General features: G+C 52.8%; 59 protein-coding genes (1 of these 59 cut by a window edge). 28 read left to right on the top strand and 31 right to left on the bottom strand.

Annotated features, from left to right (window positions below; translation table 11 throughout):
• Positions 1–151: 151 nt before the first annotated feature.
• The 5 genes from F3F93_RS07605 to F3F93_RS07585 all read right to left on the bottom strand — a co-directional run bounded on the left by F3F93_RS07605 (position 152) and on the right by F3F93_RS07585 (position 4,130).
• Entirely contained in the window at positions 152–661 is a 510-nt protein-coding gene (locus F3F93_RS07605; RefSeq protein ID WP_347239225.1) for an ORF6N domain-containing protein, read from the bottom strand.
• 25 nt (positions 662–686) lie between these two features.
• Positions 687–1,217 carry a DinB family protein gene (locus F3F93_RS07600; RefSeq protein ID WP_176958572.1) on the bottom strand — a complete coding sequence of 177 codons (531 nt, stop codon included), beginning with the start codon at positions 1,215–1,217 and terminating at the stop codon, positions 687–689.
• 217 nt (positions 1,218–1,434) lie between these two features.
• The gene (locus F3F93_RS12745) at positions 1,435–2,478 is read right to left on the bottom strand and encodes an HD domain-containing phosphohydrolase (protein ID WP_176958571.1); all 1,044 of its coding nucleotides are present in this window, start codon (positions 2,476–2,478) and stop codon (positions 1,435–1,437) included.
• Positions 2,475–2,987 carry a Rab family GTPase gene (locus F3F93_RS07590; protein WP_206675394.1) on the bottom strand — a complete coding sequence of 171 codons (513 nt, stop codon included), beginning with the start codon at positions 2,985–2,987 and terminating at the stop codon, positions 2,475–2,477. The genes F3F93_RS12745 and F3F93_RS07590 overlap by 4 nt, the downstream gene beginning before the upstream one ends.
• Positions 2,988–3,233: 246 nt before the next feature.
• A complete protein-coding gene (locus tag F3F93_RS07585) occupies positions 3,234–4,130 on the bottom strand; it encodes a delta-class carbonic anhydrase (RefSeq protein WP_176958570.1) in 897 nt (298 codons plus the stop codon).
• Between the two features lie 125 nt (positions 4,131–4,255).
• Here F3F93_RS07585 and F3F93_RS07580 point away from each other — a divergent pair, with 125 nt between their 5' ends.
• The 3 genes from F3F93_RS07580 to F3F93_RS07570 all read left to right on the top strand — a co-directional run bounded on the left by F3F93_RS07580 (position 4,256) and on the right by F3F93_RS07570 (position 6,043).
• A complete protein-coding gene (locus tag F3F93_RS07580; protein WP_176958569.1) occupies positions 4,256–4,630 on the top strand; it encodes a SirB2 family protein in 375 nt (124 codons plus the stop codon).
• A gap of 150 nt (positions 4,631–4,780) precedes the next feature.
• Positions 4,781–5,329: a thioredoxin family protein gene (locus F3F93_RS07575; RefSeq protein WP_176958568.1), complete on the top strand. Its 549-nt coding sequence runs from the start codon at positions 4,781–4,783 to the stop codon at positions 5,327–5,329.
• A gap of 219 nt (positions 5,330–5,548) precedes the next feature.
• Positions 5,549–6,043 (top strand): single-stranded DNA-binding protein, encoded by a 495-nt coding sequence (locus F3F93_RS07570; protein ID WP_176958567.1) that lies wholly within the window; start codon positions 5,549–5,551, stop codon positions 6,041–6,043.
• A 131-nt stretch (positions 6,044–6,174) separates the two neighbouring features.
• Here the strand turns inward: F3F93_RS07570 and F3F93_RS07565 are convergent, their stop codons facing one another.
• Both F3F93_RS07565 and F3F93_RS07560 read right to left on the bottom strand, forming a co-directional pair.
• Positions 6,175–7,338: a PilZ domain-containing protein gene (locus tag F3F93_RS07565; protein WP_176958566.1), complete on the bottom strand. Its 1,164-nt coding sequence runs from the start codon at positions 7,336–7,338 to the stop codon at positions 6,175–6,177.
• A 152-nt stretch (positions 7,339–7,490) separates the two neighbouring features.
• Positions 7,491–8,183, bottom strand: a complete 693-nt coding sequence (locus tag F3F93_RS07560; RefSeq protein ID WP_176958565.1) for a type 1 glutamine amidotransferase — start codon at positions 8,181–8,183, stop codon at positions 7,491–7,493.
• Positions 8,184–8,224: 41 nt separating this feature from the next.
• Here F3F93_RS07560 and F3F93_RS07555 point away from each other — a divergent pair, with 41 nt between their 5' ends.
• Positions 8,225–9,169, top strand: coding sequence for an anthranilate phosphoribosyltransferase (locus F3F93_RS07555; RefSeq protein ID WP_176958564.1), 945 nt, complete (start codon positions 8,225–8,227; stop codon positions 9,167–9,169).
• Positions 9,170–9,172: 3 nt separating this feature from the next.
• On the top strand, positions 9,173–9,727 hold the full coding sequence (locus F3F93_RS07550; RefSeq protein ID WP_176958563.1) for a DJ-1 family glyoxalase III: 555 nt from the start codon (positions 9,173–9,175) through the stop codon (positions 9,725–9,727).
• Between the two features lie 114 nt (positions 9,728–9,841).
• On the opposite strand, the gene F3F93_RS07545 is transcribed toward F3F93_RS07550, so the two are convergent.
• A complete protein-coding gene (locus tag F3F93_RS07545; RefSeq protein WP_176958562.1) occupies positions 9,842–10,162 on the bottom strand; it encodes a heavy metal-binding domain-containing protein in 321 nt (106 codons plus the stop codon).
• A 206-nt stretch (positions 10,163–10,368) separates the two neighbouring features.
• Positions 10,369–10,695, bottom strand: a complete 327-nt coding sequence (locus F3F93_RS07540) for a hypothetical protein (RefSeq protein ID WP_241697032.1) — start codon at positions 10,693–10,695, stop codon at positions 10,369–10,371.
• A 100-nt stretch (positions 10,696–10,795) separates the two neighbouring features.
• Between F3F93_RS07540 and trmB the strand changes: the two genes are divergently transcribed.
• The 6 genes from trmB (at position 10,796) to carA (ending at position 19,087) form a co-directional block, all read left to right on the top strand.
• Complete coding sequence (trmB, locus tag F3F93_RS07535) at positions 10,796–11,497, top strand: tRNA (guanosine(46)-N7)-methyltransferase TrmB (RefSeq protein WP_176958561.1); 702 nt, start codon at positions 10,796–10,798, stop codon at positions 11,495–11,497.
• Positions 11,498–11,620: 123 nt separating this feature from the next.
• Positions 11,621–11,917 (top strand): hypothetical protein, encoded by a 297-nt coding sequence (locus F3F93_RS07530; protein ID WP_176958560.1) that lies wholly within the window; start codon positions 11,621–11,623, stop codon positions 11,915–11,917.
• A 194-nt stretch (positions 11,918–12,111) separates the two neighbouring features.
• Positions 12,112–12,435: a hypothetical protein gene (locus tag F3F93_RS07525; RefSeq protein WP_176958559.1), complete on the top strand. Its 324-nt coding sequence runs from the start codon at positions 12,112–12,114 to the stop codon at positions 12,433–12,435.
• Between the two features lie 136 nt (positions 12,436–12,571).
• Positions 12,572–14,554, top strand: a complete 1,983-nt coding sequence (uvrB, locus tag F3F93_RS07520; RefSeq protein ID WP_176958558.1) for an excinuclease ABC subunit UvrB — start codon at positions 12,572–12,574, stop codon at positions 14,552–14,554.
• Complete coding sequence (locus F3F93_RS07515; RefSeq protein WP_176958557.1) at positions 14,547–17,843, top strand: DEAD/DEAH box helicase; 3,297 nt, start codon at positions 14,547–14,549, stop codon at positions 17,841–17,843. Before uvrB ends, F3F93_RS07515 begins: the two co-directional genes overlap by 8 nt.
• 128 nt (positions 17,844–17,971) lie before the next feature.
• Positions 17,972–19,087: a glutamine-hydrolyzing carbamoyl-phosphate synthase small subunit gene (gene carA, locus F3F93_RS07510; RefSeq protein ID WP_176958556.1), complete on the top strand. Its 1,116-nt coding sequence runs from the start codon at positions 17,972–17,974 to the stop codon at positions 19,085–19,087.
• A 28-nt stretch (positions 19,088–19,115) separates the two neighbouring features.
• Here the strand turns inward: carA and F3F93_RS07505 are convergent, their stop codons facing one another.
• Positions 19,116–19,760: a hypothetical protein gene (locus F3F93_RS07505; protein WP_176958555.1), complete on the bottom strand. Its 645-nt coding sequence runs from the start codon at positions 19,758–19,760 to the stop codon at positions 19,116–19,118.
• 114 nt (positions 19,761–19,874) lie between these two features.
• Here F3F93_RS07505 and F3F93_RS07500 point away from each other — a divergent pair, with 114 nt between their 5' ends.
• On the top strand, positions 19,875–20,534 hold the full coding sequence (locus F3F93_RS07500) for a site-2 protease family protein (protein WP_176958554.1): 660 nt from the start codon (positions 19,875–19,877) through the stop codon (positions 20,532–20,534).
• Positions 20,535–20,766: 232 nt separating this feature from the next.
• Here F3F93_RS07500 and F3F93_RS07495 read toward each other — a convergent pair whose 3' ends face one another.
• A complete protein-coding gene (locus F3F93_RS07495; RefSeq protein WP_176958553.1) occupies positions 20,767–21,129 on the bottom strand; it encodes a hypothetical protein in 363 nt (120 codons plus the stop codon).
• A 252-nt stretch (positions 21,130–21,381) separates the two neighbouring features.
• Between F3F93_RS07495 and F3F93_RS07490 the strand changes: the two genes are divergently transcribed.
• The 3 genes from F3F93_RS07490 to F3F93_RS07480 are packed head-to-tail and all read left to right on the top strand — an operon-like array spanning position 21,382 to position 26,574.
• Positions 21,382–22,710: a thiolase family protein gene (locus F3F93_RS07490; protein ID WP_176958552.1), complete on the top strand. Its 1,329-nt coding sequence runs from the start codon at positions 21,382–21,384 to the stop codon at positions 22,708–22,710.
• Positions 22,698–24,806 carry a 3-hydroxyacyl-CoA dehydrogenase NAD-binding domain-containing protein gene (locus tag F3F93_RS07485; protein ID WP_176958551.1) on the top strand — a complete coding sequence of 703 codons (2,109 nt, stop codon included), beginning with the start codon at positions 22,698–22,700 and terminating at the stop codon, positions 24,804–24,806. The genes F3F93_RS07490 and F3F93_RS07485 overlap by 13 nt, the downstream gene beginning before the upstream one ends.
• Positions 24,790–26,574, top strand: a complete 1,785-nt coding sequence (locus F3F93_RS07480) for a long-chain fatty acid--CoA ligase (RefSeq protein WP_176958550.1) — start codon at positions 24,790–24,792, stop codon at positions 26,572–26,574. The genes F3F93_RS07485 and F3F93_RS07480 overlap by 17 nt, the downstream gene beginning before the upstream one ends.
• 35 nt (positions 26,575–26,609) lie before the next feature.
• Here the strand turns inward: F3F93_RS07480 and F3F93_RS12640 are convergent, their stop codons facing one another.
• Positions 26,610–26,735 (bottom strand): hypothetical protein, encoded by a 126-nt coding sequence (locus tag F3F93_RS12640; protein ID WP_277816523.1) that lies wholly within the window; start codon positions 26,733–26,735, stop codon positions 26,610–26,612.
• Between the two features lie 203 nt (positions 26,736–26,938).
• Here F3F93_RS12640 and lipB point away from each other — a divergent pair, with 203 nt between their 5' ends.
• Positions 26,939–27,556 (top strand): lipoyl(octanoyl) transferase LipB, encoded by a 618-nt coding sequence (lipB, locus tag F3F93_RS07475; RefSeq protein ID WP_176958549.1) that lies wholly within the window; start codon positions 26,939–26,941, stop codon positions 27,554–27,556.
• Positions 27,553–29,796, top strand: coding sequence for a nitrate- and nitrite sensing domain-containing protein (locus tag F3F93_RS07470; protein ID WP_176958548.1), 2,244 nt, complete (start codon positions 27,553–27,555; stop codon positions 29,794–29,796). Before lipB ends, F3F93_RS07470 begins: the two co-directional genes overlap by 4 nt.
• On the opposite strand, the gene F3F93_RS07465 is transcribed toward F3F93_RS07470, so the two are convergent.
• Both F3F93_RS07465 and F3F93_RS07460 read right to left on the bottom strand, forming a co-directional pair.
• On the bottom strand, positions 29,797–30,375 hold the full coding sequence (locus tag F3F93_RS07465; protein WP_176958547.1) for a class I SAM-dependent methyltransferase: 579 nt from the start codon (positions 30,373–30,375) through the stop codon (positions 29,797–29,799).
• Complete coding sequence (locus F3F93_RS07460; RefSeq protein ID WP_176958546.1) at positions 30,368–31,432, bottom strand: FAD-dependent oxidoreductase; 1,065 nt, start codon at positions 31,430–31,432, stop codon at positions 30,368–30,370. Before F3F93_RS07460 ends, F3F93_RS07465 begins: the two co-directional genes overlap by 8 nt.
• A gap of 185 nt (positions 31,433–31,617) precedes the next feature.
• Here F3F93_RS07460 and dksA point away from each other — a divergent pair, with 185 nt between their 5' ends.
• Positions 31,618–31,989, top strand: coding sequence for an RNA polymerase-binding protein DksA (gene dksA, locus F3F93_RS07455; RefSeq protein ID WP_176958545.1), 372 nt, complete (start codon positions 31,618–31,620; stop codon positions 31,987–31,989).
• 67 nt (positions 31,990–32,056) lie between these two features.
• Here dksA and F3F93_RS07450 read toward each other — a convergent pair whose 3' ends face one another.
• On the bottom strand, positions 32,057–32,563 hold the full coding sequence (locus F3F93_RS07450; protein WP_176958544.1) for an FKBP-type peptidyl-prolyl cis-trans isomerase: 507 nt from the start codon (positions 32,561–32,563) through the stop codon (positions 32,057–32,059).
• A 143-nt stretch (positions 32,564–32,706) separates the two neighbouring features.
• On the opposite strand from F3F93_RS07450, the gene dnaX reads away from it, so the two are divergent.
• The 9 genes from dnaX (at position 32,707) to F3F93_RS07405 (ending at position 40,839) form a co-directional block, all read left to right on the top strand.
• Positions 32,707–34,380, top strand: coding sequence for a DNA polymerase III subunit gamma/tau (dnaX, locus tag F3F93_RS07445; RefSeq protein WP_176958543.1), 1,674 nt, complete (start codon positions 32,707–32,709; stop codon positions 34,378–34,380).
• 51 nt (positions 34,381–34,431) lie between these two features.
• Positions 34,432–34,746: a YbaB/EbfC family nucleoid-associated protein gene (locus tag F3F93_RS07440; protein ID WP_176958542.1), complete on the top strand. Its 315-nt coding sequence runs from the start codon at positions 34,432–34,434 to the stop codon at positions 34,744–34,746.
• A gap of 22 nt (positions 34,747–34,768) precedes the next feature.
• The gene (gene recR, locus F3F93_RS07435; protein ID WP_176958541.1) at positions 34,769–35,383 is read left to right on the top strand and encodes a recombination mediator RecR; all 615 of its coding nucleotides are present in this window, start codon (positions 34,769–34,771) and stop codon (positions 35,381–35,383) included.
• Positions 35,376–36,023 (top strand): YggS family pyridoxal phosphate-dependent enzyme, encoded by a 648-nt coding sequence (locus F3F93_RS07430; RefSeq protein ID WP_176958540.1) that lies wholly within the window; start codon positions 35,376–35,378, stop codon positions 36,021–36,023. Before recR ends, F3F93_RS07430 begins: the two co-directional genes overlap by 8 nt.
• 25 nt (positions 36,024–36,048) lie before the next feature.
• On the top strand, positions 36,049–36,852 hold the full coding sequence (gene proC / locus F3F93_RS07425; protein WP_176958539.1) for a pyrroline-5-carboxylate reductase: 804 nt from the start codon (positions 36,049–36,051) through the stop codon (positions 36,850–36,852).
• Positions 36,852–37,157 carry a YggT family protein gene (locus tag F3F93_RS07420; RefSeq protein WP_176958538.1) on the top strand — a complete coding sequence of 102 codons (306 nt, stop codon included), beginning with the start codon at positions 36,852–36,854 and terminating at the stop codon, positions 37,155–37,157. The genes proC and F3F93_RS07420 overlap by 1 nt, the downstream gene beginning before the upstream one ends.
• A gap of 32 nt (positions 37,158–37,189) precedes the next feature.
• A complete protein-coding gene (locus F3F93_RS07415) occupies positions 37,190–38,860 on the top strand; it encodes a glycosyltransferase family 39 protein (protein WP_176958537.1) in 1,671 nt (556 codons plus the stop codon).
• Positions 38,845–39,789 carry a glycosyltransferase family 2 protein gene (locus tag F3F93_RS07410; protein WP_176958536.1) on the top strand — a complete coding sequence of 315 codons (945 nt, stop codon included), beginning with the start codon at positions 38,845–38,847 and terminating at the stop codon, positions 39,787–39,789. Before F3F93_RS07415 ends, F3F93_RS07410 begins: the two co-directional genes overlap by 16 nt.
• Before the next feature lie 120 nt (positions 39,790–39,909).
• Entirely contained in the window at positions 39,910–40,839 is a 930-nt protein-coding gene (locus tag F3F93_RS07405; protein WP_206675393.1) for a lysylphosphatidylglycerol synthase transmembrane domain-containing protein, read from the top strand.
• Positions 40,840–40,853: 14 nt separating this feature from the next.
• Here the strand turns inward: F3F93_RS07405 and F3F93_RS07400 are convergent, their stop codons facing one another.
• Positions 40,854–41,441, bottom strand: a complete 588-nt coding sequence (locus F3F93_RS07400; RefSeq protein ID WP_176958535.1) for a membrane-associated protein — start codon at positions 41,439–41,441, stop codon at positions 40,854–40,856.
• 12 nt (positions 41,442–41,453) lie between these two features.
• Between F3F93_RS07400 and F3F93_RS07395 the strand changes: the two genes are divergently transcribed.
• On the top strand, positions 41,454–41,729 hold the full coding sequence (locus F3F93_RS07395; protein ID WP_176958534.1) for a hypothetical protein: 276 nt from the start codon (positions 41,454–41,456) through the stop codon (positions 41,727–41,729).
• Between the two features lie 13 nt (positions 41,730–41,742).
• On the opposite strand, the gene F3F93_RS07390 is transcribed toward F3F93_RS07395, so the two are convergent.
• From F3F93_RS07390 to F3F93_RS07320, 15 genes are all read right to left on the bottom strand, one after another.
• Complete coding sequence (locus tag F3F93_RS07390; protein ID WP_176958533.1) at positions 41,743–42,882, bottom strand: Xaa-Pro peptidase family protein; 1,140 nt, start codon at positions 42,880–42,882, stop codon at positions 41,743–41,745.
• Complete coding sequence (locus tag F3F93_RS07385; RefSeq protein WP_241697031.1) at positions 42,875–44,254, bottom strand: YihY family inner membrane protein; 1,380 nt, start codon at positions 44,252–44,254, stop codon at positions 42,875–42,877. The genes F3F93_RS07390 and F3F93_RS07385 overlap by 8 nt, the downstream gene beginning before the upstream one ends.
• Before the next feature lie 94 nt (positions 44,255–44,348).
• On the bottom strand, positions 44,349–44,774 hold the full coding sequence (locus F3F93_RS07380; protein WP_241697039.1) for a flagellar assembly protein FliW: 426 nt from the start codon (positions 44,772–44,774) through the stop codon (positions 44,349–44,351).
• Positions 44,737–44,994: a carbon storage regulator gene (locus F3F93_RS07375; RefSeq protein ID WP_176958532.1), complete on the bottom strand. Its 258-nt coding sequence runs from the start codon at positions 44,992–44,994 to the stop codon at positions 44,737–44,739. Before F3F93_RS07375 ends, F3F93_RS07380 begins: the two co-directional genes overlap by 38 nt.
• Before the next feature lie 6 nt (positions 44,995–45,000).
• Entirely contained in the window at positions 45,001–46,182 is a 1,182-nt protein-coding gene (gene flgL, locus F3F93_RS07370; protein ID WP_176958531.1) for a flagellar hook-associated protein FlgL, read from the bottom strand.
• On the bottom strand, positions 46,179–47,909 hold the full coding sequence (gene flgK / locus F3F93_RS07365; RefSeq protein WP_176958530.1) for a flagellar hook-associated protein FlgK: 1,731 nt from the start codon (positions 47,907–47,909) through the stop codon (positions 46,179–46,181). The genes flgL and flgK overlap by 4 nt, the downstream gene beginning before the upstream one ends.
• Positions 47,906–48,364 (bottom strand): flagellar export chaperone FlgN, encoded by a 459-nt coding sequence (gene flgN / locus F3F93_RS07360; RefSeq protein WP_176958529.1) that lies wholly within the window; start codon positions 48,362–48,364, stop codon positions 47,906–47,908. Before flgN ends, flgK begins: the two co-directional genes overlap by 4 nt.
• Positions 48,358–48,645: a flagellar biosynthesis anti-sigma factor FlgM gene (flgM, locus tag F3F93_RS07355; protein WP_176958528.1), complete on the bottom strand. Its 288-nt coding sequence runs from the start codon at positions 48,643–48,645 to the stop codon at positions 48,358–48,360. The genes flgN and flgM overlap by 7 nt, the downstream gene beginning before the upstream one ends.
• Complete coding sequence (locus F3F93_RS07350) at positions 48,635–49,138, bottom strand: rod-binding protein (protein WP_176958527.1); 504 nt, start codon at positions 49,136–49,138, stop codon at positions 48,635–48,637. Before F3F93_RS07350 ends, flgM begins: the two co-directional genes overlap by 11 nt.
• A complete protein-coding gene (locus tag F3F93_RS07345) occupies positions 49,138–50,256 on the bottom strand; it encodes a flagellar basal body P-ring protein FlgI (RefSeq protein WP_176958526.1) in 1,119 nt (372 codons plus the stop codon). Before F3F93_RS07345 ends, F3F93_RS07350 begins: the two co-directional genes overlap by 1 nt.
• The gene (locus F3F93_RS07340) at positions 50,244–50,939 is read right to left on the bottom strand and encodes a flagellar basal body L-ring protein FlgH (protein ID WP_176958525.1); all 696 of its coding nucleotides are present in this window, start codon (positions 50,937–50,939) and stop codon (positions 50,244–50,246) included. The genes F3F93_RS07345 and F3F93_RS07340 overlap by 13 nt, the downstream gene beginning before the upstream one ends.
• The gene (gene flgA / locus F3F93_RS07335) at positions 50,936–51,658 is read right to left on the bottom strand and encodes a flagellar basal body P-ring formation chaperone FlgA (RefSeq protein WP_241697030.1); all 723 of its coding nucleotides are present in this window, start codon (positions 51,656–51,658) and stop codon (positions 50,936–50,938) included. The genes F3F93_RS07340 and flgA overlap by 4 nt, the downstream gene beginning before the upstream one ends.
• 5 nt (positions 51,659–51,663) lie before the next feature.
• Positions 51,664–52,452, bottom strand: a complete 789-nt coding sequence (flgG, locus tag F3F93_RS07330; protein WP_176958524.1) for a flagellar basal-body rod protein FlgG — start codon at positions 52,450–52,452, stop codon at positions 51,664–51,666.
• 12 nt (positions 52,453–52,464) lie between these two features.
• Positions 52,465–53,208 carry a flagellar hook-basal body protein gene (locus F3F93_RS07325; RefSeq protein WP_176958523.1) on the bottom strand — a complete coding sequence of 248 codons (744 nt, stop codon included), beginning with the start codon at positions 53,206–53,208 and terminating at the stop codon, positions 52,465–52,467.
• A 361-nt stretch (positions 53,209–53,569) separates the two neighbouring features.
• Positions 53,570–53,852 carry the final stretch of a GGDEF domain-containing phosphodiesterase gene (locus tag F3F93_RS07320; protein ID WP_241697029.1) on the bottom strand. 1,346 nt of this gene lie beyond the right edge of the window, so the window shows 283 of its 1,629 coding nt (coding positions 1,347–1,629); the start codon falls outside the window, past its right edge; its stop codon occupies positions 53,570–53,572.

Raw genomic sequence — 53,852 nt, 5'->3', positions numbered from 1 at the left:
AACGCCTCACGGCGCGTCTTGCGACGCTTGTGATCGTATTCCGCTTCCGCAAAACTCAACTGATCCATAACTCCTCCTGTTCGGAGAAATTATACAGGAATCGACGAGTTATTCAGAGTATCCTTAGTTAATTCACTGTTCACTTTGTTCATCACTCCCTCTCAGTCTCATCTGTACCATGCACAAAACCGATGGGGCGTTTCTTTGGTGAAGGCGGTTCCATCAATCCCCGAATGGCATCGAACACCACGGCAAACTGTTTGTCGTATTTCGACTCCAGTTGATTGAGGCGTCGTGCCAGCGCCTTGTGGTCGGCGGTCATTGCACGCAGCTGTACAAAGGTGCGCATGATTTCGATATTCACCTGCACGGCCTGACTGCTCCTCAATACACTGGAAAGCATCGCCACGCCCTGTTCGGTAAAGGCATAAGGAGGCGTGCGCCGTCCACCCCACTGACTTGATATGCCAGATTGGCATTTCAAGAATTCAAATTCCTCTACCGAAAGCTGAAACATAAAATCAGCGGGGAATCGCTCAATATTTCTCCGAACAGCTCGAGTCAAAGCCCCGGTCTCCACACCGTAAAGTATTGCCAAATCGGAATCGAGCATGACCCTCTCTCTGCGCAACAGCAGGATGGATTGTTGAATCCTCTCCACGGGTATCAATGAATCCCTGCTCAAGTTATTCCTCCATCATCATGACCAGCAGGTCGGTGGGGCCGGGGTCGATGCCGGCCTGGAAGAGCAGGGTGGTGGCCTGACCTCGGTGGTGGGTCTGGTGGTTGAAGAAGTGCTGCAATAACTCACCCAAAGCGCGCTGCTGTTTTTCACCTGCCATATTGCGGTAGCGGATCGGCTCAGCCAGCAGCTTATCTGCCCATGTTTCGGAGAAATCGAGGATCAGGCCATCGAGTGCGCGGCGGTTGTCGGTGAGTTCGGAGAAATCATTAAAGAGGATTTCGCGCAGTGAGGCGGGGGTAGGGAACTCGGTGAGCGGGTGGGCCAGTGCTTCGCGGCAATTAGCGCTGGTGGCAAAGCGGTGCAGCCAGAAGAGATCGGCAATCAGGATATGGTTGAGGGTACCGAGAATCGAGCCGAAGAAGGCATCGCGATCCTCTTCGATGGCATCAGCAGGCAACTCGGCGACCTTCGCAAAAAGTTTGCGATTCATCCACTGGTTATAACGTGCCATGTTTTGCAGATACTCGATCATTCACACTCCCCTCTCGGAAGTATAGCAGAAGAAAATAACTCTGCTTTCCCCAAATGGGGGAGACGATCACAAAGTAATCGCAGACAAGGTGAATGCTGCTTGCGGCAAAGAGGGTGCCCTGGGGGCAAGGTGACATACAGGACGTATGTCATAACACGAATACAGAAAGACCTCCCTGTTAAAAGGCGGCTTCCGATTGTTTAGATCAAATTGCCGTTCAACCCTTCTTATCCGGTAACAGGAGGCGGATGTTGCGCATCTCGGGAAGCAGTTCAAAAAAAAGATCGATCAGCTCAGGATCAAAATGGGATCCACGCTCTTTGCGCAGATAGGCAAGAACCTCATCTTCTGGCCAGGCCGGTTTGTATACTCGTTCGGAAGAGAGAGCATCATAGACATCAACAATTGCGACAATGCGGGCCGCAATGGGGATGTCACTGCCGGAAAGCTGATTGGGATAGCCCTTTCCATTCCACTTCTCATGATGGCCAATGGCGATCTGGTGGGCCATCTCAATCATCGGAATCTCACTACCTTTAAGCATCTCACCACCGATATAAGCGTGGCGCTCCATGATTCTGCGCTCTTCAGCATCCAGCCTGCCGGGTTTCAACAACACGTAATCGGGAATGCCAACCTTGCCGATATCATGCATGGGAGCAGCAAGACGGATGTTATCTACATCTTGCAAGCTCCAGCCTAAAGCCTTGGCCATAAGTTCTGAATAGAGACCGATACGGCGGATATGGGCACCAGTCTCCTCATCGCGCCAGTTGGATACATCCAGCAGCCGGTGTGCCAGCTCCTCCTCACCCTTGCGAATCAGGGCAGTGCGGCGATGCACCTCCAACTCCAGTTCATCTTTGCTGAGCATACTTTCGCGTGCCAGCTGGTGCATCTGTTGTTGGCGGGTATATGACTCACCCAGATGTTCCAGCAATAGTAGCGGTTTACCATTAGAGTGGATTGCCCGCGCAGCCAGTGGCCACTCCTGCCCCTCTTCGTCGCACTGAATCCATGGATCACAGTTAATCGTTCCCTCTTTGCTGCTGTTCCAGAGATCTTCGGCATCGGGAAAGAATGTATCGAGTACAAAGAAATCCTCACTCAGTGAGACCTCACTTCCAACCTTGAACCCGGTTTGAGTGAGCTTACCTGTCCACGTCGGTGGGGGAGCCAGCACACGAAAACGACCTTCAGCAATGCGCTCCAGAAGCAGTATATCCATGCTGGAGAAGAGTGATTGCAGAGTGCTCTTCACGTTGCAATCTCCTGATGAAGCATCAGACGCCCCAGCTGCTCGAATAATAACTCGACCTGCTCACCGGTTTTGGCACTGGTGAGGAATATCTGCCAGCCATCGGCTCGCAGTGCCCGCAGCTGTTCATCTGAAACCTGCCAGCTCTCCTGGAGATCCACCTTATTCAAGACCAGAACAAATGCAGCCTCAGGGTAGTCGGGGCGTATGCGTTGATAGAGCTCAAGTGACTTTTCAAGCGAACTTTGACGTGTGCCATCGGCAACGAGAATAAAACCGGAGCTGCCGCGCAGGAAATTCTGCTGCAGGGTGTTGAAGGCATCCTCGCCAGCCAGATCCCAGAGCATCATGTTCAGTTGTTTGTCATCAATGGTGATCTGCTTTTTATCGACTTTAACGCCAACGCTGGTCTGATACTTCTCCTCGAAGATGCTGACGATAAAACGGCGGATCAAACTGGTTTTGCCAACCGCGAATGAGCCGAGCATGCATACTTTTTTAGAGATCATCATAAAGCGTTGAGCTGAAGAGAGTGTTGTGACCGATGGATTTGCGATTGGCAGAAAATCCGGAAGCCTGCGCAAGTACGTCGCGACTTATGCATGGGTTGTTAGGTGTCATCCGTTGCAGCATGCTCACTCCTACATGGGGATCATAGCAGAAATAAAATGGTTTGTTTTGTTCTAATTGAGCGAAAAAAGCCGCCTCCTTGCGGAGACGGCTTTGATCTTAGCTAAACTAAGCAGCTGTTGGGCTGATTAGTCGATGGTAGAGAGAAGATTTTTGTTCTGCACGAGGTTGCGAACACCGTGTGCGTGATCTTCGTTGAAGGTGTTGCCTTTGCACCACTTGCCAACAGAGTCGATGTTAACTTTGGCAACCTGTGGACGAACACTCCATGATACCTGATACGGAGAACCTTTCTCGTTGTAGCCAGGACCGGTGGTAGAGCCTTCGTACTGAACAGGTGTACCGGTGTTGGATGGGATGCCGGTTGGCTGGTGCAGACCGTTAACTTTCTTGTGTGCAGCCAGATCCTTGAAGTTTGCAGCATGTTTGTCGTTAACCAGAACATATACCTGAGTCTCAACGCGCAGCTGCGGGTTACCAATAGACTCGCTCAGGCAGGAACCCAGTGTTGGGCCCGGTTTGATCTGAGCAGTAGAGTGAACGTAGTGAACCTCGATGGTATCGCCTGGAGAGAGTGAACCGTGTGCACTCGGGCAGATCTCATGCTTGGTTGGAGCCAGCTCAGCTGCGCTCAGCTTGGCAGTGTCGTAACGGTAACCGCTCTGGTAACCATGACCATCGCCATTGCCAGCGTAGATCGTGAACTCACCACCTTTATGCTCAGCATTTTTGTGGAAATGGATGTTGCAGAGGTTCATCGTTGTAGAGGCTGGTGCCTCACTGAAGATGCGGTTGTTGTTGCCTGCGGCGCTGTCGATGTCACGTGGGGACTGCGGGCCGAAACCTGCGCCTTTGGTGCTCTTGGCAAGTGCTTTGCGCTGTGCGGCAATCACTTTATCGGCAACAGGGCCGTGTGCTGCGGCATCTGCTGCGCCATGTTTGTTTCCGTGCCCACCGTGATCTCCAGCAAACGCTGGTGCAGCCAAAAGGGCACTGACTGCCATTGCGATAGCAATGTGCTTCATAATAATTCCTCCCAGAAATTCGATTAAACCGGCTGAAATGCCGGCAAGGATGTAATATAGTGCAGCACCTTCAATCCGCAAGATGCTTTAAGGCGGAATAATTACACCGATAAAACGGGGCAGATTTGATCTCTATACTTTTTCCAATTCATGCCGGCTGCGCAGTGATCTCGATCTCACTCTTTCTCTGGCGTGGCGTGATGATGTGGGTCGGCAGACCGCTGAAGAGCCGCTTTTTACGCCGTACGCTGCCTGACAGTGTTGATTCGCTGCTGCTTGCCGCCGGTATTATCATGGCATTTCTGCTCGATATTTCGCCACTTGATTCACACTGGCTGGCAGCCAAGATTGGCGGGCTGCTATTGTATATTGTGCTTGGTGCCGTGGCGTTGAAGTATGGGCGTGGCAGAGTGGTCAAGAGGGGCTGTTTTATTGCCGCTGTTGCCACCTTTGCCTACCTGATGCTGCTGGCACGCGGTATGGTAGCAGTACCGTTTTAACTGAAAGCAGGTAACGGATACTCTGAAGAGGTCGGCGTATCCGGGCAGGCGTGGACAACCTGCCAGAATCATGCACGGTATGTGCCTGATTCTGTGCGTAAAGGCAAAATCACGCTTTTGCCTTTAAACTTATATATGAAGAGGTGAATGATGGCTCTGGTTGCTTCAATACATGTGGATTCCGGTTGGCAGATGCCGGAGATCAATCTTAAGGATGTGGACGGCAGTGATGTTTCGCTGGCATCACAGCTGGGCGAGAAGGGGTTGCTGGTGGCTTTTACCTGTAACCACTGCCCCTATGCGATTGCCGTCTGGCCACGCCTGATCCGTCTGGCGGCTACGCTGAAAAAGATGGGTATCAATACCGTTGCAGTGAATCCCAATATCCATCCCGACTATCCGGCTGACGGCGTGCCTGCGATGGCTGAGAAGATCGCTGAGTGGGGTATCGATTTCCCCTATCTGGCTGATGAGACGCAGGATGCTGCCCGTGCCTTTGATGCCCAGTGCACTCCTGATCTCTATATGTTTAATGCAGATGGCAGGCTCTACTACCACGGTCGCATCGATGACTACTGGAAGAGTGAAGAGCAGGTGACCCGTCATGAGCTGCTTGCTGCAGCCGAACTGCTTGTTGCGGATGAGAATGCACCGCAGCCGCAGCATCCGACCATCGGCTGCTCGATTAAGTGGAAATAAATTGAGCGCGGAACAGATGCTTCCTGCATCTCTCAGTTGTCGGCACACAAAAAACGTGGTTTTGATCTGTCTTACCGATCAACGGTGTGCGAAGTAAACTGTTGCTCCTCACTTCCGTTCTGGAAGTGAGGATGACGATGTTGCAAGTTGAAATTTCAGGATTGCATTTCGAGGGTGCTGTCATAGTGTCACACACCTGTTTTTTGAGAGAGGGATAATATGCTGAATAAAGCGATTTTGATTGGAAATCTGGGGGCTGACCCGGAAACACGCTATACACAGGATGGTACCTGTGTCTGTAACCTGCGCCTGGCGACTACCGAAAAGTTCAAGAACCGCAATGGTGAGCAGCAGGAGAAGACCGAGTGGCATCGTGTCACGCTCTGGGGTCGTCTGGGTGAAATTGCCAACCAGTACCTGACCAAAGGTGCCCGCGTTTACATTGAGGGCAAGATCGAGACCCGCAAATGGACCAATAAAGAGGGACAGGATCAGTACACTACAGAGATCCGTGCCAACGAGATGAAGATGCTCGGTGGTGGTGTTGGTGGCGGGGCAGGTGGCGGCAGTGCACGACCAGCGGCTCCTTCACAGGGCGGTGGTTTCCCGACGCATGGCGGCGGTGGCGGTGGCAGTGCTCCACGCGGCAACGATCCATTTGCCAGTGCACCGGACTTCGGTGATATCCCTATCGACGACGATATCCCGTTTTGAAATCGATTTATACGTTACATGCAAAAGGGGCTCCCGATGGGAGCCCCTTTTTTGTTAAAAGCATTGAGTTGCTATGAAGGATACTCTGACTTTTTCAGAGTATCCTTAAAAGTATAGTGGGGAAAGCAGGGCTACGTTGCTTCCGGAGGCGAAGGCATGCCGGTTGACGGTAGTGCATCACGCAGTTCTTTGGGGATATCAATCTCATTCATGGCCACAATAATGGAGCGCTGCAGGCGGAAGATCTCCTGCTGCAGCATCTGCTGCAGGCCGCGATCCGATTTGAGCTCCATACCCAGACGCAACATGCCCTCATGATTCTGCTGCCAGCGTATCCAGCCGCTTGCCCTGACTCTCTCGCCGCTTAATATAAACTCACAATCGAGCTCCTCACCACTACCGGGCACCGGTGTGTCGCTGCCCTGTTGGACAATAAAACCAAAGCCACTGATCGAGAGGTCATAGAGTTGAGCCGTGCCCCTGCTTCTGCCTTTGCAGGAGAGTTTTACCCGGATGTTATCAGCCACCTGCACACCAAGATTACGCCGTTTTTCAACATAAGAGGGGGATACATCCTCCAGCTTCAGGGTGATACTGCCCGGTTCATATTTGATGATTGAGGTGGCGATCTGCTGTTCACCATTGGGGCAGCTCAAAAATGCCCTGTTCTTGTCCGGATGGCTGGCAAACACCTTGGCCACCTCGCGATCCAGTGAGATGCGGATTTTATCTTTTCCTTTACCCAGCAGATGTGCTGAGGCGTTGATCGGGATGCCTCTGAACTGGTTGAACAGGCGGATGCTGCGGCTCTTGCACCAGACATCCAGCGCTGCTGTGATCGCCTGCTGGCGAATTGTTTCAATCTCTTCTCTGCTCAGACCGGCATATTCGGAGATGCGATCTTCACTGTTATCAGGAAGGCGCGCCGCACCGCGAATATTGCGTGCCTGTGCCTCTGTCAGGTACTGCTCACCCACCTCCATAATGGTATCCTGAATCTCATTGAAGGCGTGGATGGTCTGGCGCAGATCGTCAATCTGAACCTTCAGGGGCAGTGCAGAGTGGCCGGAGAAGAGGCTCTTCATGCGTCTGCTTTCACACTGCAGCAGCGCAGAGAGAAGCTGGGCGATGCTGTAACCGTTGTGCAGAAGCGTGGTCACTGTTTTATCCAGTGGTTGTCTGGGCTCCTGTCGACAGATATGACGCGCCAACTGGGCAATAGCCAGCGGATGCTCGTCGCCGAGAATCGCCTTTAGCGCATTGACCATGGCGGCAAATTGCGCCGTCTGTTTCATACTTGATTGCAGTGTTCGCTCCCTGATTTGATCTCTACTCGCTCTCCTGCAAGCAGGATATATGCCTAAAATGTGATTATCGGAGAAAACAGCCAAAGCTTAAAGCGTGGGATGGTGGTCACAGGGGTTAAAACAGGCGGCCGTATTGGCTGTTAACGTTGAATCTCTGTTAACCAGTTTCCGACCATCGCCCTGCAGAACTGCTGCATGGCGGCGAGATAGAGTGATGTTTCTCTGTGCAGCAGGCTGATGCCTTCAATGCCGAGGGCTTCACGTTCACTCTCACCATGGGCAATCCACATCTCGATGATTGCTTCGCTCACCTCAATATGAAACTGCAGGCCATACTGGGCTCTGCCCAGCCGGAAGGCCTGTGCCGGCACCTGTGGGTGCGTGGCGATCAGGGTCATGGCATCGGTTAGTGAGAAGGTCTCTCCATGCCACTGGAATACCGCCATCCCTTCGGGCATAGCGGCAAAGAGGGGGTCATTTTCAACGGTATGATAAACCGGAAACCAGCCCAGTTCACGGGCAGGTGATGGGGTGATAACAGCACCGGCAGCTCTGGCCATAATCTGGGCACCGAGGCAGATGCCGAGCATCGGTAGCTCTGCTGCAATAGCCTCTTTAACCCATGCCAGTTCAGCCTGGATATATGCGCTCTGATCATTGGCCGATTGCGGGCCACCCATGATGATACAGCCGTCAAATGCTCTGACTGAAGCGGGCAGTTGCTCGCCCTGATCGAGGTGAATCGTGGTCAGGCTGTGGCCTGCTGCTGCAATCACCTCACCGATCAGGGCGGGCGGTTCGATATCGAGATGTTGCATCACGAGAAAGTGCATGTTGCTAGCATAGCGACTGGGTGATGTGGTACAAGTCGCACATGGATATCTCACCCCTGATCTCGCGCGTGGCACGCGGAAAAAACGGCTCACAGAACCTCACTCAGCAGGAGGCAAGGCTTGTTTTTGACCAGCTTCTGGCAACGGATGCCGATCAGTTGCAGCTCGGTGCCTTCCTGATTGCCCAGCGTATGAAGGGGGAGTGCTCGGATGAGCTGGCCGGCTTTGTTGAGGCAGCACGTCTGCATATCGATGGTTTCGGCACTGCTGTTGCACCGGCAGGGGCGGTTGATCTGCCCTGTTATGCCGGTAAACGCAGGGCAGCCCACGCCTATCTGGCGGCTGCACTGCAGGCGCGTGATGCCGGGATTCCGGTGTTTGTGCATGGCGTTGAAGAGATCGATGGGCGCATCACCGCATGGCAGGTGCTCAGAGAGGCGGGAGTGCAGCGAGCTGCGTCACTGGCTGAGGCTGCCACGTTGTTGGCAGCTGACGGCATTGTTTACACTGATCTGGCAGAGCTTTGCCCTGATCTGATGCGCATCTATGGCCTGCGGCCAAGGCTTGGTGTTCGCTCCTTCGCCAACTCTGTGGCGCGGCTGCTGAATCCGCTGCGCTGTAGCGGCCAGCTCAACGGCTTTTTTCATACCCCCTATGCCGATTACATGGCAGGTGCCAACAGCCTGCTCGGGCAACAGCGCTCGCTGATCTTTATGGGGGCAGAAGGGGAGCCTGAACTCTATGCCGATCGCCAGAAGCTGGTTGTAAATCAGCAGGGCGATCAGATCACTCAAATCTCCTTTGCAGAGGCCGGGCTGCAGCCCTATCCGCGAGAGGTGATGGATCTGCATGCACTGCAGAGGGAGTCTGTCGCCATGTTGCATCAACCACTGGAGGGGCGTGAGGCCGTAGTCGTCACACGTATGCTGGAGGCGATGCGCTGGGCATCATCGGGAAGATTTCCCGATAGCTGGAGAGAGGAGTAACTTATGATAAACGTACTGGTTCCATTTACCACAGGTGTTGAAGAGGTTGAGTTTGTCGCGGTGGTGGATCTGCTCAGACGGGCCGGGATTGCGGTTTGCACGGCAAGTCTGGATGGCGCGGCGGTAGTGGGGCGCTCCAACATTACCATTGCGGCTGATGCGGCACTGCCTGAGGTGGTGAACCGGGATTGGGACATGGTGGTGCTGCCAGGTGGCCTGCCCAATGCGCATCTGTTGCGTGATGATGTCCATGTGAAAGCTGTGGTTGAACGTATGCATGCAGAACGAAAAACCATTGCGGCGATCTGTGCTGCACCGACTGCACTGGCCGCTTACGGCATTACGGCAGGCAAAAAGGTCACCTCCTATCCTGCATGTCAGGCCGAGATGGAGGCGCTGCAGCCCTCATCGCTCTATGTGGATGAGATTGTGGTTGAGGATGAGTTTCTCATCACCAGCCGTGGCGCAGGAACAGCCGTGGCCTTCTCCCTGCGCCTGATTGCGCGGCTGTGCGGTGAGGCAAAAGCTGAAGAGATTCGAGCCTCTATTGTTGCTTAATCAGTAACCACAAAGGCAGCAGGTGAACCTCCCTTGCGAAAGAGATCATCCTCCGGGGGGGCAAACAGACAAAGAAAACTGCTATTCAATCCTCTCTGCCTCTGTGGTTAAGAATTATGAAAGTGTTACTGCGGTGCCGCTGATGCTGACCATCATCATGCTGCCATCCTTGCCGACCACCTCATAATCGAGATCGATGCCGACAATGGCATTGGCACCAAGCTCGGTAGCGCGCGCCTCAATTTCAGTAAAGGCGATCTCACGTGCTTTGGCCATCTCCTTCTCATAGGCGCCTGAACGGCCACCGACGATATCGCGGATGCCTGCAAAGAGGTCACGGAAGATATTGGCACCGAGAATTGCTTCTCCGACAACAACACCTTTGTAGTCGCTGATGCTTTTGCCTTCGATGGTGGGGGTAGTACTTAACAGCATAGTAGCTCCTTTTTATTATCCTGTTTTCAGAGGATCTTTAAAGATTCCAAATCAGATGTCATAAGTATGTCATTTTCAACAGTTATGTTCACTTCATTCCAGTCAAAGAAGGTGAACATGGACACAGTATGGTTTGAAAGATTACAGATCATCATAGGTCTGCTCTTTATTGTAGGGTTGATGATTTTGATGGAGATGATCTCAGGTTAAAAGAGCCCGTCACCCTTACGGTTGATCACTGCTTTTACCCCTTCAGCTGAGCAGGAGAGTCCCACCGTAGTCAGATCCAGAGGAAGTGAGAGAGGCTTGCTGAGGTTCATCGTGCCCGAGAGTGATTTTACACCATCGGTAATCACCTCATAGGGGATGTTGCTGCAGTCACCGGAGCCAATCAGAACAATACGTGCCATCTTGCTTTCACTGGAGATAACACCCGGTGTGCCGTGATCAATGATATAGGCGTATTCGGCAGCGGCTGCCGATCCGCAAGCGCACATTACTGCTGCGGCTGCAAACATAGTTTTTCTTAACATCGGTAATCTCCTGAAGTTTTTTCGAATATTACACGTAATTGTGACATCCCCAAGTCAGTTTTCTGTTGGCTAACGAAGTTCAGGCCGTACCATGCGCCCCATGCGATTGTCCAAAGAGTTCCGTGATCAATTTATTCAACATGAGATGCGTACACACGGGCGCAAAAACGGGTTTGTGACTGAAGGTCAGGAGGCGCGGCTGCTTAAGTGGCTGCCAGTGATCGGCCTGCCAAAAGAGAAAACGCTGGCTCAGGCTGATCTGCCAGAAGGTGCTCCTGTGGTGATGGAGATCGGATTTGGCAATGGTGATTTCCTCGTGCATCTGGCGCAAAACCATCCCGACTGGTTGCTGATCGGTGTTGAGATCTATCTGCCGGGTGTCGCCAAAGCAGTCTGTCGCATGGATGATGCCGGTTTGATTGAGCGCTGCCGGATTACCCAGCTGCCTGCCCAGTTTGTATTGACCAATCAGGTGGCAGAGGAGCAGCTCGACGGTATTTTTGTAAATCATCCCGATCCATGGCCGAAAGCACGCCACCATAAACGCCGTATTATCCAGAAAGATTTTGCAGCCCTGATGGTGACGCGTCTGAAGCCGGGTGGTTTTATCAAACTGGCGACCGACAAACCCGATCTGGCAGAGTGGATGCGTGATATTCTCGATGCCACACCGGGATTGACCAATGTGGCGGGCATCGGCGGTTTTATTGAGCGTGATGCAGATCGTCCCGAGACCAAGTTCGAACAGCGCGGTATCAAAGCCGGACGCATCAGTCAGTTCCTGCACTACGTTAAAGCGTGAAAATCACCCTGCAGGGGTGTTTTAAATAATTGCAGTTGCTGCCGGCCTGCTCAGTATCAGCGCTGATAGTAACTTGCTTGGTAGTGGTTGTGCACAGTTGCTGAACAGAATGGAGGAGAGATTATGAAACGATTTACAATGGTTCTGGCTATGCTGTTTGCGCTGTCGCTGAACGTGGCACCGGCTATGGCCGACTCCAAGAGCAATGACTCGCGCAGCAGCGATAGCCGCAGCAAAGATAAGCGAAGTGATGATCGCAGTAGAGATAAGCGTGGCAGTGACAGCAGCAGCAAGGCCAAATCTGACAAGCGTGATTATCAGCGCAATGGCGTAGACACCCGCGATGTGCGTCGCCCTGACAATCGCAATACCCCTGCCAATGCAGACCGCACCTTTCCGGACTGGTGGCCGTTTTACTGATGATCATGGTTTGAGTGTTATCAGGCCCCGCAATAGCGGGGCCTTTTTTATTGTCATCATGTGATGCGATGCACTGCTTCGGGTTGTGTTATCTGCACCATGTGGAGCAGAAATATTGCTTCTGTGCAGCCGTTGTCCGGCTAGTCTGAAGCGTGGGATATATTTGAGATGATAAGTTAAACAAGGAGAGAATAATGAAATATCTGCTATCTATGCTGGCGATGGTGTTTGCGATCAGTGTCAATGCAGCCCCCTCGATGGCTGATCCTGACAAAAACCGCTTCGAGAACAGTAATAAATACAAAGAGAAGATGAAATATGAGAAAAATAGGGATAAAGATCGCGAAAAACACTACGAGAAGAGTAACAAGTATAAGAATAAACATCGCGATGACGGCAGCAGAGACTCAGCTTCAAAGGAACGTCATCATGGCGAGAAGCCTGAAAAGGCCAAAAACGCTACAAGAGAGCGCCTGGAGAGAGCCGCAGAAATGCGCAAGCGTTCCAGCAGCAGATAATAATCGCTGCATTTTATGATGCAGGGTTGAATCTGAGATAGAATAAATGCGTTGGGGCTTTCTTCGGAAAGTCCCTTTTTTATGGCTTTCTTAAAACGGGGCTGGCGTCCTCTATCTTCGGGGTTATAGTTGCCTGATGCGTTTTGAACTTGCCGGAGATTTCGAGCCACGTGGTGACCAGCCACAGGCGATTGCAGAGCTTGTCAGGGGTGTTGAGGCAGGTAGCCGTCACCAGACGCTGCTGGGTGTCACCGGTTCGGGTAAGACCTACACCATGGCCTGTGTCATTGAGCGTACCCAGAAGCCGACCCTGATCATGGCTCCAAACAAGACACTGGCAGCCCAGCTCTATGGTGAGTTCAAACAGTTCTTCCCCAACAATGCCGTGGAGTATTTCGTATCCTACTACGACTACTATCAGCCGGAAGCCTATGTGCCTTCAAGTGATACCTATATCGAGAAGGATAGTGCGATCAATGAGCAGATCGACCGCATGCGCCATGCCGCTACACGGGCACTGCTGGAGCGTGAGGATGTGATTATTGTCGCCTCTGTCTCCTGTATTTATGGTCTGGGTAGTCCCGAAGCCTATGCCGGCATGCTGCTCTACTTCGAGGTCGGCCGAGAGGTGGATCAGCGTGTTGCAGTGAACAAGCTGGTGGAGCTGCAGTATCAGCGTAACGATATCGATTTTCATCGTGGCACCTTCCGTCTGCGCGGTGATGTGCTTGAACTCTTTCCGGCCCATGCCGAGGATTTTGCTGTGCGCGTTGAGTTCTTCGGTGATGAGGTGGATGCCATCTCCAGCTTTGATCCGCTTACCGGTAGGCGCATCGAAAGTATGCATAAATATACCGTTTTCCCCAAAAGCCACTTTGTTACACCACGCGACCAGCTGGTTAAAGCGATGGATGCGATTCGTGATGAGCTGGCTGAACGACTGGCCGAGCTCTATGATCAGAACAAGCTGGTGGAGGCGCAAAGGCTGGAGCAGCGCACCATCTTTGATCTGGAGATGATTCAGGAGGTGGGTTACTGCACGGGTGTGGAGAACTACTCACGCCATCTGACCGGCAGCCCAGAGGGTAAAGCGCCACCGACACTGCTCGATTACCTGCCCAATAATGCGCTGGTGATGCTCGATGAGTCGCATGTCACCGTGCCGCAGATCGGTGGCATGTTCAAAGGTGACCGTTCACGCAAACAGACTCTGGTTGATTTCGGTTTCCGGCTACCCTCGGCACTGGATAACCGGCCTCTGCAGTTTCATGAGTTTGAAGCGGTGGTGCCGCAGGCGATCTATGTCTCGGCGACCCCGAGCAACTACGAGCTGGAGAAGTGCGAAGGTGTGATTGTCGAGCAGATTATCCGACCGACCGGTCTTGTCGATCCGGAGATCGAAGTGCGTCCTGCCACGACACAGGTGGATGATTTCATCTCCGTGGCAGGGGAGGTGATTGCTGCCGGTTACCGCGTATTGGCAACATGTTTGACCAAACGTATGGCTGAGGATCTGACTGAATATCTGAATAATCTCAATATGAAGGTGCGCTACCTGCATTCGGATATCGATACCGTGGAGCGCATGGAGATTCTGCGTGATCTCAGGCTCGGGGTATTTGATGTGCTGATCGGTATCAATCTGCTGCGCGAAGGGCTCGATCTTCCGGAAGTGGCGCTGGTGACGGTGTTCGATGCCGATAAAGAGGGTTTCCTGCGCTCTGAGCGTTCACTGACCCAGACCATTGGCCGGGCTGCGCGCAACGTTGAGGGGCGGGTGATTCTCTATGCCGATAAAATCACCCATTCGATGCAGCGGGCGATGGATGAGACAGGGCGCCGACGCAGAAAACAGCTGGCCTACAATGCCGAACATGGCATCACACCAACCACCGTGAAGTCGGAGATCAAGGATATTCTCGGTTCAGTGTATGAGCTCGACTATGCTCAGATTCCGGTGGTGGCAGAGGCTGAGCCGACAACTGCGGAAGAGAAGAAGATGCGCATGCTTGAACTGGAGCGGCTGATGACCGAAGCCGCTGCCGATCTGCGTTTTGAGGATGCGGCGAAATATCGCGATGAATTTATCTGGTTAAAGGAGCAACATGTCTATGGCTGAGATGCCGGAAATGAGCGAAGAAGAGATCAGAGAATGGGTGGGAAAAGCGACCGCAAAAAAGGGCAAGGAGCTCTTTGAGCAGGGGCGCATCAATGAGTTTGATCTTGATGATGACGGGTTAAGTGTGGTTGCGAGTGTGCGCGGTGAGGATCGACTGCCCTGTCAGGTGCAGATCAAACGCTCTGATGCGGCGCTGATTGAGAGCCAGTGCAGCTGCCCGATGGGCGAGAATTGTAAACATGTGGCTGCTGTTCTCTATGAGTGGATGGATGAACTGGAGGGTGATGCAGGCGAATCTGCTGCTGCCCCGATCGGCCCGTTTGCCTTCGGTCAGTGGCTGGGTGCACTGGAGAATGTCAAAGATGGATCAGCGCCGAGCACCGAGTATGCCGATAGTATCAAACAGCGGTTGATCTATATTCTTGAGCCGGACGGGGATCAGGATATTCGTCTGCACTTTGTAACCGCCAGACTTCTCAAATCCGGCGGTTACGGCAAAGCCGTGGCTTATGATGCGGGCAATATCCTGCAGTACAGTGTGCCGCAATATATTTTATCGGTTGATGAGAAGATTTTAAGGGATGTGGCAACGGATCGCTCCCTCTCCTCCCTGCGTGGCTACCGCATTAAGGGTGAAGCGGGTTTGAGCGTGCTTAAACGGGCAATCTCTACCGGACGTTGTCACTGGCGGGATAAGGATCATCAGGCGCTGAAACGGGGTGATAAGCGGGGCGGAAAGTGGCAGTGGAAACTCAATTCACGCGGGGATCAGCATCTCTCGCTGCAGCTGCCTGAGGATGAGATTATCGTGCCGACCTCACCGCCCTGGTATATCGATCTGCAGGCCAATGTTTGCGGCCAGATCGAGACCGGACAGCCACCGGTTGTGGCTGAGATTCTGCTCAACATGCAGGCGGTAGAGCTTGATTGTGACGATGCTGTGATGCGCAGGGTGGCTGAACAGCTGCCTGCTGATGTGCCCGGGCCGGTACGTCTGAAGCATGAGCAGCGGCAGGTGAAACCGCTGCCACTGGTGAAACTGCATAGTAAAAAACTGGCCCAGCGTTGGGGTCATCGCACCCCCGATGTATGCCATATTGTCGAGTTGATCTTCGATTACGACGGCAAAAAAGCGCCGTGGAGCAGCAACCCTGAATCGATCCGTGCCATCAGAGGTGACCGCGTGATCGATTATCATCGTGATCTGGCCGTGGAGCAGTCTGCTTTTGAAGCACTGGATGAGGCAGGTTTGATCTCGTTGCCTGATCACAGGCTGGCGGAACTCTATGATTTTGAAGCACAGATGTTCACCCTTGAGGATGAGAGTTACTGGCCTGAATGGATGCTCTATGAGATTCCTGAGCTGCAGGAGAAGGGTTTCAAGATCGATATCGCCGACAATTTCTCGTTTCATGTTGAGCATGCCACGGGCTGGCAACTTGATATCAATCAGGGACAGGGAAAACAGGCCAGCAGTGGCCTGATGGGACAGGCATCACTGACTGTGAAACTGGCCGATGGTGAAGAGGTTGATCTGATCTCCGCCCTGGGACGCTGGGTGGGTCAACAGCCTGAACTGTTGGGCCGGGAATCGCTGGCCGGACTGAAAGAGAAGGCGCATGTGCCGCTGCCACTGCCGGATGGCCGTTTCCTCTCTGCACCGGGTGAGATGGTGGCCAATATTCTCCACTTTATGCTTGATCTGTTTGCCGGTGACAAAGCGGAGAAGACACTGCTCAGTGCGCCGCAACTGCTGGCACTGGAGGAGAGCCTCAGTAGCTCGGATGTGCCGGTACAGATCAGTAGCAGCGCCTGGCTGCAGCATATGAAACAGCTGGCGAATATCGATTCAATTCCCGAATGCAGTGTGCCAGCGGGACTGCAGGCTGAACTGCGTGACTACCAGCTGGCCGGACTGAGCTGGTTGCAGTTTTTAAGGCAGATGAAGCTCGGAGGAATCCTTGCTGATGATATGGGTCTTGGTAAAACAGTGCAGGCGCTGGCTCACATCCTTAAAGAGAAAGAGGAGGGCAGACTACAGGCTCCGGCACTGGTGATTGCTCCGACCAGCCTGATGCATAACTGGCGGAGGGAGGCGAAAAAGTTTGCTCCTGATCTGTCGGTGCTGGTGGTGCATGGCCCGACCCGTGCTCAGCACTTTGAACAGCTGGCATCCTATGATCTGGTGCTCACCACCTATCCGCTGCTGGCCCGTGATTTTGATGTGCTGGTGCTGCAGTCGTGGCATCTGCTGATTCTTGATGAGGCGCAGAATATTAAAAACCCGCGCGCCAAGGGATCACAGCTGGTGCGCAAACTCAGTGCCACGCACAAGATATGCATGACCGGCACACCGATGGAGAACCATCTTGGTGAGCTCTGGGCGCAGTTTGATTTCCTTATGCCCGGTTATCTGCATGATCAGCGCGGTTTTACACGCCTGTTCAGAAAGCCGATTGAGATTCAGGGGGATCAGGCGCGTCAGGATGCACTGAATGTGCGCCTTCGCCCGTTTATGTTGCGGCGTACCAAGGAGCAGGTGGCGCTGGAGCTGCCAGCCAAGACAGAGATGATTCGCAGTATCGAGATTGAGGGTGCACAGCGAGAACTCTATGAGAGTGTGCGGCTGGCAATGCAGAAGCGGGTACGTGATGCGGTCTCGGCGATGGGGTTGGCGCAGAGTCAGATTGTGGTGCTCGATGCACTGCTGAAGATGCGTCAGGTCTGTTGCGATCCGCGTCTGGTCTCCGGTATCGAAGCTGCTACTGCGCCGCCATCAGCCAAGTTGGAGATGCTGCTTGATATGCTGCCTGAGATGATTGAGGAGGGGCGCAAGGTGCTGCTCTTCTCGCAGTTCACCACCATGCTGACACTGATTGAGAAGGAGATGATCAAACGCAAGATCGGTTATGCGAAACTGACCGGTCAGACGCGAGATCGGGAAACACCGATCGAATCATTTCAGAATGGTGAGGTGCCGCTGTTTCTGATCAGTCTGAAGGCCGGTGGTGTAGGTCTCAATCTCACCACTGCTGATACCGTCATCCATTATGACCCATGGTGGAACCCTGCGGCTGAAGCGCAGGCGACCGACCGAGCGCATCGAATCGGGCAGGATAAAGCGGTCTTTGTCTATAAACTGATCACCGAAGGTACGGTGGAGGAGAAGATCCTCGAACTTCAGGAGAGGAAGAGGCAGCTGGCAGAGGGTATTCATGCCGAGCGTGGCGAGCATCGGGCGCTGTGGACGCCGGAAGATTTCGATATGCTCTTCTCTCCGCTGACATAAGTTGATGGTGTCGGATTTTGTATGGTTGTCCCAGGCGGGCTTAAAAGAGAGGCGAGTGCTGTTTGGCTCGACTTTGATTTCGATTTTTTGTACCCTGCGCCGGGCTTAACAGTGAGGTGGTTTTAGCAATGGCAAAGGCGATTCTGGCACTGGCAGATGGACGAATTTTTCGCGGTGAAGCGTTTGGTGCGACAGGTAATACAGTTGGAGAGGTATGTTTTAACACCTCGTTGACGGGTTATCAGGAAATTCTTACCGATCCATCCTACACCGACCAAATTATCACATTTACATACCCACACATTGGCAATGTCGGCATCAACGCCTCTGATATGGAGTCCGATTCCGTTTCTGTGCGCGGTTGCATTGTGCGTGCACCATCCCGGACGACCTCCAACTACCGTGCCGAAAACGATTTTAACAGCTGGCTGATTGCTAATGGCGTTGTTGGCATTGCCGATATCGATACCCGCGCACTGGTTCGGCACCTGCGTGACAATGGTGCCCAGAATGGCGTCATTGCCTCTGATGGCATGAGTGAAGCTGATGCTGTGGCGATGGCCAATGGCTGGGACGGTTTAGAGGGTCGCGATCTTGTCGGTCAGGTGAGCTGTGATGCGGTGAGTCAGTGGCAGCAGGGCGGCAGCTACGATCTGGAAGCCGCTGCCTTCACTACGCCGGCAACAGACAAACATGTGGTCGCTTTCGATTTTGGCTGCAAGCGCAACATCTACCGTAAACTGGCTGATCGTGGTCTGAAGGTAAGCATTGTGCCTGCCCGGACCTCTGCAGCTGATATCCTTGCCATGAATCCTGATGGCATCTTCCTCTCCAACGGCCCGGGTGATCCGGCAGCAGTCGGTTATGCGGTTGCAGAGATTCGTAAACTGCTGGACTCGAATGTGCCGATCTTCGGTATCTGTATGGGTCATCAGCTTCTCTCGCAGGCGCTTGGCCTCTCCACCTTCAAACTGAAGTTCGGTCATCGCGGTGGTAACCATCCGGTGAAAGATGAGACAACCGGCAGGATTGAGATTACCAGTCAAAACCACGGTTTTGCTGTAGCTGATGATAATGTTCCTGACTCTGTTGAGATCACGCATCGCTCACTGTTTGATGGAACCGTCGAAGGTTTGCGGGTTAAAGGTAAACCGGTCTTCTCCGTGCAGTATCATCCGGAAGCCAGTCCCGGCCCACAGGATGCGGACTACCTGTTCGACCGTTTTGCAGATCTGATCAGGTAATGGTTAGGGGTTTGGCTTTCCTTACCCCTCACTCTCCACTTCCATACAGCATCTGAAACTTCATTTCAGGTATCTGCACCGGCATCATCACGCCGCTGTCATTGAGCTTCTGCCATAACTTTTCAGCATCCGCTTTCTGCATCGGGGCAAAGGTGAAGCGAATTGTCGGGATCGGCACAGTGCGTTGCTGGTAACGGAACGCCTTACCAATCTCGCGTAATTTATTCTGCATCTCCTCGGTGTAATTGGCCTGATAGAAGCGGCCAAGACCAACCAGGAATATATCTTTCTGTGCCTTGATAATAGTGACCTCAATACCATTATCGCGCCAGATTTTGCTGCCCTCCCACGCCGCTTTACGGGTTGTATAGAGCTGGGCATCGTCAAAGGCGTGCATGGTCACATCCTCCTGATGGCGGATCGTGATCGGCTCCAGCCCCATTGCTTTTAGCCGGCGTGTCAGTGTGTAGATCGCATCTTTGGAGATCACCCGTCGTGTGACCACCCGCCACAGCTCACTACTGCTGATTTTCTGATTGTTGTCGGTAGCTGGTTGCACAGGCACAGCCAGACGCACCTTGGCAGGTGTGGGCGCGGATGCCGGTTTCTGCCAGATCAGAATGGCTGCAATAGCGAGCAGCAGTAGAAGTGCGATACGAACGACACTGTTCATAGCGGTGATACTATAGGTAATGGCAAAAAATTCTCTGCTGATTTGAAAAGCGTGAATTTTTTGATCATTTCTGCTCTACTGCCTGCTCAAAACTGAAGGGGTGAAAATATTGGCATGGATATCGATGCGATCATTCAGAAAATTAGTATCTGGGCCTTGCCCGTGTTGCTGGCGATTATCCTGCATGAGGTGGCACACGGCTGGGTGGCTGAGAAGCTGGGTGATAATACCGCCCGCTGGATGGGGCGCATCACACTCAATCCCATCAAACATATCGATCCCTTTGGCACGATCCTCATCCCATTAGGGCTGGCGATTATGGGTTCACCGTTTCTCTTTGGTTATGCCAAGCCTGTGCCGGTAGATTTCCGTAAACTGAATAATCCCAAACGGGATATGATCTGGGTGGCGCTGGCTGGTCCGGTTACCAACCTTCTCCTTGCGCTGGCCTCTACGCTGCTCTTGGCACTGGTGATTCAACTGCCGACAGCCCTGTTCTGGATTATCGAACCACTGGCGCTGATGTGTCAGGCCTCGATCATCATCAATATGGTGCTCTGTATCTTCAATCTGATTCCGTTGCCGCCACTGGATGGTGGCCGCATCGCTGTCGGTCTGCTGCCGGGGCCACTGGCATGGCAGCTATCGCGTATAGAGCCCTACGGATTCATGATTATTGTGGCGCTGCTGTTTCTGGGAGTATTCCAGAGCGTGATCGGCCCTATGGTGATGGGCAGCTCCTACTGGCTGATTGGGTTGGTTTTACCCGTCTAAAGCTCTCCTCAGCGCTTTGGACACGTTCCTCATTGAAAAAGTAACCGAAGGGGCAGATTGAGCTTCCCCCGATTTAACGGATAAAAATCCGGGGACATAAAATTCCGGAATTTTCGGAATTTTAGAACCCCAATGAACTGGTCCCGTTTTCACGAACAGGTAAATTAAGGGGCCGCTAAGGAGCTGTCAGATGAAAAAGAGGAGGCCTAGCCTCCTCTTTTTTGGTTCTGGATTACTGACCGTAGATGGAGCGCATGCTGTAGACTTTTGCTGATGAGGTTGCAGGCAGGCTGGCGACAGGGCTCTCTTCGTGTTCTTCAGTTGCTTCGCTCTCGTCAGCTTCTGCAAGCTCGTCGGACTCACCGGCGCAGCGGCCCATCATGTCGCCATGGGCCATATGCGCATCAACGGCAGGTTCACCCACCTCAATGGTGTGCATGTTATCAGGGTTACCCGGAGGGATGTGGCAAATTACCGCTTTATCGGCATGATGGTCGCTGTCTGCATAGGCAGTGCTGGTGGTTAAGCCGATCATCGCTGCGATGGCAAAGATCAGTGACATGAATTTGATGCTGCTTCTGTTAATGTTATTCATCTGCATCCTCCTTGGTGTGCGAATGACAATCTCCGTTGTCTTCATTCCGTTATTGATGTTATCAGCATTGTGAGTTTTAGATGTGTTGTGTATCACAGCGAATTCCATTGCTATGCATGAGAAATAAAAGCATTCTGATCTGGTGAGATGGCCGTGATAGATACCCTGACGGTTGGCGACTGACTTGCTTAGAGGAGATGTGTAAGCTACAGGTAAGGGTATAGGATTTTTTCGATCGGCGAAGGAGTTCGTATGGTTAGACGAGGCACGACGCAGAGCAGAAAAACCGAAGTGGTAGTAGTAGCCGGTATTCGAACGCCGATGGGCAAGATGGGTGGTGCCTTTGACCAGCTCGGTGCGGTTGAACTTGGTGCTATCGCTCTGCGTGAGGTTCTGGCTCGTTCACCAGTGCGCAGCGATGAGATTGATCAGGTGATCATCGGTAATGTGATTCAACCATCAGATGCCACCAATATCTCGCGTGTGATTGCACTTAATGCCGGTATCCCGCGCTCTACACCTGCCCATACCGTACATCGCAACTGTGCCTCAGGCATGCAGGCGGTCACCGATGCCGCCGAGAAGATTCAGGCAGGTCGGGCTGATGTGGTGCTGGCTGGTGGTGTGGAGTCGATGACACATGCGCCACTGCTGTTTCATGATCAGTTCCGGGCCGCGATGGCCAAACTCTCGAAAGCGAAAAATCTGCAGCAGAAACTGGCTGTTTTCGGCGAGCTTGCGCGTGCGCCCTGGAGACCACGCATTGCACTGATGGAGGGATTAACCGATCCAACGGTGAATATGGGCATGGGACAAACAGCGGAGCTTCTGGCTCGTGAGTTTGCAGTCTCCCGCAGTGAGCAGGACAGCTTTGCCCTGCAGAGCCATCAGCGTGCTGCCGCAGCCTGGGAGAGGGGTTGGTATGATGATGAGGTGATGCATCTGTTTGCACCACCATCGTACGCCTCTGTACACCGTGATGAGGGTATTCGCGCCGAACAGACGATGCAGGCATTGGCGAGGTTGAAGCCGGTGTTTGACAGACCGCTGGGCAGTGTCACGGCAGGAAACAGCTCACAGATTACCGATGGCGCAGCCATGCTGATCCTCAGTAGTCGTGCGAAAGCCGAAGCCGAGGGGTGGCCTATTCTGGGGTATCTCGATGACTGGGCCTATGCCGGTTGTGATCCGGAACGCATGGGGTTGGGGCCTGTTTTTGCCACCCATAAGCTGCTCTCCAGATATGGGTTGGCAGTGAGTGATCTGACTCGCATGGAGATCAATGAAGCTTTTGCCGTGCAGGTTCTGGCCTGTATGAAAGCGATGGATTCCGAATCCTTTGCCAGCCAGAAGCTGGGTATGAGCAAAGCCATGGGGGCTCCCGAGATGGATATTCTCAATGTGAATGGCGGTGCGGTTGCACTGGGGCATCCGGTTGGTATGAGTGGAGCACGACTGATACTGACCATGCTAAGACAGCTGAAAAAGGATACTGATGGTGGTTTAGGCGTTGCTTCACTCTGTATCGGCGGCGGACAGGGTGGTGCAGTGCTGATCAGGAGTGAGCCATGGAAGTCGTAACGCTGACGCAACAGGGCAGTGAGGCCCGTCTACACTTTGCTCGCACGGACAAATCGGTCAATGTGCTCGATGAGCTGTGTATCTCGCAACTGGAGACCCATCTCGACAGGCTGGAGAAGAGTCCGCCGAAAACGCTGGTGCTGGAGAGTGGTATTAGCGGCTGTTTCATCGCCGGTGCCGATCTGGAGATTATCGCAGCTGTAACGGATCAAAAAGAGGCAACCCGGCTGGCTGAGCGAGGGCAGTCACTCTGTCGCCGCATTGAGGTGCTGCCATGTGTATCCATCGCACTGGTGCATGGCGCCTGTATGGGGGGCGGTCTTGAGGTGGCACTGGCCTGTGACTATATCGTGGCGGTGGAGGGCAAGAAGACTCAGCTCGCGCTGCCGGAGATCAAGATCGGCATTCATCCCGGTTTTGGCGGCTGCATCCGCCTGCCCAAACGGATTGGCTGGATGAAAGCCGTGGAGATGATCCTCAGTGGTTCAGCTGTGGATGCCGGACGGGCCAAACGCATTGGCCTTGCGGCGTTGGTCGCGCAACCGGAACTGCAGGGTAAAGCCATCGCGTATCTGGCTGAAAAAGGCAAGGTGAAAGCACGTAAATTCGCACCATGGTGGTTAAGGCTATGGCCTGCAAAAGCGCTCTTTTTTCAGCAGGTTGAAAAACGTACCTATGCGCGGCTTCAACATATAGAGGTGGCTACAGCCTATCCTGCCATACCGGCTGTCATCACGCTGCTGAAGGAGATTGTTGGTATCCCCGATGGGTTGGCGCTGGCGCGTGAGGCTGAGTCGCTCGGCAAGCTGGCTGTCACACCTACCTGTAAAAACCTGATACGCGTATTCCATCTCGGTGACTCCCTGAAAAAGCAGCCGGCGGCAGCTCGTGGTCGTGAAGCGGTAGCGGGTTTCAAAAAAACAGCTGTTTATGGCGCCGGTGTGATGGGCGGTGGTATTGCCTGGGTGGCAGCAAAAACGATGGCAGTTGATCTGCATGAGGTGGCGGCAGAGCCGCTGGCTCGTGGCATGCAGGGGATCGGACGATTGGCCACGCGCAGAGGTCGAACCGATCACGCCCGACTTTCACGGATTCGACCGGTGCTCGATAGCAGTGGTCTGGCTGATGCCGATGTGGTGATTGAGGCGGTGGTTGAAGATATCAAGGTGAAACGAAACCTCTGGCTGGAGGTTGGCAAACATGTCTCCAAACAGGCGCTGCTGCTCTCCAATACATCCTCACTGGCGGTGAGCGATATGCAGAAGCGACGTGCCAATGCCGGTCGCATAGCCGGTCTCCACTTCTTCAATCCGGCACCGAAGATGCCGCTGGTTGAGGTGATCGCAGGGGAGAAAACCACGACTGAAACGATCGATACAACCTGCGCACTGGCAGCATCATGGGGTAAATATCCGATCATCGTGGCAGATCGCCCCGGTTTTCTTGTCAATCGTTGTCTGATGCCATTTATGGTAGCTGCCCTTAAGTTGATTGAGACGGGTCAGAAACCTGAACATGTGGATGGGGCGCTGAAAAACTTCGGGATGCCGATGGGTGCAATAGAGCTTGCCGACAGGGTTGGCCTTGATATCTGCTTTCATGTCGGGGCCCATCTTGGTGAAACACTGGGGGCAGAGCAGCCTGAACGCTTTGCCATGCCGCAGTGGTTCGGGTCCATGGTTAGTGATGGCCTGTTGGGTGAGAAATCGGGCAAGGGCTTCTTTAGTTATGAGAAGGGTAAACAGGGCGCTTTGAATGCTGAACTTGGCAACTATCTGCCCGGTTTCAGGTTCAGGGAGCATGAAAGCGATGCCGATATCTCTGTGGAGTCATCAACCCTGAGTAATCGCAGTGTGGTTGATGCCTGTCTGATTCCGATGTTGATCGAGGCTCTTGCCTGTCTGCACGAGAAGGTAGTGGATGATCCTGTTCATCTCGATGCTGCCTTTATCTACGGCATCGGCTTCCCACCATTTCGGGGCGGCCTGTTGCGCTACTTTTCAGGCTTTGAACGTTCGGATCTGAAAGCGAAGATTGAGAAGGCCGGTTATGATCTGCCTGTAAATTTGGAGGTGCTGGATGGATTCATCGGTTAGTCATTGTCCCGGTCTGATTCAGGTGGAGAAGGCGAATTGCCTCTCTGATCTTCTGCTGGCATCACCGCCTGACTGGCTTGATAAACCGCTGCTGCGCTTCCGCCGGACGGATGGTAGTTGGAAATCGTGGAGTCGTATCCGGGTGCAGCAGGCAGTGCTGCGTGTGGCTGCGTGGCTTGAAAACAAAGGTGTTAAAGCCGGTGATCGGGTGGGTATTCTCGGTCATAACTGCCCGGAGTGGTTTATCGCCGATTTCGCTATTTTAAGGCTGGGGGCGATAACGGTTCCGGCCTATTTCACTGACCCACTTGAGGCAGTGCAATATGTCTTTGCAGATGCTGATGTCTCAGTCATTTTTGTTGAGGAGGGTGACCAGCTGGAGAAGCTGGAGGGGGTGGATAAACCGCTGCTGCCATTTCATGGTGACACGGATTCGATCAGTGCAATCGCTGTGGATGAGAGCTGGGATCATCGCCTTGAAGCCTGTAGTCCTGAGCGCGATATGTTGGCGACACTTATTTACACCTCCGGCACAACCGGTTTCCCCAAAGGGGTGATGTTAAGTCATGACAATCTGCTCTCTGATGTGGCTGCAGGCCTTGGCGGTGTGGCTGTTTTTCCGGATGATGTTTTCCTCTCTTTTCTGCCTGCATCGCATGCTTTTGAGCGTACTGTTGGCCATTTTCTACCCACCGCTTGCGGTTCTGAGATTGCTTATGCTGAAGCGGTGACCACGCTGCTGCGAGATATGCCGGAGGTGAAACCAACCGTGATGATCTCCGTACCGCGTCTGTATGAGAAGATCTATGCCGGAGTACAGACCAAGCTGGCTGATGGCCCGGCTCTTAAAAAGAGACTGTTTCAACTGGCTCAAAAGCTGGGAATGCAAAAGTTTGAGCTTGAGCAACAGGGGCGCTCTTTAAGCGCTGGAAAAGCGCTGATCTTCTCTCTTCTTGATCAAGTGGTTAATGCCAAACTGCGTGAAAAGATGGGTGGCTCTATCCGTGCATTTATCTCTGGCGGTGCTGCCCTGCATCCTGATATTGCCCGCTTCCTGCTGGCTGCCGGGATCAATGTATTACCGGGTTATGGATTGACCGAGACCTCTCCCGTGCTTTCGGTGAACCGTTTTGGTGCCATTAAACCGGAAACGGTGGGGCTTGCGCTGCCCGGTGTTGAAATCAGGGTGGCAGAGGATGGCGAACTGCTGGTGAAAGGGCCGATGGTGATGCAGGGCTACTGGCAGAGACCGGAGGAGAGCGCAGCTATGTTTGATGCTGATGGCTGGCTGTTTACCGGTGATATCGTTGAAGTTGATGAGGATGGATATATCAGGATTGTCGATCGCAAGAAGGAGATTATGGTGCTCTCCAATGGTGAGAATGTAGCTCCTGCTGTGATCGAACAGCATCTGACGCAGTCACCTGCCATTCTGCAGGCGATGGTTGTCGCCGATAACAGGCCTGATGTGGTGGCGCTGATTGTGCCTGATGTCGATGGCCTGCGCAGGTTGTGGCAACAGACGATGAATGAAGGGCTGCCAGAGCACTGGCGGGAGAATGACAGGGTATATAACTGGATGCTGGTTCAGATGCGTAGCGAAGAGCACGATCTCTCCAGTTTTATGCAGGTCAAACGTTTTGCTTTTGTAGAAGAAGAGTGGACTCAGGATGCCGGACTACTGACGCCGACTCTGAAGCTAAAACGTCGCAAAATCTGTGAACTTTACAGTGATCTGATCCGGGATCTATATCCCGGAGAAAACTGACCGCCTTAACAAAGGCGGTCAGATACTTTTACATCTTACTTCTCATCCATCTTCTGTTTTTGATCCAGTTTTTTTGGTGCAATGACCACGACATAGACCAGGATTCCGCACAGCAGCGCAAGGCCGACAATGCCGATTCCAACGATGGGAAGACCACCCATAATCTCCTCCAAATTCCCCGATTTTATTTAACATTATGATTTTTGGTCCCCACAACCGTCAAAACATAACGGCGCATACCCTAGGATTTTTTCCTATCTTTTGGCACCCTTTTTTTTAATAGGGAGATTGTTGATCTTTAAGGATTTTATGTTGAGATAAAAAGAGCATATACAGCAGAAAAGCCCCTTGTAGTATGCGAAGAATGGGTAGTCAGGAACTTATCTACAGCTGGCTGGGGCGGCAGGCTTATGAACCTCTCTGGCAGATCTTATCGGCACGCGCTGATGCCGTTGGCAGAGGTGTGGATGATGAGGTGGTAATCTGCTGCGAGCATGAAGCGGTCTATACAACTGGCCGCCGGGGTGTAGATAATCGTCTGGAGGCGTTTCTGCCGGCACCGGTGGTGCAGAGTGACCGGGGTGGCGAGATGACCTTTCACGGCCCCGGTCAGCTTATGCTCTATCCTGTGATTGATCTGAGGCTTTGGCAGCTTGGGGTGAAGCAGTATGTGCACTTGCTTGAAGCATCATGCATTGCCCTGCTCAGCGAGTTGGGTATCAATGCAGAGCGCCGGTGTGGTTTTCCCGGTGTCTGGACATCAGAGGGTAAGATTGCAGCACTTGGTGTGCGGGTTCGTGGCGGTGTGGCCTACCATGGCATGGCACTGAATGTGGATGTTGATGAGAAGTGGTTTGCAGCGATCAATCCGTGTGGTCTGCAATCTAAGGTGGTCTCGCTCTCGTCCTTTATCGAGCCGCTTGCTCTGCCTGAACTGGCCTCTCGCTGGTTTGACCATTTCAATCGGTTGATGAGTCAATGAATTCTGTCACCTTTAAGCCAGCATCACTTTCGATCAAAAACAGAGTCATTCTGATTGTAACCCTGTTTGTGTTGATGTTACTGGCATTTACAGTTTATCACTTCAGTCAGCGTTGGGATGAGCTCACCCGGATTAGTCGTTCACAGGATGCCTTTGAGATTACCCGGCAGGTTAATCTGCTCGTTTATGGGCTTGAGAAGGAGTTCGCTCTTTCGTCGAGGTTTTTAGCCAGTTCAAAAGAGCCGCTGCGTATTGATATGGTCAAGCAGAGGCAGAAAAGTGATATTGACATAGAGAGGCTTGCCGCTCTGCTCTTCAGCTACCGTCAACAGTGGCAAAGCTCTGTCAGGCTCAGCGATATAAAGAGCATGGAGGCATCTCTTGAGCAGATCGTAGTACAGCGTAGCGCTGGCATGCAGGGGGCATTCGACAGCCATTCAGATAATACAGAGAGCCTTATTCAGCAGGCTGGAGATATCACCGGCATGAGTATAAGTGCTGAACTTAGAGACAGCTTCGATGCCTATATGAAACTTTTGTGGCTGCTTCAGAGGTTGGGGCAGGAGCGTGGTATCACCTATGAGATGATTGAACGGACTGTTTTTGCTGCCTCAGATCTGTTGAAGGTTGATAACTATATCAGCCGCCAGAGTGAGCTGATTGGTCAATTTAAACGCGTTGCTGATAGTCGTTTTGTCACCATGCTTAACGCCAGACTTGATGATCCGGTTGTACGTCATGCAGAGCAGTTAAGAGCCGCCCTCAAAGAGCAGGTGCAACTCAATGATCTGCTCAACAGGCTGCATGCGACAGTGGGTTATGGCGGTCTGATCCACGCCTTCAAGAACTATGTGATCAGGGGAGACAGCTATTACGAGCAGCTGTTCCATGAGAAGATGAAGCTATTCAAGCAGTTGTCCGATGATATAAAGCGTCTGAAACTGGGTGGCGAAATCGCTGATCAGGTCGCAATCATTGAATCGACTGTAGAGCTGTACCGTGGCCATATCGATACCGTTACTCAGATGCGCAAGAAGGGCAGAAGCATTGCTGAAATCGACAGACGGGTTCGCGTCGATGATCGACCGGCACTGGCTGCGATTGAGTTTTTGCGCTCACATATCACCAGGATTGATGCAGAGGATTGGTGGCGCTCAACAACCTGGCGACTGGATCAGGTTTTTGAGGTTGCCGGAGTGCTGGAGCAGGAGATTCATCGTGACATTGAGCTGCAGATGCAGGCTGCTTACCGATCCATGCTCTACTACCTTATCCTGAGCTTGCTATTGCTTATTATCACGCTCTACTCCGCCTACTATCTCATCAGGCATGTGGCCGGATCACTCACTGCTATGGCCGAAGCGCTGCATAGCTCTGGCCATCAGAAGGATTATAAGCCGTTTATGAATGAGTTTAGAGGCGATGAGATCGGTCAGTTGGCCCGTGCATTTAACAGGCTGATTGGTGAGAGACAGCAATCTGAAACACAGCTTCTGCATCTCTCTGAGAAGAGCCGCCACCTCTCCCGCAGGCTGATTACGGCGGCTGAGGATGAAAGAAGTTATATTGCCCGTGAACTGCATGATGAACTGGGGCAGCCGCTGACTGCGGTGAAGACGATTGCCACACTGCTGGCCAAGCAGTCAACTGATCCGCAGGTGATTGCCGATGCCGGTGAGATCAAACTGATGATCGACAGGTTGTTCAGGAATGTTCGCCGTATCTTAAAGCGTATCAGGCCGGACATGCTGGATGCATCCAATCTGCAGGATGGGCTGCTGGAGGTGATTAAGCAGTGGCAAAAAAACAATAATATCGCCTGCTCTTTCAACTGTTCCGGCGCACTGAATCAACTGCCGGATATGGTGAAGGTGGCCACCTATCGATTGATTCAGGAGAGTCTCACCAATATCTCAAGGCATGCCAGTGCCAGTTCGGTGACGATTGATGTGGCGGTGATTCGCGATGCAGATGCGGGCCCACTGCTTAAACTGGATGTTCAGGATGATGGCATCGGTGCTGATGTGAGTAGTCTGGATATGATGGGGCTGGGCATGATCGGTATTCATGAACGCGTGAGATCCCTGAATGGCAAGTGTGATTTTATCAGCGCTCCCGGCAAGGGTATGCATATTGCTGTCTCGATCCCGTTTTCACATGGTCGTGAAGTAGAGCAGGAGGATTTGTCGAATCAGACGATGGAGATTTTCCAGTCTGGGAAAAAAGGCTCCTCCAAATGATTAATCATCCAACTTAATAACCTCAATCCACTGCGGGGATGTTTGCGGGTTCTGGTCCGGGTTGTGCATGCAGAGCGTGAATGTTTGTTGTGGTAGATTTTGAGCCCACTGAATCACTGCCGCAGTCTCCTCCCTGCCGCCGGGGTGACCCGGGTAGGCAAGGATGGAGAGGATACCGCTCCCGGCTAACATCGCTATCGCAGCATTCAGAGCCTTGATGGTGGTTGCTGTGGTGGTAATCAGGGATTTGTCTGCATTGGGAAGGTAACCGAGATTAAACATGATGATATTAACCCTGCCGTGATGAATTTCAGGGATCTGTGCTGCCATGTGTTCATGGCCGGTCTGCATCAGGGTGACCCGCGCTGACAGGCCTGCCGCTGCCAGTCGCTTACGACTGTTTTCAATCGCCTGTCTCTGAATATCAAAGGCGTAGAGGCGACCGTTTTCGCCAATGTTTGCAGCCAGAAAGAGGCTGTCGTGGCCATTGCCTGCAGTGGCATCAATAGCAATGGTGTCGTCGCTGAGATGGGGAAGCAGGTGTCTATGCACCTGCCCGGTCAGAGAGATTCTAGTCATATCTTATCCTGCTTATGTCCGCCTCTTCAGGGATCGCTGAGCCATCACTCAGATGGTGGACAAAGCGTTCAGCATAGTAGGGGATCAACATCGATCCTTTGGATCCGAAGCCGTTAAAGATAGCCAGTTGCGGATGCGATGGGTGAGTTCCGATGAAGGGTTGTTTATCCCGAGTGTTGGGCCGTACACCTGCCTGATGATCAACCAGTTTGAAATTGAGCGGTGATTTTAACAGATGCTGCAACCCGTCAATCAGCTCGCTTTTACATGCGTTAGAGGGTTCGATATTACTGAGGTTATGATCATAAGTGGCTCCGGTTTTGTAACTTCCATCTGAAACCGGAAGCAGCCATTTTCCAGCATTGATGATCTGTTCAGGTAACTGCTGATCGCTTGTAAAACTGAGGATTTCACCTTTGGCCGGCTGAAAGGGCAGCCAGTTGAACCAGGGGTTATTTGTTGCCATGAATCCTTCACAAAAAATAACGCGCCGCGCATTGATGCCATGCCATGAAACCATTGCCTCTTTCATGACAAGGTCATCGTGCCTGAAGCAGGATTCGATATAACTTTTATGAGCAACGAAGAGCGCCTTCATGCAGTCGAGCAGGGCATTGGTATCGAGATAACCGGTTTTGCATTGTACGAATATACCGTGTTCGGCTTTCAGAAGAGCGGGGGTAGCGCAGCTATCTCCCAGATATGGAGCATAGGCCGAATCTTGTGATCGTTGATTAAATATATCGCACTCTTTTTCACTTCTTAAAATACGTAACATCTCTTTGTTATGGAAGAATTGCTGCTTAAAGCGCTGCTCCAGCTGGTCATAGAAACTCAGAGCAGCCGGGATAACAGTTTCAGCATCGGCTTGTAGCAGCAGACGTTTTCCTGTTACCGGATTGAACAGCCCGGCAGCCACACGGGAGGCAGAAGCAGCGGATTGATCAGCAACCACAATGACCTGCTGGCCGCATTGCATCAGTTGCCAGGCCAGTATGGAGCCGGCTAAGCCCTGCCCGATGATCAGACTGTCGATATGCTGTTCTGTATTAAGCATGGCTGAATCATAGAAAGAAAAGGGGAGGGCGGCTATGAGCTGGTAATTAACTGTCGTAAGTCAGGCTTTTAGTTGCTATAATCCAATTATGGATGGGCTTTATTTACACTCATCTACAGAATGGCTATCTTTCGCGCCCTTTTGGAAAACCGGTTTGGAGTTTTCCGCTTGCTGGAGGAATCAGAATGGCACTGAATAAGAAACAACTGGCTGAATTTGAAACGCAACTGATCGATTGGAAAGCTGAGCTTGAGATGGGTCAGAGCGTCAACGTTCAGTCGATGACCGAGCTGGAGCAGACCTCTTTTCCTGATCCAACTGATCAGGCCAGCATGGAGACTGACCGCAACTTCGACCTGCGCATCAAGGATCGTGAGCGCAAACTGATCAAGAAGATTGATCAGGCGATTGCACGCATCAAAGATGGTGAGTTTGGTGAGTGTGAATCGTGCGGTGGTGATATCAGCGTCAAACGTCTGCATGCGCGTCCGGTAACCACGCTCTGTATTGAGTGCAAGACTGCTCAGGAGCAGGAAGAGCGTACACGTCTGGATTAATTCAGATCAAAAGTTTATAAAAAAAGCCCGCTATCAAGCGGGCTTTTTTATGCTCGTTGTGGCGTGGTTACCAGATAATTTCCAGAAGTTCGATTTCGCAGATGAGTGTCTCATTGGGGCCGACATTTTCATTGCCGCGACTGCTGTATGCCATATGGGGTGGAATATATACCATCCACTTGCTGCCTACATTCATCTTGGTCAGCACCTTCTTCCAACCGCCGATAGTATGTTTGATGTATATATCTACCGGTTTGCCTGATGGGTTGGAGTCATTGATCACCGTGCCATCAAGGTGAGACATACGCAGGTGAATATTTACATTGTCAGTCAACTTGGGGACTCTGCCTTCATAATTGTTATGAATGACCTTGTACTGTATGCCGCTGGGCAGGGTGACAACACCCTCTTTGGTTGCATTCTCTGCAAGAAAGGCCTTGCCTTTGGCCATGTTCTCAGCAGCGATACCGGTGGCTTGCGAATCGGATCCTGAGTTGCCGCAACCGGCCAGGCTCAGGAGGGCAGTAATGGCGATGATAAAGATGGTTGATCTACTCGTAGCGTTGATTTGCATATGGTCTTTCCCCGTTCATAATATTAGCACATTCTAAATTAATAAACACAATTGTCAAAAGGTTTATTCATCGGCGATGTCATCACAACATCCTCTCCACGAGCAGCCATTGCAGAGCGGTAAGCAAACCGTAGAGTGCCCTCATGTCCTATCTTGTACTGGCACGTCGCTGGCGCCCACAAAAATTCTCTGACCTGGTTGGTCAGGACGTGGTGGTGCGTACCCTGAAGAATGCGCTTTGCAGTGGCAACCTTGCTCACGCCTATCTGTTATGCGGTATTCGTGGGGTAGGTAAAACTACCATAGCCCGACTCATGGCGATGGCGGTGAACTGCGAAAGCTCTGATGCCGGTGAGCCGTGTGGCAGTTGTGCCGCATGTCGCGGTATCGCCGATGGTTCCAATCTTGATGTGCAGGAGATGGATGCAGCCAGCCATACCGGTGTCGATGATGTGCGTGAGATTCTTGATGGCGTGCGTTATCCGCCAACCAGTCTGAAGTGCAAAGTTTATATTATTGATGAGGCGCATATGCTCTCCAAGAGCGCCTTTAATGCGCTTCTAAAAACACTGGAAGAGCCACCAGCGCGAGTCCTGTTTATTCTGGCTACAACAGAGTCGGACAAATTGCCGGTTACCGTACGCTCCCGCTGTCAGCGTTTTGATCTGCGCAGACTTGGACAGAGTGAAATCAGTGCCTATCTGGAGCATGTGCTCAGCTCGGAAGGTATTGCAGCCGATCAGGATGCTGTTGCAGCGATCGCTACGGCTGCTGATGGCAGTGTGCGTGATGCGCTCTCACTGGCAGAGCGTGTGCTGGCCTACAGTAGTGAAAACCTCTCTATCGGTGATGTGCAGTCGGCGCTCGGCCTGGTCGGCTCAGAACTGGTCTGCAGGCTTTCACAGGCACTGTTTGCCGGTGATGCGCTGGCAGCCGTTGAGGTGTTGCGCTCGGCAGTGAGTCGAGGGCACGCTCCTCGTACGCTGCTGCTGGAGTTAAGCCTTTTGTGGCACCAGCTCTCCTGCCTGAAAGTGGATACCAGCCTGCTGGCTGAAGAGATTGATGCAGAGTATCGTGATTGGCTGGAAAAACATGCCGCTGTGATCGATATGCAGGCACTGGATTTGAGGTATCAGGTGCTGCTTGCCGGCATTCGTGATCTGGCGGTTGTGGATGAGCGGATGGGGGCTGAGATGGTGCTGATGCGCCTGAGTGGGCTGAATCTAATCTCACCGCTGGGTGAGGTGACGGTTGAACCGCTGCCAAAGGCTGTACAGAGCGAAGCGAAGAAGCCACATGCAGCCATGATGTTTACTGCTGCACCGGAGGTTGAGGTCAAGGTCGAGGTCGCTGCAGTTGAAGCGGTACCGGTACCGCCTGCAGCAGTCGCAACACCTGAGCCGGATCTGCCGATGAAGGATCAGTCACCGGGAAAAAAGTTTACCGACTGGCAGCAGGTGGTGGATGCTTTTCATGAGGTGAAGCCGGGTGTTTCAGCCATGCTGGAGCATGTGGTTTGCGTCGAATTTGGCAGTAAGGTGAGGCTGGCGCTGGATAAACATCAGGAGCGTGCACTTGCTTCTGCTGACCGTATGGCCTTTGCCGAGTGGCTGGGTCGCGAAGTGTTCTGGGAATCTCAGAAGGATCATGCCGGCGAATCGCTTTCACAGGAGCGTGATCGTCAGGCCAGAGCTGAGACCGCTCGGCTGCGCAAGCAGGCAGAGGATGATCCGCATATACAGGCGCTGATGCGTGAAATGGATGCGCAGCTGGTTAAGGTGCTGCCTGCCGGTGTGCAGCCGGATGAGGCAGCCTGAGTATCCACCCCTTACTATTGATGATAAAAACATGAACGGAGCAGCAGAAAGATGAATATCGCAAAAATGATGCAGCAGGCGAAGAAGATGCAGGAGAATATGAAGATCATGCAGGATGAGCTTGCTGCTATGGAGATCAGCGGCGAGGCCGGTGGTGGTATGGTTGAGGTGTTGATGGGCGGGGATCGTACAGTACGCCGCGTAACCATTGATCCATCACTCTGGCAAGAGCAGGACAAGGAGCTGATCGAAGATCTCGTAGCTGCCGCTATTAACAATGCATCACAGAAGGTTGAGGTGCTTGCCAAACAGAAGCAGCAGTCTTTAATGGCCGGGATGCCACTGCCTCCGGGTTTCTCCCTTTAAGACGTAACAGGTTCATAATTAAATGATCCATTTTCCGGGTATGCCAGCCCCTCTTGGCCGGGTTGTTGAGATGCTCTCATCCCTGCCCGGTGTGGGGCCCAAAACCGCCATGCGGCTGGGGCTTAATCTGCTGTCGCGACCGGCTGAGCAGACGGCGGCACTGGCGGATGCACTGAAATCGTTGCACGAGCTGGTCGGTTTTTGTGAGAAGTGCGGCTGTTTTGCCGAGTCGGGCTTTTGTCAGTATTGTGATGATACACGGCGTGAGACCCATACCGTATGTCTGGTTGAGCAGCCGGTAGATGTGCTGATGATGGAGCGCGGGCAGGGTTTCCGGGGCCTCTATCACGTGCTGCATGGCCGACTGAGTCCTGTTGATGGTATTGGCCCTGAGCAGCTGAATCTCAACGCGCTGGATCAGCGCATGCAGGGTGGTATCAAAGAGTTGATTCTGGCCACCAGTGCGACAGTGGATGGTGAAGCTACCGCCCACTATATTGCCCGTCGTTACCACGATAGCGAGACGCGCATCTCGCGTATCGCACGTGGTGTGCCCGAGGGTGGTGAGTTGGAGTATCTTGATGAACACACGCTGAGCAGGGCGGTGGATCAACGTATCGCCTGGGACCATGGCTGATTCCAGTTCGATGATTTCGCAAGCAGAGTTGATCGGTCGCTGGCAGGGGCTTGTTACTGAACTGGGTGATGTGAAGCTGCTGGCCGTCAGTAAATATACGCCGGATGAGCTGGTGCAGATATTGATTGATGCCGGACAGGTGGATTTCGGTGAATCCCGTCCTCAGTCACTGCGTGACCGTTGTCAGCAGTGGCCGGAGTGTCACTGGCATATGATCGGCCCTCTGCAGAAGAACAAAGCCAAATATATCGGCCGCCATGCCGCGATGTGGCACAGCTGTGATGATATTGAGAGTGCGCAGGCGGTGGCACAACATGTCAGCGGCAGAGAGCTGCCAGTTCTGATTCAGGTCAATATTGCTGAAAACGAAGCCCAGCGCGGTGTTGCATTGGATGATGCCGGTCTCCTGGCTGATGCTATTAGAGGCATAGAGGGTCTGAAGCTTGCAGGGGTGATGGGCATGGCCCCCAGAGATGGTGATGTGCGGCAGGCATTTATAAATTTGCGAGACTTGCGGGATAATCTCTTCGGTGGAAGCTTTGCCGAGTTGTGTATGGGGATGAGCAGTGATTATCAGATTGCTGTTGAAGAGGGTGCAACCATTGTACGACTGGGCTCAACACTGTTTGGTTCCAGATGACAGATTCAGGACCTGAGGAATGACCATGCAGGATTTAACAATCGCATTTATTGGCGGCGGTAATATGGCCGAGGCGCTGATTGCCGGATTACGCCGTGCCGGCCATGCCGGTGAGAAAATTATTGTATCCGATCCACAGCAGCAGCGCCGGAAGTTTCTGGCAGAGCAGTATCTGGTCAGAACTGTTGAGGATAACAGTGTGGCTGCCGCAGCAGCTGATCTTCTGGTGCTGGCGATGAAACCCCAGCAGATGAAAGATGCGCTTGCCGGTCTTAGTGAGCATCTTAAAGCCGATGCCAGTGTGATCAGTATAGCCGCAGGTGTAAGCAGTGCTGCGATGCAGGAGTGGCTTGGCTCTGGTGCCAATATTGTGCGGGTGATGCCCAATACGCCGGCCCTGGTAGGGGCTGGTATGTCGGTACTCTTCAGTGATGCAGGTGAGCTTCATAAAGCGCGTGCCGAATACCTGCTTAAGGCGTGTGGAGAAGCGGTGCGTGTTGAGAAAGAGGCGCAGATGCATGCTGTTACTGCGCTCTCCGGCAGTGGTCCTGCCTACTTCTTTCTGCTGGCTGAGGTGATGCAGGCGACAGGTGAGAAGCTGGGGCTGCCCGCAGAGCTGGCAGCCAAACTGGCAGCTCAGACTGCGCTGGGGGCTGGAAAAATGCTGGTTGAGAGTGATCGTACATCCGAGCAGCTCAGGCATCAGGTGACCAGTCCGGGTGGTACCACTCAGGCTGCGCTGGATATGATGTATGAGATGGGGCTGCCTGCAGCCGTGCGTCAGGGTGTTGTGGCAGCCAGTAAACGAAGTGAGGAGTTGGCAGGCTGATGTATATACTAGGTTATTTTTTACAGGCACTGGCGGCAGTAATCGACGTGGTGCTGACCATGGCAATGATTGTTGTTATTGCACGGGCAGTGCTCTCTTGGGTCTCTCCTGACCCCTACAATCCGGTGGTGCGGATCATCAACCAGTTCTCTGAACCACTGCTCTTTCCAGTGCGCAAAAGGGTGCCCTACATCAGTGGTATCGACCTCTCTCCGCTTATCGTGCTGCTGATTATTATGTTCCTGAATAACTTTCTGGTTCCTACCCTGCAGCGCATCGCCTTTCAGATGATTCAGGGTGGCTGATTCCTGTCTGCAAGAGAGCCGGAGCTGCATTAATGTCGGCTACTGAACCGTTCTATAAACAGCCGCTATTCTGGTTGCTACTGATCTGTGCGGTTAATTTCTTCGCATTTCTCGGCGGCCATAGCCTGTGGGATGTTGATGAGCCCAATAATGCGGTCTGTGCTCGCGAGATGTGGCTGGCCGGTAACTGGTGGGTGCCGATGTTCAATGGCGACTACCGTTTTGATAAACCGATCCTGATCTACTGGCTGATGATCCCGCTGAATGCGCTCTTCGGTGTTAATGAGTGGAGTGCGCGTCTGCCATCGGCCATGGCGATGACCGGACTGGTTGCCGTGATCTGGTTGATGAGCCGAAGACTGATTGTTGCTGCAGGCGTGAAGGTGAAAGAGGGCGAGCGTGAACTGATTCCGCTGCTGGCAGCAGGACTCTTCGCAACAGCACTGCATATCATTGTTATCGCACGCGCTGCAGTTCCCGATCCGTTACTGATGCTCAGCCTCGGTTTTACACTGCCGGCGCTGCTGATTGTCTATCTTGAAGAGAAGAAAAAGCGATCAGACTCGATGCCTAAACTGCTGATTGCTGCATATGTAGCCATTGGTCTGGGTGTACTGGCCAAGGGGCCGATTGCAGGCCTGATGCCGCTATTGATTCTTCTCAGCTTCCTGATTGTGATGAAAGATTGGCAGAGCTGGGTGCTCTTTCGCCCCTTTAAGGGTGCCGCGATTGCGCTGCTGGTGGCTGCACCCTGGTATATTACTGTGGGCATTCTGACACAGGGTGAGTGGTTGGAGGGTTTTATCTTCCGCCACAATATCGAACGTTTTACCGATCCGCTGCAGGGCCATAAGGGATTCCCGGGTCTCTATATTGGTACGGTGCTGCTGGGCTGGTTCCCGTGGAGTGGCCTGCTTGCAGTGATGGTGACCTTTGGCACATGGCGACTGAAGCTTCTGCGTAAAGAGCCGATTCGGCTGTTTATGCTCTGCTGGATAGGTGTCTATATCCTCTTCTTCAGTATCGCCAGAACACAGCTGCCCAACTATGTGCTGCCACTGTTTCCTGCAGCGGCGATGCTGATGGCCTTTGGTTGGGCCGGGGCAGATGGTGCCATTCGTCAGCGAGCCAGACTTTGGTTGGCATGGGGCGCACTGATACTCTCACTGGCTATGGTGATCGGTGGCGGTTTAGCGCTGGAGAAGATGTGGCCCGGCGAGGGTTATTATATCGTGGCTATGCTGCCGGTGGTGCTTGCCTCTGCATGGTGGCTTTATAGCAAACGGGGCGAGTTGTGGCTGCCGCTGGCACTCTCGATGTTGTTTTCGATACTCCTGCTCTCCGGCTGGTCCGTTCCAAATATTGAGCATCACAAGGTGAGTCGTGTGCTGGCGGCCAAAGCCGATGCGGCCGGTTTTGATGGTGCAAATCTGGCCACCTTTTACTACTTCCAGCCAACGCTGCTCTACTATCACGGCGGGCGCCTGCCGATGCTGAAAAATGTGGATGAGGTGGGGCAGTGGTTGAGTCAGGGCAGGGGGCTGGTGATCGCCCAGTCGGCACTGGAACTGTTACCCAAAGAGATTATACCCTATCTTATCGTGCATGAGCGCGTTTTTGGCATGTATGCGCGCAGATGGCTGCTGCTTGTAAGTCTGCAGCCAGTTGATGAGGGAGAGGAGATTCCATGGCCGAGCCACTGATTTCGATTGTCGTACCGGTTTACTGCGAAGAGCAGAATGTTCCGCTTTTGGTGGCCGAAATGGCTGACAAACTTTCCAATCTCGATTATGAGCTGATTCTGGTTGATGATGGCTCTGACGATGGCACTGTAGCAGCGGCAAAAAAGGCGCGGGCAGAAGATGGCCGTGTGGTGCTGGTGCAGCTGCGTCGCAACTTTGGTCAAACTGCGGCCATGAGTGCCGGCTTTGATCGTGCCAGAGGTAAATATATTGTCTATATGGATGGTGATCTGCAGACCGATCCGGCTGATATTCCAAGGCTGCTGGAGCGCCTTCTGGCAGATGATCTCGATATGGTTAATGGCTGGCGAAAGGATAGACAGGACGCCAGCCTCTCACGCAACTTCCCCTCCAAGATTGCCAATGCCCTGATCCGCAGTTCCACCAATGTGCGTATGCACGACTATGGCTGTCCGATGAAGCTGATGCGTGCAGATGTGGCGAAAAACCTGCGCATCTACGGTGAACAGCACCGCTTTCTGCCGGCTCTTGCATCGATGTATGGTGCAAAGATCGGTGAAGAGGTGGTCAGCCACCGGGCACGCCAGTTTGGTGAGAGCAAGTATGGCATCGGGCGCACGGTACGTGTGCTGGTCGATCTGCTGCTGGTGCTCTTCTTCCAGCGCTTTACCGATCGCCCGCTGCAGCTGTTTGGTCCCGCCGGTCTGATCTCACTGGCCGCAGGCATGTTCATCGATATCTGGCTGACTATGGATAAGATTATCTTCGGTGCAGATCTCGCCTCTCGTCCCATGTTGCATCTGGGTTCTCTGCTGATCGTTACAGGTATTCTGCTCTTCGGTATCGGTCTGATGCTGGAGATGCAGGCGCGCACCTACTACGAAGCAACAGGACGTAAACATTACAGCGTTCGCTCGGAAGAAGAGTAAACCTGTCGCTGATTTCGATGGAAATTTTAATTATTCACTTCAATCCTGCTGCCGGAGTGATATGTTGAATAGTTTTTCCTTCGTGTTCTTTGTGCCCTTTGTGGTTAAATCCTCCTATTTATGATGTTGTGGATTAAACTTCTACTCTCAGCCCTGCTGTTGGGTTATCTGATCTGGTCACTTGATCTGAGTGCCATGTTTGCGCTTTTAAAAACAGCGGACTGGTCACTGGTGCTTGCAGCCTTGCTCTGTCTGATTATCGGTCAGTTTTTCTCCGCGCTGCGCTGGGCATGGTTGGCGCGCGGGCTGGGGTTAAGCGTACAACTTGCCAGAAAGCTGCAGCTCTATTTTCTCGGTATGTTTTTAAGCCTGTTTCTGCCATCGATTGTCGGTGGTGATGTGGCTCGAGGTTACCTGCTGGCTAAAGACAGAGAGAATGCAGGCTGGCCAGCTGCTGCCAGTGTGATCCTTGAGCGCGTCAACGGCGTTGTCGCACTCGCGACGGTTGTCTCCTTCTGTATGTTCTTTCTCGATATTCCTGCCTTGTGGATATGGCTCTGGAATGGAGGAGTGCTGCTTGGTTTTGCCATCCTGTTTACCACCAAACTGTGGTGGCCGAAGCTGCAGCGTTCAGCATGGCAGGGCAGACTCTCCGGCTGGAAGACTCTTCCTCTGACCAGCAGAGCGTTCTCCACTGCATGGTGGCGTTCTCTGCCACTCTCCCTTATTTTTCAACTGCTGGTCGTGCAGGCACATGTTTTTCTCGGCGCCGCTGTAGGTCTTGAACTCTCCTGGTTCGCCTACGGATTTATGATCTGTCTTGTGGCGCTGGCCTCAGCACTTCCACTCTCCTTTAACGGTTTAGGTATTCGCGAGGCCGGTTATGTCGGTTTCGCTGTCTGGTTCGGCGCGTCAGGTGAAGCCGCAGCGGCTATGGCTGCGCTCTGGATCATTGTTCTCATCACCGCCTCACTGCCCGGCGGCATCGTGCTCTGGCAACTCGGTGGCACCAAAATCCTGAAGAGGGATCAATCCGGGCGGGGCTGCTGAACCGGGGCTCAGCTTTAATCGAGGAAGAGAAAGAGCCAGTGGGTTGGCAGGTAGATCAGTAGCGGAAAGCCCAGCATCAGCACTGCCAGGTATAACAGTGGGGGCAGACGGTGCTGCGCTTTTCCGCCCGGTCCATGCACCCAGTTCACATTCTCTATCGGATCGCTGATCAGGTAACTCAGCGGCAAAACAATCCAGGCCAGTAGCGTCTGCCAGAGTAGTGCATTTTCATCGTAGCCAAGCCTGAAAACCATCCAGATCAGCAGCGGTGGCAAAAAGAGATGGAAGAGGGAGAGGGCGCGCAGATATAGCGGCAGATTCCGGTCGAACATGTAATCGGCCAGTCCGCCAACCGGTTTACCTGTAAGCAGGCCCGAGAAGAAGCCTATGCTCCAGACTATCTCCGGCAACAGCACGGCCAGCAGCATCATACTGGCCAGCAGTGGACTCTCCAGCCACAGTGCCGGTAAGGTCAGAATCAGGGCGATATCGGAAAACCAGAGATAGTTTCCAGGGCCGTATTTGAACCAGTAGACGATCAGGGTGATTGCCACATAAGCCGAGTAGCATAGTTTAAGCCATAAGGGCAACAGCTCATTCATCTGGCGTCATGCATGGAATCCATAATTGCCATACCGCCGAGCTTACACCGTTATACGCGCTTCAGGCCAGTCAAAGGGATGCCCACAATGCAGTTGTTTCGTGCTTTTTTCTCTCGTGAGGTTGTTGCAGCTGTTTTGATGGCCGATGTGCATATCTTCGATGCACAGATGAAGCTGCAGCGGTCATTGCACTACTCTGGAATCGTTCTCATCATCGCATCTCTGCCTGTTGATATTGTGCTCTGGCAACTCGGTGACACCAATATCCTGCAAAAGGAAAAATCATAAAGAGAGTGAATCGCTACGCGATTTCTAATCGTCGTTTATGTTTGGTGAGGTTGTCACAGCCGTTGTCGCGGACGACGACCATATCTTCGATGCGTACACCACCTAAGCCCGGATAGTAGAGGCCCGGCTCTACAGTCACCACCTGACCTGCTTTTAAGGTGCCTGGGCGGGTGGAGATGCCCGGCGCTTCATGAATCTGCAGGCCGACGCCGTGGCCGGTGCCGTGGAAGAAGCCGGTCTGTTTGCCGCGCACCATCTTTGTCGGAAATCCCTGTCTATCAAAATAGTCAGTGATGGCCTTGTGAATGGTAAAGCCTTCAACCCCATTCTGAACCATGGAGAGGCCGATATCCTGACCTTCACGGACGGTGTTATAGATCTTTTTCACCTCAGGTGTGGCGCTGCCTTTGACATAGGTGCGGGTCATATCTCCCCAGTATCCGGTTGCAAGCACGCGCGGGAAGATGTCGATAATGATCGGCTGATGGGCGCGAATGAAACCTGTGCCGATATTGTGCGGGTCTGCACCCTCTCTGCCACAAGCGACAATGGTGTGGGCAGGCATGGCACCGTTACCGATCAGAAAGGTCTCAATGGCACGACGCAGATCAGCTGCTTTCACCTTTTTAGCAGAGATGCCATCACGCAGGATACCATCATCGCCAATGCTGCAAGCGGCCAGATACCTTTCAGCCTGTATCATCGATTGTCGGGTCAGTTTTTCTGCATGAGCCAAGTGTCTGATCTCTGTTTCGTTTTTAACAGCGCGCTCAGGAAAGAAGGCTCCATCACTGGCCTTGACCTCAAACCCCCACGTTTTCAGCTGCTCGGCGTAGGCGAAGGGGAAGTGGGGTGGAACCTCAAGCGCTGTAACTGCATGGCCATCAAGAAATGCAGCTGCGACTGCAGCCAGGCCACTGCGGTTTCTGTTTTCAGCGCTTAATCGGTATGGCGCATCAAGATGCACCTGTGAAAACTTTGAATTTTTGCGGGCGCGATCCACCTCAAGCGGGGAGAAGAGGCCATGCCACTGACCATTGAGTGCAATGGCGATAAAGGCATCGGGTACAAACATGCCGCTGACATAGAGCATGTCGGCATCATGTTCAGAATCGGCAATAATCAGGCGGGCAGAAGCTGTTGAATCACTCATGCAGTGTATCGTTCAGAACATCTTCTCTGGCGTCCTCTCGCTCCTTCTCGCGCTCCATGATGTCACGGATATTCAAGCTCTTCAGCAGATCCGACCGCTCCCTGCCGAGGCGGAAGTAGAGACCGGCCAGTTGTCTGCCGAGTGAGCTCTCCTGCCACTCTTCGGGCACCTCCATCGGTGTCTCATTAAGACGATGGAATATCTCATAAAGGCTCATCTGATCGGCATCGAAACCGGGCAGCCAGCCGGACTCCTCATCGTTGGCTTCGGTAAAGCGCAGGAGTTTATTTACACAAAGCTGATCGAGCCACTCCTGCAGGATATTGCTGGGGAGATCGGTCTCCTCAATCAGATCACGCATCTTCAGCGTTGTGCCCGCATGCAGGGCCTGGGCTGCGCGCAGCAGGATAAGATGTGAATAGAACTGACGGATGCCGGATTTCTGGAAGCTGCTCTTCTGGCGGTGTGACTGCTCAGGATGTTGTACGCAGAAGGCGATTTCAGAGCCCAGCAGTACAATCACCCAGATCAGATAGATCCAGATCAGGAATATAGGGAGGGTGGAGAGTGCACCGTAGAGCTGCTCATAATTGGCAACCTCTGTGACATAATAGGCAAACCCTGCTTTGGTCCACTCAAACAGGGCACCTGCAACCAGACCGCCGATGGCAGCAAAGCGAAACGGAACAGAGGTATTGGGAAGCACGCTGTACAGTGTTGCCATGGCCAGTGATGACATCAGCCAGGGCACAAGAAAAGGTGCTTCACGAATGTAGGATGCACCCTCTGCTACCTCTTTAATGACCGGTAGTGCGGTGAAATAGGAGGTGATACTGATGGAGGCACCAATCAGAATAGGTGCCAGTGTCAGGGTCGCCCAGAAGGTGATGAATTTGGAGAGCCAGGCGCGTGCCCTGGTGATACGCCAGATATCGTTAAACGCCTCTTCAATGGTATTGAGCAGTGCCGTGGCGGTGAAGAGCAGGCCGATAACACCGAACACAGAGATGGCCGTAGTTTTATCAGCAACTGTACCGAGATAATCCTGCACCGCTTTTTGACTGGTCGGCATCAGGTAGTCGAGCAGGGCATCGCTGACACTGCCGGCCACAGCATCAAAAGCCTGAAAGCTGGTAAATACCGAGAAGCCGAGAGCCACCATCGGCACAATCGCCAGCAGTGAGGCATAAGCCAGAGCCGAAGCGCGCTGAATACATTTATCTGCAATGAAGCGTCCGATTACCCGGTAGGAGAGGCGGAGCAGGTGGGTGGCATGGCGATAGAGAGAAGGCAGGCTGGCAATATCTGCCACATCCATCTCCAGAAGTTTGGATAGCTGTTTAATAGTTGTCGGTTTAGTGGAACCGGCCATAGTTGCTCCTCAATCTGCTTCAGTTCCCCAGCTTAATGTTTTGTATGGAGAAAAAAAGAGGCAACTTCATGAGCATTTACCTGGAAGTTCGGGATCAGGCGGGTTGTTTCATCCAGCGATAGCGGATTTCAAGCTCTGAATCTGCACGGATGCACTGCACTCCCATGCGTGCCTCCAGATTCAGGGCGATAGGGGCCCTGAGGTTGGCGGTAACCCACTGTTTGTCGGCAAAGGGGTTGAGCACCAGCATCCACATAATCTGACTCTGCTCGTCGATATTGATACAGCTGCACTGTTCATTAGGAAGTTTCGGTGCAGCACCAAGGCGCTCTTCATCCCATGGTGTCAGCAGGAAAGCCGCTTCCGGACTGTCGATAGACTGAAGGCAGACAATGTCGCCATGTCCTTCGTAGATAAATCCGAACTCATGGGCATCGCTGAAACCGGCCAGTCCCTGTGGAAAGTAGAAGGCTTCGTTAGCTTCAGGTTTCATCACTGTTTTCGTCGCTGTTGCTGCCATCACTCGACGCTCCTTTTAACCAGTTTAGTGCACCGCCGCCGCCGGCAGATGCGTTCTCTTGCTGAATAAGGTTATAAATTTCCATACGATGTACCGGAATGTCAGGGGGAGCCTCAATGCCGATACGCACAATATGCTCATTCTGCACATCCTGGATAATAATCCGGATGTTATCGTTGATCGTAATCACCTGACCGATCTTTCTGCGCAGAATCAGCATCTGAATTTAGCGCAGGAAGTTGATAAGCGAGAGGCTTGATAAGCGGGAGATCTGGCTGTATGTCGCCTGCAGAGAGACCTCAGAGAGCTTCATCTCTGTAACTACGGCAGCCAGATCCACCCCTTCATGGGTGTTCAGGCGTATGGCAAAGTGCGCCTTCATCTCCTCATAGGTGGTTTTGGTGATGGAGAGTGCATCCAGTCTTGCGCCGATATCGGCAGTCAGGTCGATCATGCCATTACCGGCACTGTTCAATGATGCGATCGATGCGCTGATGGCGGTGGTATCATTGGCCAGAAGTGCAGCCTTGAAATCGACAATGGCCTGAAAAGCCGCAGTAAAGGCGGGATCATCGCCGCGTGCATTACTGACTACCTGAAGGGCGGGATCAATATTGACGACACGATCCTGGCTGCTGCCATTGTAGGTCACACTGCCATCCTGAATTGCCCCGCTTACAGTGATCGTTCCAGCTGCAGGGTCGGCTACGGGAGTGCCGCTGTAGGTTACACTTAACTGAACACTGTTGCTCAGGGTCACACTGTTGGCACCGGCTGCAAGTGTAACGGGTGCAGCCAGCAGATTGACTGAAGCGCCGTTGGTAATGCTGGTGATGTTGGTGCCTGCAGCATCAAGGGTGATGGTGTAGGCATCATTGACCGCTGCCGGATTAGCCGTTTGCGTCACATTGGTGATCGATGTATTGGTGCCAGCTGCATAAACAGCAGTACCGGCATTGAAGGGGTTACTTATAAAGGCCACTTTATCTACTGCCGCACCGGAGAAGAGTGACTGACCCTGCCATTGCTGATTGGCACTGTTGAGGAGCGCAGTGGTCAGATGGGTGATCTCCGAGATGGCAGCCTGCCGTTCGGTAGCGGAGACCTGAGCAGAGGACTGCTGAATCGCCAGTGACTGAGCACGCGAAAAAACATTGTTCATGGTCATCAGGTGATTCTGGCTGACGCTGAGTCGTGATTCGGCAATGGCCAATGCTTCAAGGCCACCATCAACACCCCTCTGTGCGTGTCTGATATCGAGTGAGGTACGGTAGTCAAGCGCAGCCTCAGCAGGTGTCTGATAGCGGGTGCCGGAGGTGATTTTGGCATCACCTTTCGCCTGGATATCCATCTGCTGCTGCACGCCTGCCAGCAGGTTGTTATAGAGTTGTGCGCTTGTAATTCTCATCGTATCAGCCCCAGCAGCGAGTCAAGCATTGTATTCGAGGTGCTAATAACCTTGGCCGAGGCCTCATAGGCTCGCTGGAATTTGATCATGGTCACCAGTTCATCATCAATATTCACGCCTGAAATCGCCTCTCGCTGTGAGCTCAGGGAGTCGGCTTCAGCAGTGCGATACTGTAGCTGCTGCGTTGAGATCGTGACGTCTGTTCCGTAGGTGGATGAGATCAGGGTGGTGCGATCATGCAGACTGGCCGAGGTGGTACCATCATAGGTGATGGACTGATTCTGCAAGGCAAGAATGGCGATGGCTGTGTTGCTGTCGCCAATCTGAATCTCAGATGTAGCAGAGACAGCTCTGCCTGTATTGATGTTGGTTGCACTGGCCTGAACATTGGCTGAGAGGGCGATGGTTCCCGCATTGGAGCCGTGGAAGAAGTTGTTGATCTCATAGGCTGCCAGTACGTTGCTGGTATCATCAGAGAGGGCAAAGGTGGTTCCTGCATCAGCTGTAATGGTTAGCTGACCATTGCCTCCGATCGTTGCTGTGACACCAGCAACGGCAGAAATATCGGCTGCCAATGTTGTCATCGTTGATGTGGCTGCAGTGATGTTGATGGTAGTGCCACCAGGAGGTGTCGCTACACCTGCAGCATCATAGGTGTGTACCTTAAAGCTGCCGTTCTGAACCAGCGCCGCAAACGGAGCAACCTGCAGTGGATCATTCAGTGGAATGGTTGCATTGCCTGTCTCTTGCGAGGTGATAGAGGTCAGTCCGGTTCCGGGATTGCCGTTGGCATGGGCCTGATTGACCGCAAAGATCATGTTGGCAGCGATACTGTCGATCTGTGTCAGATAGTTATTAAGTTTTGTGTCTCTGAGTTCAAGCAGACCACCGATGGCACCGCCTGCCAGTGTACCACTGATCGTGGCACCTGTATCAGCAATGATAATAGAGCCGAAACCATTGGCACCAACAGGGCCGCGCCCGAATTGACGGGCAACATTATCCTGCACCAGCAGGTCACCATTGGCTGATTGTATCAGAACACCATTTTCATTGCTGTTAACGACCTGCAGCGGGATGATCTTACTGAGGTCCCGGATGGCGGTGTCACGCTGATCGCGAAGGTCATTGGCTGAAGCTGTACCACCCTGAGCCACATTCTCCTGACGGGTGATCTGGCCATTGAGTGAGGCGATCTTGGTCATCAGCAGGTTGGCCTGGGCGATGCTGTCATTGATTTTGGTATCGGCACTGGCCTGAGCATTGGAGAGCTGACTGCTCATGGTGACAATATTATTGATCACGGTTGTAGTTTTGGCCTGCACATTGAACTTCTGGCCGCTGTCCTGCGGATTGTTACTCATCTGCTGCCATGAGAGGAAAAACTCGTCCAGTGCAGAGGCAAGACCTGTACTGGAGAGGCTGCCAAAGACATTTTCCACAGCATTGAGACCATCATTGAGAGAGCTCCAGTAGGCGGTTTGCGAGCTGTTGACGACCATCGCATCGTTGATGATCGGGTCAACAACGCGCTGCACGCTCTGCAGCTCAACGCCACGGCCGAATGTCAGGTTCTGGATTTTTTCAGGTGAAAGGGTGGCTAGTCCCGCAGTCTGACGCGAATAACCGGGAGTGTTGGCATTGGCAATGTTATGCGCAACAACATCAATAGCCGACTGTTGTGCCTGCAGGGCGCTGGATGCGATCGTAAGGCTGGGGAAAATCATTTTGCACCACTTCTGTTATAGGTGTTGTTGCTCTGGGTGAGCCCGAGTGACTGCAGGATTGTAGAGGTCACACTGTAAGCTGCCAGCAGACGCAGACGGGTTTCCTGAGTGCCTTTATCTACACTGAGAACGCGGTTGTAGAGTTTGCGGCGAATCGCCTGCAGATCACGTGCTTCGGCACCACCATACATATCGATCACCATCTCCAGTGTCATATCCGATGGAATGTTCTGCTGTTTCAGCAGGGCGTGACACTCCGCTTCCAGCTGCCCCAGCTTCTGGTGGGCATCTACCCGCCTGTCTGCCAGCAGCATAATGCGGTCGGAATCGAGAATGTGGATCGCCTTCTGCTCCTGCTTGCTGATCTCTTCAAGGGCAAGTGCACAGACGTTCATATGTTCCAGCAGGATGCGAAGCTCCTGCATCACAGAGGAGGAGAGTTGATTGACTACCATGGGTGCTCCGCCAGCGCGTTACTGACAATCTGCGCGGCAATTTTTTTACTGTCCGATTTGTAGGTGCCGCTCTCAAGGGCATCCCGGATCTCTTCAATCCGATCCATTCGCACAGCATCCATATCTGCCAGCATGGTCAGTGCCTTCTCACGCAGTGATGCGGAGTCGGTGACCTGTACAGAGTCGCCTGAGCTGCTGGAAGAGGTATGTTTTCCTTTGGCTTTGCCCGCTGTTTTGGTCTTGTGAATTTCAGCTGGGCCACCTGTACGTTCAATGCGCATTTCTGGTCGCCTCCATAGTCAACTCATCAGTCATCTTCAACTTATCGGCAACCCTGGAAATTTCTTGAGCAGAAATGGGTTGAGTCCGGGTGCTCTCGGCAGCTTCAAGCTGTCTGTAGATAGATTTGGCAAGGCCGAAATTACTGTGCTTGGTACTGGCCTGGGCGATCGCTTCATCCATCATCGAGGCGTGCATATCCTCAGCAAAGCCACTGGGCATAAAATCGGACTTGTGCACGGTTTTACGCATGCTTGTCATCATCTGCTGCACAAAGATGGCTTCAAACTGCAGGCTGGCTTTCCAGAGCGCCTGATTTTTATCCTTTGATGAGGCCTCAACCTGGTGGCCGACGCCATCTACCCGGACTGGCTGATCAGCCAGCGGCTGGCGCTGCTTCATGCGAGAAGCATGGGCCTGCTGACGCTGCGACTGCTCCTGCATGCGTTCATGCTGCATGATGCCGTCGATAACGAATTCGACGAGGTCTCTCATTACATGGTCCTCAGTTCGGCATGCAGAGCACCTGCTGCCTTGATCGCCTGCAGTACAGCCATCAGATCACTCGGTGTGGCACCGACTGCATTAAGTGCGCCAACCAGTTCGGAAAGTGAAACCTGTTTAGGCAGAACAACAAGCCGTGCCTGCTCTTCATCAACATTGACCTGGGTGCGATCAAGCACCTGAGTCTGGCCTGCACCAAAGGCGTGGGGCTGTGAAGCCTCAGGATTTTCAGCCACACTGACGGTGATATTACCATGAGCTACTGCAACAGTGTCGATGCGCACATCCTGGCCCATGACAATGGTGCCGGTACGCTCATCAACAATGACTACAGCAGCATGATCGATAGAGACATCGATCTGCTCCAGTGAGGCGATCAGCTCGACGGTATTGCTGTTGGGATTCCATACCTGCACGGTGGAGGGGTTGATGGCACGCGCCATACCTTCGCCAAGTTGACGGTTAATCGCATCCTGCAGGCTCTTGGCGGTAGTGAAGTCGGGACGACGCAGACTCAGAGTAATGCGATCCTGATCGGGAGAGAGACCATAAGGGGCAGCTTTTTCAACACGTGCGCCATTGGGAATGGTACCTGCAGTAGGATGATTTTTGGTTTGACCGCCACCCTTGCCCTCAGCGGAGAAACCGCCGACAGAGAGACCGCCCTGAGCAACAGCATAGGGGTTGCCATCACCACCAAGCAGCGGGGTAACCAGCAGTGTGCCGCCACGCAGGCTTTTTGCATCACCGATACTTGATACGGTGACATCCAGCTGCTGACCCGGACGGGAGAAAGCAGGCAGTTCGGAGGTGACCATCACAGCGGCGATGTTTTTTGGTTTCATCTTGCTGATGTCGGCCCTGACATTTACACCCAGACGTTCAAGCAGTGCGGTGATGCTGTTGATGGTGAATGGTGATGAGGTGCCGGAGTCGCCGGTGCCATTGAGGCCGACAACGAGGCCGTAACCGATCAGGGCATTGCCACGCACACCTTCAATGTCGGCAATATCCTTAACCCGTTGCGCGTTGACCTGGGTTGATGCCAGAAGCATGGCTGCCAGCATGGTGAGGAGAATAGGGAGTCGGGTTGAATTTAGAATGGCCATATCTGATCCAGTGTCTGAGAGAACCACCCTTCATGGGCCACTGTTGCCAGTGCACCTGCACCACCGTAGCTGATACGAGCCTGGGCTACCTTGGCTGAAGAGATGGAGTTATCAGGTAAGATATCAATCGGACGGATGATGCCCGAAAATGTAATTTCCTGCGGTTCATGGTTGATGGTGAGCTTGCGCTTACCCACGATATAGAGGTTACCATTGGGGTAGACCTTGGTGACCACTGAGGTGACGCTGGCAGTCAGGGTATCCGAGTTGTTGGTGGAGCCACTGCCATTAAAGGATTTTGAGTTGGTCATGCCGACATTGCCGGAGCTGGTAACGCCTGAAGTGCGCTGATTACCCGAGAAGCTGAGGTTGCCAGTGAGGCCGGCATCGCGGGATGAGCTTTTACTCTGGTTGGAGCCCAGTGAGCGGGTTGCTTTGGCTGTCTCCTGTACCAGCACGGTGACAAGATCGCCAAGGCGAGCTGCTTTGGGATCAGAGAGCAGGCCTGCGCCGCCATTGGCCCAGAGTGAGCCGGAGTTGGAGGTGTCTGCCTGCTGTGCGTTCAGGGCATGTTCCAGCGAGGCTTTCTCTTCATTATCCAGGTCGCCGGTTGTGTGTGGCATGCAGCCGGTGAAGGTAAAAGAGGAGAGCGCCAGCAGCGTGATTAAGATCGAGGATTTCATCCGTTATTCCCCCGTAATGAGATGCGCACAACACCTGTATCTTCGGCAACGGCCTGGATCACTTCGTTGCTGCGCATGTTTTTTACCAGAATGCGATCACCCCGGCTGGCATTGCGCATCGCTTTGCCTTCGGAGCGGATACTGATGCGTCCGGTATCAAGAATGATCTGTACGATATCACCGCGTTTGATCATGGGTGGCTGTTTGATGTGGCTGCGGAAGATCACATCGCCTTTAGCCAGTGGGCGAGTCAGGCGCATGCCTGTCAGGTCGCGACTATTGTCCCACCAGTAACCATTATGGCCTGCGATATCGGCACGAGTTAGTTTCATCATATCCTGTGAGAGCAAGCTCCGTGCCGGAACACTCTTTTTCATGACTATGGCCTTGGCCCACCAGTGTACCCGTACAGGGACATACCACTTTTTGTTGCCCTGCTCGGCAATCAAAGAGAAGCGCTGTGGGTGTCCTCGTTTGATGTTTGGCAGTGACCAGCGCATTGCACCGGCACTGTTTGGCCAGCTCTCTACGCGGATCAGTTCAGCAGTTGCACCACGCAGCGCCACTCCATTGTTGAAAAATTTCTCCAGAGATTGCTGCATGGCTGAATCGGTAGCTGCCCATGTGTAGGTAGGTAAGGTAAAGGCAGGAAGCAGCAGAGCCAGAAACAGCGCAGGCAACAAGTTGGAGGATTTTTCAGACAATGGGTGGCGAAGCATGGTAATTACCTCCTCACGTTATTCGCAGTCTGCAGCATCTCATCAGCAGCCTGGATCGCTTTGGAGTTCATTTCGTAAGCCCGTTGACCGGCAATCAGATTGACCATCTCTTCAACCATGCTGACGTTAGACATCTCCAGCATGCCCTGGCCGATAGAGCCAAGACCGTTTTCATTGGGGTTGCCGATGGTGGGTTCACCTGATGCATTGCTTACCTGGAAGAGGTTGGAGCCCAGGTGGGTAAGGCCTGACGGATTGATAAAATCTGCAATCTGAATCTGGCCGAGGACAGTCTGAATGCCACCGGGCTGCACGGCAGAGACGGTACCATCGGCAGAGACCTGAATGGTCTGTGCATCCGATGGCACAGTGATACCGGGCTGAACCAGATCACCATTGTGGGTAACCAGCTGGCCCTGTGCATCAATACTGAATGATCCTGCACGGGTATAGGCGGTATCACCGTTCGGTGTCTGAATCTGGAAGAAGCCTCGCCCCTGAATGGTCAGATCGAGCGGATTATCGGTCTGCTGGAAGCTGCCTTCGGAGAAGATGCTGGCTACACCTGCAGTGCGTACACCCAGACCCACCTGAATACCGGTAGGTAGCTGAGTACCTGCTGAACTGGCTTCTGAGCCGGGCGCCTTGACCTGTTGATACATCAGATCCTGAAAGGCTGCACGGCCGCGTTTAAAGCCGTTGGTGTTTACGTTGGCAATATTATTGGATATGACATCCACGTTCAGGCTCTGTGCTGCCATACCTGTTGAGGCTGTCCAAAGTGCTCGCATCATAACTAAACTCCCTTAACCCTGTACTACGCCGACTCTGTCGCTAAGCAGTCCGGCCTGTTGATTATATTGTTCTACTACTTTCATCATTGATTCGTATCCACGCATGGTCTCGACCAGTTCAGCCATAGCCAGAATGGAGTTGACGTTTGAGCCTTCAACTGCACCGTTGTGGATCGATACATTGGCATCTGTCTCGCCGATGTTGGCCTTGGCCGTCTTGATCAGAACGCCTTCGAACTTCTGGATTTGACGCTCATCAATGATCGAAGCGATACCGAATTGTGAGGCCGCCTGACCATCGACATAGATGGTTCCGTCTTTGGTGGCGCTGATGGAGCCGACCGGCAGAGTGATAGGGCTACCACCGTTATCCAGCACCGGCAGGTCGTTCTGGGTTACCAGACCGCCTTCTGAGCTGAGTTTGAAGTTGCCTGCCCGGGTCAGTGCCTCGCTGCCATCCTGCATCTGCACACGGAAGTAGCCGTTGCCCTGAATAGCGAAATCGGACTCGTTGCCGGTCTGGTGAATCGTGCCGGCCTGCGTGCTGATGTACTGTTTGTTCAGTGAGAGTGATGAGGCCGAAGTTTTATCCGGCTGACCTTCGCGGCCGATCTTGCTGGAGAACTGGGAAGAGAACGATGTTCTGTCTTCGCGGTATCCAACTGTATTCACATTGGCCAGGTTATGACTCAAGCCATCGAGCTTGTTCTGCTGCATCTGCCCGGCAATGCCTGAGATGAAAAAACCTACATTCATTATAATGTCTCCTGCCTTTACCTTTATTACCTGCCTATCTATTGCATAAAGCTTGCCACTCGTGTAGTTCTTAAAAAGTTAATATATATCAATGGTTTATATAGCATGGAAAAACATTCCATATGTGCAAAGGGGAACTTTTTTCCGCTTTGAATGGAACAATTTTTCCTGTTTGTGGGATGTTGATTAGTGCTGAATTGTCCCCCATTCGGGGGAGGCTCAACGCGACCTTTTGTTATTTGACTTTAAACAAAATAAGAATCAAATATTAATCAAAGGTGTTTCCGGCAAGATGCCTGGAGGAGCTGTTTATTTCCCTCAGCCGTGAGTAAACGGAAGCAGATGTTAAAGGCGCTGGGGTTTAGAGGCCGTTTCTTTCGCGGACGAAGGCTTCGAACTCATCGGCTGGAAGCGGCTTACTGAAGAAGTATCCCTGGATCTCATTACACTTGTTCTCTTTCAGCCAGTGAAGCTGATCAATGTCTTCAACGCCTTCGCAGATGACATTGAGTTTGAGGTTGTGTGAGAGGCCGATAATGGCCGCAACAATGGTGGCATCGTCATCACTGGTGATCACATCATCGATAAACGATTTATCGATCTTCAGTTTATTGATGGGGAAGCGTTTGAGATAACTCAGTGAG

The organism is Mariprofundus sp. KV (assembly GCF_013387475.1).
GTDB lineage: Bacteria > Pseudomonadota > Zetaproteobacteria > Mariprofundales > Mariprofundaceae > Mariprofundus.
The sequence above is the reverse complement of the archived record's forward strand: the minus strand, read 5'-3'. Positions and strand labels throughout refer to the sequence as shown.

Coding starts and splice junctions, on each gene's coding strand:
- F3F93_RS07600 (WP_176958572.1), bottom strand. CDS start 1,217: ATGATCGAGTATCTGCAAAACATGGCACGTTATAACCAGTGGATGAAT.
- F3F93_RS07590 (WP_206675394.1), bottom strand. CDS start 2,987: ATGATGATCTCTAAAAAAGTATGCATGCTCGGCTCATTCGCGGTTGGC.
- F3F93_RS07585 (WP_176958570.1), bottom strand. CDS start 4,130: ATGAAGCACATTGCTATCGCAATGGCAGTCAGTGCCCTTTTGGCTGCA.
- F3F93_RS07575 (WP_176958568.1), top strand. CDS start 4,781: ATGGCTCTGGTTGCTTCAATACATGTGGATTCCGGTTGGCAGATGCCG.
- F3F93_RS07570 (WP_176958567.1), top strand. CDS start 5,549: ATGCTGAATAAAGCGATTTTGATTGGAAATCTGGGGGCTGACCCGGAA.
- F3F93_RS07565 (WP_176958566.1), bottom strand. CDS start 7,338: ATGAAACAGACGGCGCAATTTGCCGCCATGGTCAATGCGCTAAAGGCG.
- F3F93_RS07560 (WP_176958565.1), bottom strand. CDS start 8,183: ATGCACTTTCTCGTGATGCAACATCTCGATATCGAACCGCCCGCCCTG.
- F3F93_RS07555 (WP_176958564.1), top strand. CDS start 8,225: ATGGATATCTCACCCCTGATCTCGCGCGTGGCACGCGGAAAAAACGGC.
- F3F93_RS07550 (WP_176958563.1), top strand. CDS start 9,173: ATGATAAACGTACTGGTTCCATTTACCACAGGTGTTGAAGAGGTTGAG.
- F3F93_RS07545 (WP_176958562.1), bottom strand. CDS start 10,162: ATGCTGTTAAGTACTACCCCCACCATCGAAGGCAAAAGCATCAGCGAC.
- F3F93_RS07540 (WP_241697032.1), bottom strand. CDS start 10,695: ATGTTAAGAAAAACTATGTTTGCAGCCGCAGCAGTAATGTGCGCTTGC.
- trmB (WP_176958561.1), top strand. CDS start 10,796: ATGCGATTGTCCAAAGAGTTCCGTGATCAATTTATTCAACATGAGATG.
- F3F93_RS07530 (WP_176958560.1), top strand. CDS start 11,621: ATGAAACGATTTACAATGGTTCTGGCTATGCTGTTTGCGCTGTCGCTG.
- F3F93_RS07525 (WP_176958559.1), top strand. CDS start 12,112: ATGAAATATCTGCTATCTATGCTGGCGATGGTGTTTGCGATCAGTGTC.
- uvrB (WP_176958558.1), top strand. CDS start 12,572: ATGCGTTTTGAACTTGCCGGAGATTTCGAGCCACGTGGTGACCAGCCA.
- F3F93_RS07515 (WP_176958557.1), top strand. CDS start 14,547: ATGGCTGAGATGCCGGAAATGAGCGAAGAAGAGATCAGAGAATGGGTG.
- carA (WP_176958556.1), top strand. CDS start 17,972: ATGGCAAAGGCGATTCTGGCACTGGCAGATGGACGAATTTTTCGCGGT.
- F3F93_RS07505 (WP_176958555.1), bottom strand. CDS start 19,760: ATGAACAGTGTCGTTCGTATCGCACTTCTACTGCTGCTCGCTATTGCA.
- F3F93_RS07500 (WP_176958554.1), top strand. CDS start 19,875: ATGGATATCGATGCGATCATTCAGAAAATTAGTATCTGGGCCTTGCCC.
- F3F93_RS07495 (WP_176958553.1), bottom strand. CDS start 21,129: ATGAATAACATTAACAGAAGCAGCATCAAATTCATGTCACTGATCTTT.
- F3F93_RS07490 (WP_176958552.1), top strand. CDS start 21,382: ATGGTTAGACGAGGCACGACGCAGAGCAGAAAAACCGAAGTGGTAGTA.
- F3F93_RS07485 (WP_176958551.1), top strand. CDS start 22,698: ATGGAAGTCGTAACGCTGACGCAACAGGGCAGTGAGGCCCGTCTACAC.
- F3F93_RS07480 (WP_176958550.1), top strand. CDS start 24,790: ATGGATTCATCGGTTAGTCATTGTCCCGGTCTGATTCAGGTGGAGAAG.
- F3F93_RS12640 (WP_277816523.1), bottom strand. CDS start 26,735: ATGGGTGGTCTTCCCATCGTTGGAATCGGCATTGTCGGCCTTGCGCTG.
- lipB (WP_176958549.1), top strand. CDS start 26,939: ATGGGTAGTCAGGAACTTATCTACAGCTGGCTGGGGCGGCAGGCTTAT.
- F3F93_RS07470 (WP_176958548.1), top strand. CDS start 27,553: ATGAATTCTGTCACCTTTAAGCCAGCATCACTTTCGATCAAAAACAGA.
- F3F93_RS07465 (WP_176958547.1), bottom strand. CDS start 30,375: ATGACTAGAATCTCTCTGACCGGGCAGGTGCATAGACACCTGCTTCCC.
- F3F93_RS07460 (WP_176958546.1), bottom strand. CDS start 31,432: ATGCTTAATACAGAACAGCATATCGACAGTCTGATCATCGGGCAGGGC.
- dksA (WP_176958545.1), top strand. CDS start 31,618: ATGGCACTGAATAAGAAACAACTGGCTGAATTTGAAACGCAACTGATC.
- F3F93_RS07450 (WP_176958544.1), bottom strand. CDS start 32,563: ATGCAAATCAACGCTACGAGTAGATCAACCATCTTTATCATCGCCATT.
- dnaX (WP_176958543.1), top strand. CDS start 32,707: ATGTCCTATCTTGTACTGGCACGTCGCTGGCGCCCACAAAAATTCTCT.
- F3F93_RS07440 (WP_176958542.1), top strand. CDS start 34,432: ATGAATATCGCAAAAATGATGCAGCAGGCGAAGAAGATGCAGGAGAAT.
- recR (WP_176958541.1), top strand. CDS start 34,769: ATGATCCATTTTCCGGGTATGCCAGCCCCTCTTGGCCGGGTTGTTGAG.
- F3F93_RS07430 (WP_176958540.1), top strand. CDS start 35,376: ATGGCTGATTCCAGTTCGATGATTTCGCAAGCAGAGTTGATCGGTCGC.
- proC (WP_176958539.1), top strand. CDS start 36,049: ATGCAGGATTTAACAATCGCATTTATTGGCGGCGGTAATATGGCCGAG.
- F3F93_RS07420 (WP_176958538.1), top strand. CDS start 36,852: ATGTATATACTAGGTTATTTTTTACAGGCACTGGCGGCAGTAATCGAC.
- F3F93_RS07415 (WP_176958537.1), top strand. CDS start 37,190: ATGTCGGCTACTGAACCGTTCTATAAACAGCCGCTATTCTGGTTGCTA.
- F3F93_RS07410 (WP_176958536.1), top strand. CDS start 38,845: ATGGCCGAGCCACTGATTTCGATTGTCGTACCGGTTTACTGCGAAGAG.
- F3F93_RS07405 (WP_206675393.1), top strand. CDS start 39,910: ATGATGTTGTGGATTAAACTTCTACTCTCAGCCCTGCTGTTGGGTTAT.
- F3F93_RS07400 (WP_176958535.1), bottom strand. CDS start 41,441: ATGAATGAGCTGTTGCCCTTATGGCTTAAACTATGCTACTCGGCTTAT.
- F3F93_RS07395 (WP_176958534.1), top strand. CDS start 41,454: ATGGAATCCATAATTGCCATACCGCCGAGCTTACACCGTTATACGCGC.
- F3F93_RS07390 (WP_176958533.1), bottom strand. CDS start 42,882: ATGAGTGATTCAACAGCTTCTGCCCGCCTGATTATTGCCGATTCTGAA.
- F3F93_RS07385 (WP_241697031.1), bottom strand. CDS start 44,254: ATGGCCGGTTCCACTAAACCGACAACTATTAAACAGCTATCCAAACTT.
- F3F93_RS07380 (WP_241697039.1), bottom strand. CDS start 44,774: ATGGCAGCAACAGCGACGAAAACAGTGATGAAACCTGAAGCTAACGAA.
- F3F93_RS07375 (WP_176958532.1), bottom strand. CDS start 44,994: ATGCTGATTCTGCGCAGAAAGATCGGTCAGGTGATTACGATCAACGAT.
- flgL (WP_176958531.1), bottom strand. CDS start 46,182: ATGAGAATTACAAGCGCACAACTCTATAACAACCTGCTGGCAGGCGTG.
- flgK (WP_176958530.1), bottom strand. CDS start 47,909: ATGATTTTCCCCAGCCTTACGATCGCATCCAGCGCCCTGCAGGCACAA.
- flgN (WP_176958529.1), bottom strand. CDS start 48,364: ATGGTAGTCAATCAACTCTCCTCCTCTGTGATGCAGGAGCTTCGCATC.
- flgM (WP_176958528.1), bottom strand. CDS start 48,645: ATGCGCATTGAACGTACAGGTGGCCCAGCTGAAATTCACAAGACCAAA.
- F3F93_RS07350 (WP_176958527.1), bottom strand. CDS start 49,138: ATGAGAGACCTCGTCGAATTCGTTATCGACGGCATCATGCAGCATGAA.
- F3F93_RS07345 (WP_176958526.1), bottom strand. CDS start 50,256: ATGGCCATTCTAAATTCAACCCGACTCCCTATTCTCCTCACCATGCTG.
- F3F93_RS07340 (WP_176958525.1), bottom strand. CDS start 50,939: ATGAAATCCTCGATCTTAATCACGCTGCTGGCGCTCTCCTCTTTTACC.
- flgA (WP_241697030.1), bottom strand. CDS start 51,658: ATGCTTCGCCACCCATTGTCTGAAAAATCCTCCAACTTGTTGCCTGCG.
- flgG (WP_176958524.1), bottom strand. CDS start 52,452: ATGATGCGAGCACTTTGGACAGCCTCAACAGGTATGGCAGCACAGAGC.
- F3F93_RS07325 (WP_176958523.1), bottom strand. CDS start 53,208: ATGAATGTAGGTTTTTTCATCTCAGGCATTGCCGGGCAGATGCAGCAG.